Here is a 55,319-nt window from a genome sequence, read left to right as displayed (position 1 = left end):
CACCGGCCGCGCCCGCCTGGCGGCTGCGCAGTCGTTTTGATAGCTGCTCTAAGCCACAACATGACCGGCACGCCGCATTGCACGGCGTGCCGGTCAGTGCTTCAACGGTCGATCACTGCCCGATGTGCTGCTTCAACCAGCTATTGACGGTGTCATGCCACAGCACGCTGTTGTCCGGTTTGAGCACCCAGTGGTTCTCGTCCGGGAAATACAGGAACTTGGAGTCGATGCCCTTGCGCTGCAGCGCGGTGAACGCGGCCAGGCCCTGCTCGACCGGGATGCGGAAATCCTGCTGGCCATGGATCACCAGCATCGGCACCTTCCACTTGTCCACGTGCAGCACCGGGTTGAACTTCTCGTAGCCTGCGGGGTTCTGCCACGGCGTGCCGCCGTTTTCCCACTCGCTGAACCACAATTCCTCGGTGGCATAGCCCATGGTGCGGTTGTCGAAGACGCCATCGTGGTCGACGAGGCACTTCCACGGTTGGTTCCAGTTCCCTGCCATCCAATAGACCATGTAGCCGCCGTAGCTGGCACCCAGCGCACAGGCCTTGTCACCGTTGAGGAAGCCGTACTGCTTCTGCGCAGCCGACCAACCCTTTTGCAGGTCCTCCAGCGGGCGGTCGCCCCAATGCTGGCTGATCGCGTCGGTGAAGTCCTGGCCGTAACCGGTGGAGCCGTGGAAGTCGATCATCACCACCGCATAGCCTTGGCCAGCGTAGGTCTGCGGATTCCAGCGGTTGCTCCAGCCATTGCCGAAACTGCCCTGCGGGCCGCCGTGGATCAGGAACGCCACCGGATAGGTCTTGCCTTCCTGATAGTTGTACGGCTTGACCACGTAGCCATGCACGGTGTCGTTGTTCCAGCCCTTGAACTGGAACTGCTCGTAGTCGCCGAACTGCACGTCGGGCAGCAATTCGCCGGCGCTCTGGGTGATCGCACGCAGGCCCTGGCCTTGCACGTCGCTGACAAATACCTGGTCGCCGCTCTTCAACGAATTGCGTGTAAACGCCAACGTGTTGCCGGCAAGCGTCGGCGCATGCACGCTGCCCTCGCCCACCACCTTGGTGGCGTCACCGCTGGCAATGTCGACCTTGAACAAGGGGTGCTCGCCCAGATCGTCGGCGCTGGTGTAGAGGCTGCTGCCATCGTCGCTCAGCACGATCTCGCCCGCCGAGCGGTCCCACTTCGGTGCAATCTCGCGGGTCTTGCCGCTGGCCAGATCCATCGCCATCAGGCCGAAACGGTCGGCTTCGAAACCGGGACGCTTCATGGCGCGGTAGTACAGCGTCTTGCCGTCGGCACTGAACACCGGGCCGGCATCCCAGGCGGGATTGGCGGCGGTGAGATTGACCGGCGCGGACTTGCCGGCCGCATCCAGGCGATACAGGTCGAAGTTGGTCTGCCACGCTTCGTCGTTGCCGGTGGCCTTGCCTTGCGCAGCCGTCTTGCCGGCGCCCGGACCATGCGGCTGCGGGATGCGCACGCTGGCCACCACGCTGGCGCCATCGGGCGACCAGGCGTAATCGTCATTGCCGCCGAACGGCTTGGACGGTGCATCGCCGGCCAGCGTGGCGCTGATCGCCGAGGCACCTGCCACGGCCTTCGCACCGGCCGCAGGCAGCTCGGCGACGAACAACGTGTTGCGACGGCCATCGTTCCAGGTGTCCCAATGGCGCACGAACAACTGGTCGTACACCACACCGCTGGCCTTGGCGTTCTTGAGATCGGCCAGCTTCTTCTTGGTGCAGCCCAGGTCCGAGCCGCAGTCCTGGAACACGCCCGCACTGAAGGCAAGGCGCTTGCCATCCGGCGAGAGCTTGTAGCTGTCCAGGTCCACCGCAAACGCGGTGAGTTGCTGCGGGGTGCCGCCGGCCAGCGGCTGCGCGTACAGCTGCTGGGTGCCGGACTTGCTGCTGAGGAAGTACACCGTCTTGCCATCCGGCGACAGCGCCGGGCTGTTGACGTTCCAGCCTTCCGGTGTGAGCCGCTTGGGCGGCGCCAGATCGCGGGTGCGCAGATTGCGCATCCACAGGCTGGTGGCGGCCTTGCCATTGGCGGTCTTGGCCTGGCGCTTGGCGAATACCACCACGCTGCCATCGGGCGTGAGCGTCGGCGAGGACACGCGGTCCAGCGCCACCATGTCGCGCACATCGAAACCGCGCGCGGCGGCCAGCATGGGCAAGGCAGTCAACAGGCACAGGGGCAATACGGCAGTACGAAGCTTCATGGGAGTTCCGGCAACGGCAAAACGTCGATGGTAGGCGTTGCTGCGGCGCACGCGCAAAGACTTGCGCTTGCGCCTGCCTGCGTGGTCGCGTGGGCCTCGCCTCGTGCATGGAATTGCGCGCATCAGCGCTGTGGCTAGAAGCAAAGGCGCGTGCTGTCGCACGCGCATGGCTGTTGCGCGTGGCGGTGCTTGGCGGCTGGGTCATGCGGCTAGCAAGCTGATGGCAGCAGCGAGGCACGCTTGACGCGTGCACGCTGCATTGGGCAGGTGATTGCAACAGTCGCCGCTACGTGGAGAAAGGCTTCCCCTGCGGCAGCACCCGCTCAACGTTGCTCAAGCATCAGCAGTGACCGGCATGCCACGTACGGATGTTGCGAGGCGCCAGTCGACCTGGCGCCTCGCAACTTTGGCCATGCTTGCAACGCGGTGGCACGTGCGCCAACTCACCCTGCCTGGCCCATCACACGCATCAGAAGCGGTGCGCCAACCCCACATACACCTGCGCATCCGGGGTGCGGTCGTTGAGGCCGAAATTGGCGCCCACGTCCAGTTGCAACAGCGGGTTGATCAGATACGCCGCGGCGATGTCGGCCGAATACTGCTCGATGGTTTCGGCGGGGTCGCGATTGATCGAGGACCACACTTCCACCGCCATCGACAGCTTCGGTGTCAGCGGGCGGGCCAGGTTGATCGCATTGATCACCGCGATGTGATTGCCGCTGCCATCGCTGTCGGCCAGCCAGTCGACCTCCGGGCCGAAGGTCAACGAGAAGCTGTTGGGCAAGGCGAAATTGATCGGCAGCGCGATGCCGCCTTCCCACTCGTCGTTGCCCAGACCGGTGCGCGCGGTGGGCGCCTTGACGAACGGCAGCACCGCGACGGTGGCGGTATCGCTCTCGTAAAAGCGCGCCTTCATGCGCAGATAGATGTCGCCACCGCCGCTCAGGCTGCTGCGTGCGCCGGTGGCACGATCGGTGGTCTTGACCTGCAGCTGCGGCGCCCAGTTGAGCTGCAGATCGATGCGGTCGCTGACGCCGTACTTGAGCGTGGGATTGGTGAACACCGAGGTTTCGGTGCGCGTGCCGGGCTGGCTGTCGCGGGTGTAGCTGCCGATGTCGGTTTCCAGCTGCCAGGCGCCGGTCGGCACGGTACAGGTGGAATTGGCCTTGGTCGGCCGATCGGTGCACAGCGGTGCTTCGGTGGCGTCTTGCGCCTGCGCTTGCGTGGCCAGGCCGCACAGCACGCCGGCCAGGGCGATGGCCAGCACAGGGGTGCGCGCTGCGCGGGACGAGGAACGGGAAATAACAGTCAGCATTGCAGTAACTCCATGGCAGAGCGCTGGATCGATGACACGACAAACCAGCAGTGAGTGGGCGGGGGTGCGCGTGGAGAGGTGGATCGACTGCACGACGCCGGAATCGCGGCGTCTGCTCGATCCTATCGAACTGTCGAGCTCGCCAGGCAAAAAGCGACCGCAACCGCACATTGGAAGAGGCGCAGTGTGATTGGGCTAACGTTTTTGTCGGCAGCAGCGGCGGCGCGATGGCCTATGGCGCGAAGATCAGCGGGGTCGATCGAGGCATGCGGCAGCCGTAACGCATCATCCGTGCGGGAGACGGCACGATACGGAGCGGTGGCATAAAGGCGCTATGCATGCGCGCTGGGCCTGGCATAAAGCCGGCGCAAAGACAGGTCGCAGACGAGGACGCGCCGTCAGGAACGCTCGATGCGGTCTGCGGCGGCGGTACGTGGAGATGGTGCAGAGGGCAGCGGCATGCGCTGCAGGCAGGTCGCCTTGCGCGCCTGCCAGGACGGCGCATGCATCGCATGCGCCGTGTGTGTCGCTGACTCAGGCGGCTTTTTCGCCGCGCTTGCCGACGCGATAGAGCAGCCAGCCTACCAGGGCCAGGATCGCCAGGCCAACCCACTGATTGAGTTGCAAAGCAGCCGGCAGTGCCAGCACATCGGCGCGGCTGGACAGCACGATCGGCACCGCAATGGCGATGCCCATCAAGGCTTCGCCGGTGATCAGGCCGGCGGCGAACAGCACGCCCGGACGATGCACGCGGTCACGGCCGTCTTCGTCGTCGGCACGGATGTTGTGGAAGCGCTCCACCAGATGCGCGATCAGGCCACCGAGGAAGATCGGCACCATCAGTTCCAGCGGCAGGTAGATACCGATCGCCGCGGCCAAGACCGGCACGCGGAAGCGCTTGCCGGTTTTCTTCAACCATTCGTCGAGCGCAATGATGGCCGCGCCGACGCCGGCACCGATGGCGATCATGCTCCACGGCAACTGGCCGCCAAACAGGCCTTTGGCCACCGAGGCCATCAAGGTGGCCTGCGGCGCGCCCAGCGAGTTGGGATGCTGCGGCGTGGCCGGGCCGATGCCGTAGGCCTGGGCAAGCAGGTTCAGCACCGGCGCCATGATCAATGCGCACGAGAACGCACCGATGCCCAGCATCAGCTGCTGCTTCCACGGCGTGGCGCCGACCAGATAACCGGCCTTGAGATCCTGCAGGTTGTCGCCGCCCACCGCCGCCGCGCAGCACACCACCGCGCCGATCATGATCGCGGCCACCGCGCCCAACGGTGCGGCGCCGATGCCTACCGGCACCAGCCCGCTCTTGCCCAGCAGCAACACCAGCACCGCCGAGGCGAACAGGATGGTGGAAATGGTGATGCCCGACACCGGGTTATTGGACGAGCCGATCAGGCCGGCCAGGTAGCCGGACACCGACACGAACAGGAAGCCGGCCACGATCATGATGATGGTCATCGGGATCGACACGTGCCACTGCTGCACGATGGCCTGGTACAGGCCCAGCAGCGGCAAGGTGCACAGCACCAGCGCCACCAGCATCCACTTCATCGGCAGATCGCGCTCGGTTTCGGCAACTACGCCGCCACCGCTTTTACGCGCAGCGGCAAAACCGCTCTTGATGCCGGAGAACAGCGACTTGCGCAGCGAGAACAGCGTCCACACGCCGCCGATCAGCATCGCGCCCACGCCCAGGTAGCGGATCTTCGCGCCCCAGATACCGAATGCGGCATCGGCTGCCGGCGCATTGACCAGGCTCTGTGCCAGCGCCGGGTCGCTGCCCATGAAGAACTGCTGGTACAGCGGGATGGCGATGTGCCAGGAGAGGATCGAGCCGGACAGCACCACGATGCCGACGTTCAAGCCGACGATGTAGCCCACGCCGAGCAAGGCCGGCGACAGGTTGGTACCCAGATAGCCGACCAGGCGGCTGCTGCCCAGGTAGGTGGCCTGCGCCCAGGTGTCGGGGATCACGCGCAGGCCGCTGGCCGCGCCCAGTTTGACCAGCGCGCCGATGGCACCGGAGATGGCCAGGATCTTCAGGCCCGGGCCGGGGTTCTCGCCGGCCTTGAGCACTTCGGCGGCGGCCTTGCCTTCGGGGAACGGCAGCGGGTCTTCGACGATCATCGAGCGCCGCAACGGCACCGAGAACAGCACGCCGAGCAGGCCGCCCATGCCGGCGATGCCGAGCACCCACCAGTACTTGAAGTCCGGCCAGTAGCCCATGATCACCAGCGCGGGGATGGTGAAGATCACCCCCGCCGCGATCGACGAGCCGGCCGAAGCGCCGGTCTGGACGATGTTGTTTTCCAGGATGGTGCCGCCACCGAGCAGGCGCAGCACGCCCATCGAGACAACCGCCGCCGGAATGGCGGTGGCAATGGTCAACCCGGCGAACAGGCCGAGATAGGCATTGGCGGCCGACAACACCACCGCCAGCACGATGGCCAGCACGACGGCACGGAAGGTGAGCTGGCGCGGCTGCGCGTCATGGCGCATTGGGCATTCCCCTGAGGCAAAAAATCCGCATCACGCTAGCGCCTGCAGCGGTTTCCGTCCAGCTGCGGCGCGGCGTGACAGTGTGCGGTCTGTGGCGGGTGGGAATGCAGGTGTGGGCGCAGCAAGCGTCCGGTGGGATGGGCCAAAGGCGATGCAGGCCATTGAGACTGAGCCGCGCCGATCCTGCCGCACACGACCGGCGGCGCACCTGCGCGCCGCCTGCGCTCTGCGGGAAAGCGGATGTGGACCATTCCAGACTCAGGCGGCGGTGCGTCATGCATCTGCGCATTGGGGCTGGCAAAGTACCGGCTCGTCGGGAGATGCAAATCGCAAGCAGTTGCGCAATGAACCGCTGCAGTTGCAAGAACGCAGCGGTTCACGCGGCAGCATCACCGGCGCGTGTCAGTGCAGCAATTCGGCAAACGCGCGGTCGGCTTCGATCACATCCGGCAAGGTGGCGAACAAGGCATCCAGATCGATGCTGTCCATCAACGGGCCGCGCGCGGCGGCAAGCGCGGCGGGAGTCGCTCCGCCGTGCGCGTGCAACGCATCGGAGACATGCACCGCCTGGGCAACCACCAAGGGCATCAGCGCACCATCAGGCGCAGCGGCCGGGCGCACCTGATACGCGATGGCATCCTGGATCACGACAGGCAAGTGCCAGCGGCGCACCAGTTCGGCGCCGACTTCCGGGTAGCCGAATCCCAAGTGCAGGGTTTCGTCCGCGGCATGACCTGCCGACGATGCGTCATGATTGATGCGGTTGGCGTATTCCGGTGCACCGGACTGGATCAGCAATTCGCCGATGTTATGCATCATGCCGCAGGTGAATGCGGTTTCCGGGTCAACACGGTGCTGCCGCGCCAGCAGACGGCAAATGCCTGCCACCTCGAAACTGCGGCGCCAGAAGGCCTTCAGATCGAAACCCGGACCCGCGCGAAATACCCCGGTCATCGCCGAGGCCAGTACCAAGGTGCGCAGCGTGTTGAAGCCGAGCCGCATCGCGGCATCCCCAACGCTGGTGGAATCGTTCAGCCCGTGGAAGCGCGCGGAATTGGCCAGACGCAGCACCTTGCCGGCAATCACCGGATCACGTTCGATGGTGTGCGCCAAGGTGTCGATGTTGGTGTCTGGATTATCGAACTGGCGAATCAGGTCCTGCGCCACCTTGGGCACAGTGGGCAAGGTATGTAACTGGTCGAACAGAACCTCCAACTTCATGGTCGCCTCATTGATAGGAAGTGGAACGGCTACAGACCTCACCAGCGCGCAGCAGCAAGGCGGCGGGCACGACCTGAGTGTACGTCGCCGTGGATGTCAATTCCGAGCAGCAGTCGCCGGCCTGGTGCCGTCATTGCCACAAGCAGGCGCGGCCGCACGCGGGGTTGATGTGCCTGATGCGAACCACATGCCAGCGGCGCAGCGCATGCCCAACAATCACATCGCTGCCGTCAATGAAAATCCCGCGACGGCAGCTGCATCTCGCCGAGCAGGTCGCTGAGGTCGTAGAGGTCGCCGGCGATGAGGTGCTCCACGCCGTCCACGCGTTCCCAGCGGCCGCGCACCGCCAGCAGGCGGGATTCCAGCAAGGCGCGGCGGCGGCGCATGGCCAGGTGCGACCACACGATGACGTTGATCATGCCGTGCTCGTCTTCCAGGGTGACGAAGATGGTGCCCTTGGCGGTGGCCGGGCGTTGCCGCTGTGTGACCAGCCCGGCCACATGCACGCCGCTGCCATGCCTGCGCGCCTGTAGCTCGCGCAGGCCCAGGATGCGCCGCTGCAGCATCTGCGGGCGCAGCAGTGCCATCGGATGCTGGCGCAGGCTCAGGCCCACCGCGCGGTAGTCGGCCAGGATCTCTTCGCCGGCGCGCGGCGCAGGCAGTTCCACCGCGCGTTCGGCCGGGCTGCCGGGCAGCAGCGGCCGGCGCGCCTCCACGCCGGCCATGGCCCAGCGCGCGGCATTGCGATTGCCCACCATCGACTGCAACGCGCCGGCTTCGGCCAGGGCCAGGCGCGCCTTTTCATCGAGCGCCGCGCGCAGGCACAGGTCGCCGATGTCGGCAAATGGCCGCTGCGCGCGTGCGGCAACGATGCGCTCGACCACCTTCTCGGACAGGCCGCTCACCTGGCGCAATCCCAGCCGGATCGCCGGCTGCTCGCCGGGGTCGGCATCGCTGTGCCACGGCCGGCCGCCGACCAGGATGTTGTCCCAGTCGCTGTGCAACACATCCACCGGCAACACCTCCACACGCTGGCGCTCCGGGCTGCCGCGGCGCGCGTCCTGCACGATCTGGCTGACCGAATAGAACCCCATCGGCTGCGCGTTGAGTAGCCCGCAGGCAAAGGCCGCCGGTTCGTGCCGCTTGAGCCAGCAACTGGCGTACACCAGTTTGGCGAACGAGGCGGCGTGGCTTTGCGGGAATCCGTACGAACCGAAGCCTTTGATCTGCTCGAAGATCTGGTCGATGAATTCCGGCGCGTAGCCGCGCCCGGCCATCAGTTCGCGGATGCGTACGCGGTGCGGCTCCATGTCGCCGCCGCGCCGCCAGGCCGCCATCGACCGCCGCAACTGGTCGGCCTCGCTGTCGGTATAGCCGGCATGGATCACCAGCTCCATCACCTGCTCCTGAAACAGTGGAATGCCCAGCGTGCGTCCCAGAATTTCCTCAACGCCTGGCGAGGGGAAACTGACCGGCTCATAGCCCTGCCGCCGGCGCAGATACGGGTGCACCATGTCGCCCTGGATCGGGCCGGGCCGCACGATCGCCACTTCGATCACCAGGTCATAGAACTCCCGTGGCTTGAGCCGCGGCAGCATCGCCATCTGCGCACGTGATTCGATCTGGAACACGCCCACCGTATCGGCACGCTGGATCATCTTGTAGGTTGCGGCATCCTCGTGCGGCAGCGTGGCAATGGTGTAGTCGCGCCCGCGATGGCCGCGCACCAGATCCAGCGTCTTGCGGATGCAGGTCAGCATACCCAAGGCCAGGCAATCGACCTTGAGCAGCTTCATGGTTTCCAGATCGTCCTTGTCCCACTGGATGATGGTGCGATCGGCCATCGCCGCGTTTTCCACCGGCACCAGCATCGACAGCGGTTCGTCGGAGATCACGAATCCGCCTACGTGTTGCGACAGATGACGCGGGTGATCGCGCAGGTGCTCGGTGACTGCAAGAATCTTGTTGATCAGCGGGTTGGCCAGGTCGAACCCGGCTTCTGCGATGCGCTGTTCCATCGGCGTGTCACCATTGCCCCAGCCATAGCAATTGGCCAGCAGCGCGATCTGGTCCGGCGGCAGGCCGAAGGCTTTGGCGACATCACGCACCGCGCTCTTGCCGCGGTAGCAGATCACCGTGGCTGCCAGTGCAGCGCGTTCGCGGCCATATTTGGTGTAGACGTATTGCAGCACTTCTTCGCGCCGCTCGTGCTCGAAGTCCACGTCGATATCCGGCGGCTCGTCGCGCTCCTTGGACAGGAACCGCGCCATCAGCAACCGGGTCTCGCTCGGGTTGACCGCGGTGATGCCCAGCGCATAGCACACCGCCGAATTGGCCGAAGATCCACGCCCCTGGCACAGGATGCCCTGCGCCCGCGCGAAGCGCACCACATCCTGCACGGTGAGGAAAAACGCTTCATACCCCTTGTAGGCGATCAGCTCCAGCTCGCTGTCGATCTGCGCCACCACCTGGGCCGGTGCGCCCTCGGGCCAGCGCTCGCGCATGCCGGCTTCGGTGAGTTGGCGCAAATAGCTGGCCGGCGTATGGCCCTGCGGCACCAACTCGCGCGGATAGGTGTACTGCACCTTCGAAAGATCGAAGGTGCAGCGTTGCGCCAATTCCACCGACGCCTGCAACAACGCATGCGGATAGATGTTGCCCAGCGCACGCCGGGGGCGCAGATGCCGTTCGCCATTGCGAAACAGATGCGCGCCGCAGTCGGCCAATGGCAGCGTGTGGCGGATGGCGGTCAAGGTGTCCTGCACGATGCGGTCGCGCCGCTGCGCCATGTGCACATCGCCGCTGGCCAGCGCGCTCATGCCCAGCTGCTGGGCCAGCGCCTGCAGGGCCTGCAGGCGTGCGGCATCGTCCTGCTCACGATGCAATTCCACCGCCAGGAATGCGCGCTCTGCAAACACGCGCTGCAGCCACGCGCCCTGCTCGGCCTGCGGTTGATCACCAGGCAGCCACAGTGCAAAGACGCCCGGGATCACATCGCGAAAGTGCGCTTCCACCTCGGCACGCCCCAACCGGTACGCGCCCTTGCCTGCCGCACGCCGGCCGGTGGTGATCACACTGCACAGCTGCGGATAGCCGTGCGCGTTTTCCACAAGCAGCACGAAGCGCGTGCCATCGACCAGGGTGAACTCGCTGCCAACAATCAGCCGTACGCCGGTGGCGCGCGAAGCTTCCAGGCCACGCACGATGCCGGCCAGCGAGCATTCGTCGGTGATGGCCAATGCGCTGTAGCCGCAGTGGTGCGCACGCGCAAACAGCTGCTCGGCACTGGAGGCCCCACGCAGGAACGAAAAATCCGACAGGCAGTGCAGCTCGGCATACGCCGGCAGCGTATCGGCCACTGCGGCATGGGTGATGTCGTCGTTGGCCGCACGCAGCCGCGCGGCAACCGTCCAGCCGCGCGGCATGCGCCCGCCGGGCGTGTCGCGATCCACGCCATCGATGGCATCGTCCCAACTCATGGCTGGCTACACGTGGCGCCACGCTGCCACCACACAGGCCGGCACTGTGGCAGCAGATCACCAGGCAGCATCGATGGCGCAGTGGCGTGGCCGCGACCACGTTGCGAGCGCTGCTCGGGATGTGCATGCGCGGTTGCGTTGCTGGGTGCCGCCGGCCGTTGGACAAGCGTTTGCGGCGCAGTGGCCGCCGTTGGCTGCGGAGAGATAGCGCAGGCTGGCGTGATGCGCGCCAAGCGACCTGCCGTTTCGCAATGCTGACCGACGCGCGCATCCCCACGCACACGCCGTCTGGGCGCAGGCCATCTCATGCGAACCATCCGTGCAGCATCCAGCCATCGGTGCGGCCGGGCGATGCGAACACCCAGGCGCGCCGGCCACGCGAGGTTTCCACCACGTAATAATCGCGGCGCGCTTCGGCATCGTCCCACCAGCCGCTTTCCAGCCGTTCCGGGCCGGAAACGATGCGCAGATGCGGGTCGTGCAACGGCACCGGGAGCGGCATCAACCAGGTCGGCCGCGGCGGGCGCGGTGGTGCGGCGGCTTCGCGGATGTCATCGCCAATGGCCTTCTGCCAGGCGCGCTCCGGGCGCGGGTCATCTGCCGGCAGCACGCGGTACACCGCGTCGTCGCCCAGGCGTGCGCGCAGGCGTTCGCGCAGCTGCGGCCAGTCCACCGACTGCTGCGCACGTTGATCGAACAGGTCGCGCATGGCCGGCACGAACGGCGGCAACTGTTTGGCCAGCAGGCGCATCGCCACCACCGGCCGTGGGATCTCCACGCGCTCCAGGCGGTTGCGCGCCAACTCGAACAGCAGTGCCGGCGCACGCTCGGGCGTGAGCAGGCCCACGTCGACATCGGTGGCGCCTTCTTCGTGTTCCAGCCGCAACAGGAAACGCTGCACCCCGCCATCGCGGATCGACAGATAGGTGCATAGGTCACCGATCAGGCGGCGCAGCGGGAACAGCAGCGCCGGGTGTGTTTCCACCTCGTAGCCAAGCTCCACGCGCTGGTCGAAATGGTCTGGTGGCGCGTAGCACTCCAGCGGGTCGTCGGCCTGGCCGTAAAGGCGGTCCAGATGGTCGAGCAAGGCGCCGCCGAAGCGCCGCCGCACCCCTTCGCTGGGCAGCGCGCGCAACGCCGCCAATGTGCGCACGCCCATGTGCTGCAGGCGCTCGCCGGCATCGCCAGGCAACGCGGCACGGCGCACCGGCACCTTGTCGAGCAAGGCCTGCAGCGCGGGCAGCTGGGTCACTGCCATGCCGTCGCGCAAGCCGGCCAGCACGCGCGCGGCGCGCGGCGTTGGCGCCAAGGCCAGCCGGTGCTGAAAACCCAATGCCTGCAGTTCCTCACGCAGGCGGCGCTCGAAGCGCGGCCATGGCCCGAACAGGCGGAAGCTGGCACCCGCCTCCAGCACGATGGCACGCCCCCATTGCTGACTCACCAGCGAACTATGCCGGTAGGCCCAGGACGCGAGAAAGCGCTGGCAGCGCGCTTCGGCCTGCGGGTCGTAATCGCAGGTCTGCACCTCGGCCATCAACGCGTGCGCGGCCGACAGGCGCATGCCCGGCTTCAGGCCGGCCGCTGCCGCTGCGGCGTTGACCGCATGCAGGCTGCGCAGCTGCGCCGGCCCTTCCACCAGCGCCAACGGTGCCTGGGTGTCTTCGCGACGCCGCAGCACATCGTCCAGTGCCAGCTGCGGCAACAGAATGCAGGCCCACAACATGCGCGGCCCTCAATGCGCCAACCGCAACGGCTGCGACGGCACCTGGCCGCCGCGGCATTTGCGCACCTGCCAGGCGTCGCGCTCGGGCAGAAATTCCAGCCGCAACGCCGCCGGCGATGCATTCACCGCATGGCGACGATCGCGCAGTGCGAACGCGCAGCAGTTGCCGCTGTCAGCGGCCACCTGCAGGCGCCGCAGTGCGCGCGCATCGCCGGTCTGTGGCCAGCCCAGCACCGCCGCGCAAGCGCCGCTACGCAGGCATTGTTCGAAGGCCCATAGCGCGTCGCGCGGTTCTGCCTGCACGATCTCCAGCTGCTGCAAGGCCACCCCACCTGCCTGCCAGGCAGGCGCATACGGCACGTACGGCGGCGCTACCAGCACCACCCGGCTGCCGGCGCCGGTCATGCGCGCCAGTGTGGGCAGCAGCAATGCGATTTCGCCGATGCCGTGGGCAGGCAACAGCAGTTCGGTCAATGCGCGGCGCGGCCAGCCGCCGTCGGGAAGTACCGCATCCAGCGCGGCATGCCCGGTGGATTCGCCACCATTGGCGGTGGCCGTGCCGTGGCCGGCGCGCCAGACCGTGCGCGCCGCCAGCAAGGCATCCAACGGCATGGCCAGGGCGGCATTGCCGTGTTGCCGCAGCGGGACAGGCTCGCTCATCTCAGCCCTGCCGGATCAGGCCGCAGTACACGCCTTCGATCGCGAAGTCGGCATCGGCGGCCACCACGATCGGCGCATGCGCCGGATTGCGCGGCAACAGGCGGATGGCGTCGGCGCTGCGCTCCAGCCGCTTGATGGTGATCTCGCCATCCACGCGCGCCACCACGATCTGGCCATTGCGCGCGTCGCTGCTGCGCTGCACGCCGACCAGGTCGCCTTCCAGGATGCCGTCGTCGATCATCGAATCGCCCTGCACCTGCAGCAGGTAGTCCGGCCGCAGCGCGAACAGGCTGCGGTCCAGCCAGAGCTGCCGGTCCAGGCCGATGTCCGCACCGATCGGCACACCGGCCGCCACCCGGCCCAGCACGGGCAGCGCCAGCAGCGCATCCGGCCCCGCCCCACCCGGTACGCGGATGCCGCGCTTGCGGTTGGGCACCAGCGCGATCAACCCCGCCTCGGCCAGGGCCTGCACATGCTTTTGCGCCGCATTGCGCGAGGCGAACCCGAACGCCTGCGCGATCTCGGCCAGACTGGGTGCCAGGCCGGCCTGGGCCTGCTGCTGCAGGAACGCCAGCACGGCGGCGCGCTTGGGAGAAAGACTATCCATCGGGAAGACCAGCCACGGAACAAGGTGTACATTTGTACACCCAACCGTCGCAACAGGCGAGATCGCCGACCTGAGCCGCTCAGCTGCCGGACTGGTGTTGTGGCACGAGGGAGTTGTAACGCCTGTACTGGCACCAGGAGCGGGCCACGAACCTGCGCCGGACGACCGCTAAGGGCACGGCGCAGGTTCACCTTCAAGAAGCTTGGGCCGCTGGACATCGCGTGTGACCACGGCGCCCCGCCCTCTCGTCGGGGCGCACAAAGTGGCAGCAGAATCGATCAGCTCTCGCGTTTGCTCGCCGACCGCTTCCGCGTCGCCGCCGCTTTCTTGGCGGCCGCCTTGCGCACGCCAGGGCCCTTGGTCTTGGCGGCCTTTTTGGCCGCTGCCGAGCGGCTGCTGGAACTACGCTTGGCCGCTGCACTCTTGGCCTGCCGCGACAATGCCTGGGTGCCGGCAACCTGCTTGGCGGTGGTCTTCTTGCTGGCGGTCTTCAAGGCCTTCTTGGCGCCTGCCGACCGCGTGGGCGAGGTCTTCTTGGTGGCTTTCTTGGACGCCTGTTTCGTCGTCTTCTTGGTGGCTTTCTTGGTGGCCTTTTTCGCCGTCTTCTTGGTCGTTTTGCTGGCGGTCTTCTTTGCCGTCTTGGCGGTGGTCTTCTTGGCCGCCTTGCTGTCCTGCGCCGCCTTCTTCTTGGTGCGCTTGGACGCGCTCTTGGACGGCTTGGCATCCACGCCATCGCGGCGCGCCTTTGAAAGGCCAATCGCAATTGCCTGCTTGGTGCTCTTGGCACCATGCTTGCCTTCGCGCACGTGTTCGATTTCTTCTTTGACGTATTCGCCGGCCTGGGTACTGGCCGACTTGCCCTCGCGCTTGTCCTGGGCGGCCGCGCGACGCGTCTTGGCTTCTGGCATGGGGTGCTCCCGGTGCGTTGTGACGTGCCGATGTAAACAATCGCCACGTCAACACATGGTCGACAACGCACTCACTTGCTGTTGAACAACGTGCTGTCGAACAATGTGCCGTTGAACAGCAGGCCGTTGAACAACACGCTACCGGTCTGCATGCGTCGCGCTGCGTATCAGCCTTCGCCTGCCGGCAATGGTTCGCCCTGCGCATCGTAAGCCGGCGGGTGATAGAAGTTGACCGTCTTCAGCGGCGTGTCGCCGGTATTGCGAATCTCGTGCGCCTGGCCACGCTCGATCGCGATCAGGCTACCGGCTTGCAATGCCTGCGTGTGGCCATCCACGATGGCCTCGCCTGCGCCGTCCACCACGAACAGCCATTGGTCGGCGCCGCGATGGCGATTGTCCGGGCCACCTTCGCGATCACCCGGTGCAATCACCATTTCTGCCGCCTGCACCTGGCGCAGCGAAAATAGCACCTTGAATGCGTTGCTCAATTCCAGCGTTGCGTACTGCATGCGTGCGTCTCCTCATCGCTTGCGCCGATGCTGTCGCTGCACACGTCAAGGCGGTGGCAATGCGCTGTCCTATGCGCTGCGGCAGTACCAGTCCCAGATCACGCCGGGCAGATGCGCCTGCAGTGGCAGCTCCAGTGCGCGGTAGCCATCCAGCACATCGCGCAGCATCTGTTGCGTTGCGGTGGGCCCGGTGACGCCGTCGAGCTCCTCCTGGCTCAACTGCACCAGTGACCAGTCGTACAGGCGATCGATCCGCTGGGCCATTGCCGCCTGCAGCCATGCCTGTAGCGCGAACACGCGATACCCCTGCTGTTCCAGCTGCGCCACTGCCACCTCGAGTGCCTGCCCCACACCGCGAAACCATTCGGTGTGCCCGCCCGCCGCGCTGCGAATCGCCATTGGCGCCGGTGCGTTGTGCTCACCTAGGGGCCGGCGCAGTTGCAGCTCCAGATCCCGCGCATCGCGTTCGCGCTCGGCTTCCACCAGCACGCCGCGCTCCAGGTCGAAGAACGCAAACCAGCGCGGATGCAGGCTGCTGATGCGGCCCAATGGGTCGCGCGAAAAGCCGATCTTGCAATGGTCTTCCCACTGGCAAGGGAACACATAGGTGAAGCAGCGGCCGTCGATGGCCACCTTGCCACGGCGCAGTTGCGCGCTCATTGGCCTGCCTTGCGCTGCGCCTGCGACGCAAGCGATTGATGATCCTCAACCGGCGGCTCCCAACCGAACACGCTGCGCCCGCCATAGCGGTGCGCATCCACGCGTTCCTGCGCGATATACGCTTCCACCGAAGGGCCGCGTGCGCTGGCTTCCAGCCGACGTGCCTGCGCATCCAGCCGCGCAATCGCCTGCAGCCGCTCCTCGTTGCCAAGCCGGGCCTGCTGCATCGCCTGCTTGAGCACGCCGATGGTGTGATCGAACACACGCGTGGGCACCGGAAACGGATGCCGGTCCTTGCCGCCGTGGGCAAGCGAAAACCGCGCCGGGTCACTGAAACGACACGGTGTGCCATGCAACACCTCGGCCACCATCGCCAGCGAACGCACGGTGCGCGCCCCCACGCCCGGCACCTGCAACAGTGCGGTGAAATCGGTGGGGCCGCACTCGGCCGCAGCCGCCAGGCTGGCGTGTAGCCGGCGGGTGATCACGTTCTCGCTGCGCACGTCGTGATGGTCGGGCATGCTCAGATGCGGTTGCTGCGCGGGATCCCAGCCCTGGCCTGCAAACAGGTCACCGGTGACCGGTGCTTGCGCCACAGCAGGCGCAACCGGCGCCTGCGCGGCGTCGATGCGCTGCCATTCGCGGGCAAGGCGATCCGGCGCCAGCGTCTGCAACAACACTACCTGCGCCTCACGCGCGGCAGCGGCGCGATGGTCGGCCAGGTTGACGATGTTGCCCTGCTGCGGCCCATCGATCGCCGCGTGCGGCGCATCCACAAAACTGCTCAGCCCTTCCGACAACCAGTGATAGCGGCGTGCCTGCTTGCGTTGCCCGTTCATGCCTTGCTGCACCACCACCCAGCGCCCCTCGTCGCTGACAACAAAACTGTGCAGATACAGATCAAAGCCATCCTGCACCGCGGCGCTGTCCACCTTGGCGACCAGGCGGCTGGCACGTGCCAGCGCAGCGCCATCCAGCCCCACGCCATCGCCCACTGCCAGCAACTCGGCAGGCGTTGCGCGCGAATGCCGACCACGCCCACCGCAGACATGAATGCCCAGCTCGCCAGACAACGGCGTCAGCCCACGCTTGAGTGCGCCCATCACGCTGGTGGTGATGCCGGAGGAATGCCAGTCCATCCCCATCACCGCGCCGAAGGACTGAAACCAGAACGGATGCGCAAGCCGCCGCAACAATTCATCGCGCCCATACGTGTGCACGATGGCCTCGCACATCACAGTGCCCAGCCGCGTCATCCGCTCGCCCAACCAGCGCGGTACCCGCCCACCATGCAGCGGAAGATCGGCACTGCCGCCGCGCCGGCTCATTGCAACCTCGTCATCATCTGCACAGGATACCGAGACCGCTGTCGCACGCCCTGCGATTGGCGTGGAGCGCCACACTGCGCAGCTGACGAGTTCAGTTCCAGTCTCTTTCATGTGCAATGCAAACGGCGAGCTCGGCCTGCCGCCAGTTGCACGTTGCGTTGCACAGTTCAGCGTCAAACATCGCACCGATGTGAACACCACCACCGCATTGCGTACACCCTGCGTTGACCGCCGCGCGGTCAAGGTGAAGGCCCTCTCAGCCATCGCCACGGGGCTCGCATGAATGCCACTCCCGCCGCAGCCCGTGACACGGCACCGGCCACCGCCACCACTGTTGCACCCACCTACCCGGTGACGCTGCGCATCAATGGTCAGCCTTATCAACTGCAGCTCGAAGCCTGGGTCAGCCTGCTCGACCTGCTGCGCGATCGTCTCGATCTCACCGGCACCAAGAAGGGCTGCGACCACGGTCAATGCGGCGCCTGCACGGTATTGGTCGATGGCCGTCGCATCAACAGCTGCCTCACCCTGGCGGTGATGCAGGACGGTGCGGATATCACCACCGTCGAAGGCCTGGCCGAAGGCGAACAGCTGCATCCGCTGCAACGCGCCTTCATTGCCCACGATGCATTTCAGTGCGGCTATTGCACACCCGGGCAGTTGTGTTCAGCGGTGGGCCTGATCAACGAAGGCCAGGCGCGCGATCGTGATCAGGTGCGCGAATTGATGAGCGGCAACATCTGCCGCTGTGGCGCCTATCCACAGATCACCGATGCGGTGATGGAAGTACTGGGCACACCCTCGGACAGCAGCGAGTCGGCCGACACCCCGTGGACCCCAGGGACGGTGCCGGCATGATTCCGCTCAGCTACGCACGCCCGGAGAGCGTGGACGCGGCAGTCGGTGCGATCGCCACGCGCAGCACTGATCCGCAGCCAGTCCCGTCCGAAGCGCCGGTACGCCTGATCGCCGGCGGCACCAATCTCACCGACTTGATGAAGCTGCAGCTGATGCGGCCTAGCCAGCTGGTGGACATCAACCGCCTGCCATTGGGCGAGATCACCACCAACGAGGCGGGCGGTCTGCGTCTGGGCGCGCTCGCACGCAATGCCGACACCGCCTATCACCCCGAAGTTGAGGCACGCTACCCGTTGCTGAGCGCGGCGATTTTGGCCGGCGCCTCGCCACAGATCCGCAACATGGCCAGCAACGGCGGCAACCTGCTGCAGCGCACCCGCTGCGTGTACTTCTACGACCGCGCCACGCCGTGCAACAAGCGTGCGCCCGGCACCGGCTGTTCGGCAATTGGTGGCCTGACCAAATACCACGCCATCCTGGGCGCCAGTGCGCACTGCATTGCCACGCATCCTTCCGACATGTGCGTGGCGCTGGCGGCGCTGGATGCGGTGGTACACGTGCAAGGCCCCAATGGCGCGCGCGACATCGCCTTTGCCGATTTCCATCGCCTGCCTGGCGAGCACCCAGAGCGCGATAGCACGCTGCAGCCGGACGAACTCATCGTGCATATCGATCTACCGGATGCACAGCGCTTCGTGGCGCACAGTGCCTACCTCAAGATCCGCGAGCGGCTGTCCTATGCCTTTGCGCTGGCATCGGTCGCCGCGGCGCTGGATCTTGCCGACGATGGCAGCATCCGCGCCGTGCGCGTGGCGCTGGGCGGCGTGGCGCACAAGCCCTGGCGCTTGCCGGAGGCCGAAGCGCGCGTGGTTGGCATGCCGGCGACGCCGCACACCTTTGCGCAACTGGCCGATGCCCTGCTACAGGGCGCGCAATCGCAGGGCGAGAACGCCTTCAAGATTCCGCTGGCACACCGCACCATCGTGCGCGCACTCGACGTCGCGCGCGAAGGCACCATCGACAACCGCGGGCGCACCAGCGCGCTGGAGGACTCCCCATGAACGCACGCCCCGACGAGCTCATTGCACCGGTCGCCGACCCTGGCACCGGGCACCGCCCCACCGGCACCGGCATGCCGCGCATCGATGGGCGCGCCAAGGTCACCGGTCAGGCGCGCTATGCGGCCGAATGGCCGGTGCCCGACCTGGCGTATGGGGTGGTGGTCAACAGCAGCATTGCCAAGGGCCGCATCGTCGCCTTCGACCTGGAGGCCGCACGCGCGGTGCCCGGCGTACTGGAAATCGTGACCCACGAAAACCGCCCGCACATGCGCGGCATGGACCTGTTCTACAAGGACATGACCGCACCGGCCGGCTCGCCGTTCCGGCCGCTGTACGACAACGCCATTCTGTACAGCGGCCAGCCGATCGCGCTGGTGGTGGCAGAAACCTTCGAGGCCGCGCGCCATGCCGCGCATCTGGTCCAGGTGGAGTACGCCAGCGAGCCGCACGACACCAACCTGATGGCCAACCTGGGCCGCATGCACAAACCCAAGCCGCTCAAGGCCGGCTTTTCGCCCCCGCCCAAGGACAAGGGCGAACCGGACACGGCGTTCGTCAATGCCGCGCACCAGATCCAGGCCGACTATTACAGCGCGGTGGAACACCACAACCCGATGGAGCTGTTCGCCTCCACGGTGATCCGCGATGCGGAAGGCCACTTCACCATCTACGACAAGACCCAGGGCTCGCAGAACAGCCGCTGGTATGTCTCGCACGTGTTCGGGCTGAGCAAGCAGAAGGTCACCGTGCGCAACCCGTATGTGGGTGGTGCGTTTGGCTCCGGCCTGCGCCCGCAATACCAGTTGGCACTGGCGGTGATGGCCTCGATCCTGCTGGATCGCTCGGTGCGTGTGGTGCTGACGCGGCAACAGATGTTCACCTTCGGCCACCGCCCGGAAACGGTGCAACGGCTCAAGCTCGGTGCCGATCGCGACGGCACGCTGCGCGCGATCTGGCATGAAGCCATCGCCGAAACGTCGCGTATCGAGGATTACGTGGAGGTGGTGGTCAACTGGAGCGGGCAGCTGTACGCCTGCGATAACGTGCACCTGGGCTACAACCTGGTGAGCCTGGATCAGTACACCCCCATCGATATGCGCGCGCCCGGCGCTGCGCACGGCGTGCATGCGCTGGAAGTGGCGATGGACGAGCTGTCCTACGAGATCGGCATGGATCCGCTCGCCTTGCGCTTGAAGAACTACGCCGAGGTCAATCCCGCCGATGACAAGCCCTATTCCAGCAAGGCCTTGCGCGAGTGTTACCAGCAAGGCGCAGAGCGCTTCGGCTGGGCGCAGCGGCCGCTGCAGCCGCGGGCACGCAAGGAGGGGCGCGAATGGGTTGGCTGGGGCATGGCCACCGGGCAATGGGATGCGATGCAGATGTTTGCGCGTGCCCACGCGGTGCTGCATGCCGACGGCCGCCTGGTGGTGAGCAGCGCCGCCAGCGATATCGGCACCGGCACCTACACGGTGATGGCGATGATTGCCGCCGAAGCGCTGGGCCTGCCGATGGAGCAGGTCACCTTTCAGCTGGGCGATTCCACCTTGCCGGTCGCACCGATCGAAGGCGGCTCTTCGCATGTCACCACGATCGGCTCGGCGGTGGATGGTGCCTGCGCCAAGCTGCGCAAGCGGCTGTTGCGGCTTGCGCAGGCAATGCCGGATTCACGCTTTGCCAAGGCCAAGCCGGACGATGTGGTGTTCGCCAATGGCACGCTCGCACTGCGCGCCGACAGCAGCAGCGCCATTGCCCTCACCCAGGTGTTGGCAGAGGCCAAGCTCGATCACATCGAAGACAAGTTCCTGCTGTTGCCCAACGTGCTCAAGCAGCGCAAATACACCCGTGCCACCCACAGCGCGGTGTTTGTGGAAGTGCGCGTGGACGAGGAACTGGGCACGGTGCGCGTCACCCGCGTGGTGAGCGCCATTGCGGCCGGGCGCATCCTCAACCCCACCACGGCACGCAGCCAGATCATCGGCGGCGTGGTGTGGGGCATCGGCGAGGCCCTGCACGAGCAGACCCAGTCCGACCACCGCTTCGGCCGCTTCATGAACCATGACCTGGCCATGTACCACGTCTCCGCCAACGCAGACATCCACGACATCGAGGTGATCTTCGCCGACGAGGATGACCGCGTGGTCAGCAGCCTGGGCGCGAAAGGCGTGGGCGAGATTGGCCTGGTGGGCGTGTCGGCTGCAGTGTGCAATGCCATCTTTCATGCCACCGGCAAGCGCGTGCGCAGCACCCCGATGACGCCCGATAAGGTGATGGCAGATTGACGCAGCCGCTTGCCGGCAGCAGCTTGTTGTCAGTAGCTGAGTTGTAGTGGAAGGGCTCTGCAGAAATGCAGAGCCCTTCTTGCATGCCCTGCAGGCTCAAGGCATCACTAGAGATGGCTTAGCCTCGTCATCCAGCTACGTCCGCGCCGATGCGTCTGCGCCGCATAAGGGCGGCCCGGCACCACCAAGCTGAGCACACCGCTTCGGCAGCCCACACGGCAGTGAGCTAACCGGCGGTCGGTGAGTGCTATCTACCCCAAGCAAGCCCAGACGTAGCGCGCTGGATATGACCACAACTCACGATCGGGACGTCCGATCCGGGATCGCGAGCGTTGGCAGTCATGGATCAGCCAGGGAGGCCGCGCCATTCGAACCTGGCTGTACCGCCAGACGTAGCGCGTCCTTCGCCTACCCTGGCGCCCACGCCTGAAGGCAACAGCAAGCCCTTACCAGATCACCACGCGGTCTTTCTCGCCGCGCACCATTGGGTCACCTGCCTTGCACGCGAAAGCGCTAGCGAATTGCGGCATGTTCGAAGGAGCTGCAATGGCTCTCACTTTGGCTGGGGCATGCGGGTCGGCAGCCAATTGAACCAGCTGCCGTTCCTCACGCGTGAGCCAGCGCCAATTCCGGGCGAAGGCAAGGAAGAAGCGCTGATCCGGGGTGTAGCCATCTACTGTGACTGCATGCTCCGGATGCTTGCGCAGGTTGGCTTGCAATGCATCGTAGGCAACGTTGAGTCCGCCAAGATCCGCGATGTTCTCGCCCAGGGTCAGCTTGCCGTTGACGTGCAACTCGGGATGGTCCGCTAGCGGCACATAGGCATTGAACTGCTTGACCAAACCTTCAGCGCGCTGCTCGAACGCAGTGCGATCTACCGGTGTCCACCAATTGGCATTGTTGCCCGCCCCGTCAAATTGACTGCCTTGGTCATCGAAGCCATGCGTCGCCTCGTGGCCCATGAGCGAACCGATCGCTCCATAGTTCAGCGCATCATCCGCTGTGGCATCGAAAAACGGAGGTTGCAGAACGGCTGCAGGAAAATTGATCGAATTGTCACTTGGGGAATAGAACGCATTGACTGTCTGCGGCGTCGTGATCCAGCGCTTGCGATCGGTTGGCTTGCCGACCTGATCGATGTTGTAGCGGTAGTTGAACTTGGCCGCTGCTTGCACATTCCGGTAGTAAGCGCCCGGCGTGAGATCGAGCCCTGACCAATCACGCCACGTGTCCGGGTACCCGATGCGCGGCAGCAAGGTGTCCCATTTCGCCAGCGCCTTCGCCTTGGTCTGCTCACTCATCCATGCGACATGCGTGATACGCACCTTGAGCGCGGCACGAATGTTGTCGACCAGCTCAGCTGCGTGTTGCTTCGCCTCCGGCGTGAAGACCTTTGCGACATACAGTTGGCCCAGGCCCTCCCCCATGGCATCGTTCACCACGCCCAGCACGCTTTTCCAGCGGGGATCCGGTTGTGGCTGCCCAGTCAGGACCTTTCCATAAAACGCGAAGTTGTTGTCGACAAACGCCTTGCTGAGCTGCTTGGATGCGTCATCAATCGCATGAAAGCTCAGATAGGCCTGCCACTGGGCCACCGGCGCCGTGGCCAATTCATGGTCGAATGCAGCAAAAAATTTCGGCTGCGATAAAGAGAAGCCGGGTCCCACGTCCACGTCTTGGGTTCGAAAGAACGTGGTCCAAGAAAAATGTGGGGTTGCTTTATCCGCCTCAGCCAGGCTGACGAAGTGATACCCCTTCTTGGGGTCCCGCTGCTCAACCGGCGCTAACGACGCAGCAGCCAAGCGGGTCTCAAGTGCAAGAACAGCTTTCGCCTGTGCCTCTGCGACATCCGCAGACACGCCAGTGAGTTCGAAGGACTTGGCGATATAGGCCAGATACGCTTTGCGCACAGCGGCGTGGTCTGGGGCGCTGTAGTAATCCTTGCTCGGGAGCGCCAAGCCGCCCTCATCTGCGAACGCAATCTGCATGTTTGCATTGCGGAAGTCGGATTGCGCGCTGAACTTGAATACCTGCGCGTCCCCCTCGGCGTGGCGTTGCATGATGTAAGAGGCGACATCCTTCGCGGAAGAAAGCGCGGCAATGGCCTCCAGCTGCGGACGAATCGGTTGCGCGCCAGCGGCCTCGATGGCTGCCTCGTCCATTCCGGAGGCATAGAGAAGCCCAAGCTTACGGGCGACCACGTCCCCCTGACCATCAGTCTGCTTGGCAGCTTGTTCGACGATGTCGCGCTGGGTCGAGAGAGTTTTCTCCATCAACCCAGGAACCACGCCCCAACTGCTTCGGTCTGGCGGAATAGAATTCGCCTTCTCCCAACTGCCATTCACGAACCCATAGAAGTTCTGGCATGCCTCGACTGCGGAACCGAGTTCGCTGATATCGAAAGTGGATTTCGGAACGACAGGAGGCGTCGAAGACACCGCCGTCGGTGCATGACCAGACGCACTGTCATCAGATACACGCTTACACCCTGATAACGCTGCAACCACGGCAAAAGCCACTAGTGAAGTCTTGGCCAGCATCGTTAATTCCATCGGAATGTATGAAGAAATATCTTAGGTGCACACGGCAGGGCGTGCCCCCGCGCTGAGCTTTATTGAGGATCTAGTTCAGCTATCTCGATATACAGACACTGCGATCCTGGCGCGCGAAAGCAAGGCACAAAGCGTTCTGTTCGGGAATCAGACCACACCGCTTACAGGCCCAGAGACGTTGGGCTACGTTCGCGCAGCGATGTCGCCCAAAACGTTGACTGGCTGCCAGCAGGTCAAAAAGTCCAGCGATTTGTTACACACACGCGCATTAAGAGCAGCTATCAAAACCACTGCGCAGCCGCCATACGGCGCGGCCGGTGCTCGGAATCGGCATGTACCCACGTACATTCCGGTTCCTCCGCGCCGTCCGCACCCACCTGACGACTGCTCGCTACGTTTTGTTAGCCGCTCTAAGCATGCGGTCGCGCCGGGCAGTTGTCCTCGGTGCTACAGACACCTGCGTCGGAAGGATTCGGCGGGCAATGCGTGGTGATGGCCCCGTTTCTTTCATGCGGCGGCTGCTGGCATTGCGAGCGCAAGGAAGCTATGGGCATACGAGTTGCGAAATGAATATAGGCGCGCGGAACGGCTTCGCTTTAAATTCGCGGATCGTTCGGAGCACTTAACACTTATGCAGAAAGAATCGCGCCCTCCGCCTAGCGCAGCATCTGCACGACTCCCGCGCTACGCCTGACGCGAAGCAAAGTATGGCCATGTCGATGTTTCGCTGCGCACCTTCCAGTGTGTCTACTTCGGCCCAACTGCCAAGCGCCACAGCGCCCACGTGACTGCACCGCCATGCGGAGCCGCCGTGATCGCACGGCTTCACATCCACGGCACCTGACGCTCACACATCGCTGCCGGCACGCGCGGTGAGATAGGTCCATGCCGTGTGCTCCCGCAGCCATCGCGCCGTCTTGCGGCACGCAGCTGACGTACCCGCAACGCAGCACCGGCCTTCGTTCCCCCACCCGGAGCCGCACCATGACCGATCACGACGACCCCACCCATTCCCCCGCCCGCCGCCGCGCCATTGGCGCGCTCGGTACCGGGCTTGCCGCTGGCGGCGGCGCGCTGCTCTCCGCAGGTGCGTCGGCACAAACGGGCACCGCGGCTGCCGGCGGTGCGAGCCGCCCACCGATGCAGGACCCGCGCACGCAGTATCCGCAGCCGCCGTTCGCAACCCCGCAACAGGAGTGGCCGGGGTTGGCCTCCAAGATGGTGCCGCGCCCGGACCATGGCGAAACCAGCTACGTCGGTTCGGGCCGGCTCACCGGACGCAAGGCGTTGATCACCGGTGGCGACTCGGGCATCGGCCGCGCTGCGGCTATCGCCTACGCACGCGAGGGCGCCGATGTCGCCATCAACTATCTGCCGCAGGAAGAATCCGATGCGCGCGAAGTCGTCGCACTGATTCGCGCCGCCGGCCGCAAGGCGGTGGCCATTCCCGGCGACCTGCGCAGCGGCGCGTTCTGCAAGCAACTGGTGGACACCGCCGTGCAGCAACTGGGCGGGCTGGACATCCTGGTCAACAACGCCGCGCGCCAGACCGCGCAGAAATCCATCCTGGACATCGACGACCAGCAATTCGACGACACCCTCAAGACCAATCTGTACGCCCTGTTCTGGGTGACGCGCGCGGCGGTGCCGCACCTCAAGCCAGGCGCGGCCATCATCAGCACCAGCTCGATCGTGGCCGACGACCCGCCCGAAGCCCTGCTCGACTACGGCATCACGAAGGGCGGCATCGTCACCTTCACCAAGGCCTTGGCCAAGCAGCTCGCGCCGAAGGGCATCCGCGTCAACGCAGTTGCGCCCGGCCCGTACTGGACCCCGCTGCAGCCCAGCGGCGGCCAGTTCCCCGACAAGCTCAAGACCTTCGGCAGCGACAGCCCGACCGGCCGCCCAGGCCAACCGGCAGAGATCGCGCCGATCTATGTGCTACTCGCCTCCCAGGAATCCAGCTTCACCACCGGCAGCATCTTCAGCAGTGTGGGCGGGCGCGGCAACGTGGGCTGACGTCGGTTGCACGGCCATGCACCGCTCGCCTTGTACAGGTGCATGGCTAAGAGCAGCGATCAAAACGACTGCGCAGCCGCCAGGCGGGCGTGGCCTGTGCTCGGAATCGGCATGTCCCCCCGTACATTCCGGTTCCTCCGCGCCGTCCGCACCCACCTGGCGACTGCTCGCTACGTTTTGTTAACCGCTCTAAAGCCGCAGGCCATGACGCACGGAGTGGCTGGTGCGTGCACGCACGCGACCAGTCGGCGACTGCAAAAAGTTCGTAGGAGCGCGCCTGAGCGCGACGTGGCGTTACACGGGGCCCAATAGCGATGAGCATCCGGCGACCAGACCACCAAGCTCACGACGCTTCAGTATCAACACGGTTTGCCAGCACACAAAAACAGCACATCACCAGCGCACACCACGCAACGCCATACATCAACGACGCGCCGCTGGCCTGTATCACCCCATGCAACTAGCGCGTCTTCAAGATACTGATCTCGCCCGAGGTCTCCAGGATCGCCAGTTCGATGTTGGCATCGTCGCGGCAATCGGCCTTGCGCTTGGCCACTTCAAAATCGGCGTAGCTGACGTTGCGGTGCACCAGCTCCTTCCAGAAAACTTCGCCGTTGCGCGCAAGCACGGCGGGGGTGCCCTGCACCCAGGTATCCAGCCGGCGGCTGCGTGCGGTGGCCACGCCTACCAGCCAGTTGAGCAGCAGCAATGTGGCGGCCAGGATCAGCCCGCCCAACAGCGAGACGTCTTCGCCAATCAATGAGTTCTGCACCGCGGTACCCAGCAGCACGATCACCAGCACGTCGAATGGCGTGGACTGGCCCACCGCGCGCTTGCCGGTGATGCGCGTGAGCAGCAACACCACCGTGTACACCGCCACCGCGCGCAGGATGAACTCCCACCACGGCATGCCCAGATGCATCATTTCGTAGAACCGCACGCGTGTTTCGGTGTCCATCTCACTGCGCCCATGGCTGTTGCGATCAGGCACGCACGCTAGAGCCAGGGCGGTGAAAACACCGTGCTGTGCGGTTGCGCCAACGGCCGCGTTGCAACCGGCGCACGCGGGGCAGCGAACACAACTGCAGCCGCACTCAACTGCGCGCGGCGGGCTTCTTGCGCGCCGGGCGCCGTGGCGTCGCTGGGGCTTGCGGTGCACGCACACCGGCCGTGGCCAGCGCCATGGTGATGAGTCCGGCAATGAGGCGCCGCAGCACCGCTGCGTTATCGGTTGAGGCCTTCAGGCTGGTGGTGGCCAGGCGCAGGATGTACGCCAGGTCGGCCGCGGGCATCGCGCTGTCGGCACCCATCTGCGGGCGCAGCACCTGCACCAGTTTTGTTTCCATGTGGCTGTAGAGATCGTCCAGTGCACCGGGCGCATACACGCCGCAATTACTGATCAGATCGATGCCGTTCGCCGAGTCGATCACCGCGGCCACCGGCTCCAGTACCCAAATATCGAACAGGTGCTGCAGCTGCGTGCGCAGGTCCTGGTCGCTGCGCACGCGGCGTTCGGTCTCGGCAACGCACAGCATGCGCTGGCGCTGCACCTGCGCGGCAAAGACCGATTCCTTGTTGGCGAACGCGGCATACAGCGACGGCCGTGACATCTGTGCCGCTTCGGCGATGTCGCTCATGCTCACCTTGCGGTAGCCATGGCGCAGGAACAGCTGCAGCGCCGCGTCCATGATGCGCGCCTGCTTGCTGTCCAACGCGGCGTCAGCCTGCGCAGGCACGGGGGCGGATGACTTTACACTTGACATTATCTGTAAATAGGTAAACCTTACACGTTCCGCAGATTGTAAAGCACCCAGCCCGCCATGACCTCCACTGCCGACACCCTCGCTCCTACGCCCCGCACCACGCGTGCCTATGCCGCCCTCGAAAAAGAAGGCGCAATGGTGCCGTGGCAGTTCGAACGCCGCGCCGTGCGGCCCAACGACATCGCCGTCAAGGTGCAGTACTGCGGCGTGTGCCATTCAGATCTGCACTCGGTCAATCACTGGGCCAGCGAATACCCGCTGGTGCCGGGCCACGAAATCGTCGGTGAGGTGATCGAGCTGGGGGCCGAGGTCACCGGCTTCTCGATCGGGCAGCAGGTGATGATCGGCACCATCGTCGATTCGTGCCGGCAATGCCCACCCTGCGAAGCGCACATGGAGGTGTACTGCCGCGAGTTCCCCACCCTGACCTTCGATGGCGTGGACCGCGTCGATGGCAGCCGTACCCGCGGCGGCTACTCGGAGCACTACGTGTCCGATGCGCGCTTTGTGTACCCGTTGCCCGACGGCCTGGACCCGGCCGCGGCAGCACCGCTGCTGTGCGCAGGCATCACTACGTTCTCGCCGCTGCACCACTACCGCATCGGCCCCGGCCACACGGTGGGCGTGGTGGGCATCGGCGGCCTGGGCCATCTCGGCATCAAGTTCGCCCGCGCGATGGGCGCGCATGTGGTGGCGTTCACCACCTCGCCGAAGAAGGCCGCCGAAGCGCAGCGCCTGGGCGCGCACGAAGTGGTGCTTTCCACCGACGCGGCGCAAATGCAGGCGCAGGCCTTCCGCTTCGATTTCATCCTGGACACCGTCTCGCAACGCTACCCGATGGACGACATGCTCAAGGCGCTGAACCTGGATGGCACGCTGTGCGCGCTGGGCCTGCCCGACCAACTGGATTTCCGCCCGGTCATGCTGGCGATGGGCCGGCGCAAGATCACCAGCTCCGGCACCGGCGGCACGGCCGACACCGCCACCATGCTGGCGTTCTGCCAGCAGCACGGCATCGTGGCCGACGTGGAAGTGATCCGCATGCAGGACGTCAACGACGCCTTCGCCCGCCTGCAGAAAAACGATGTGCATTATCGCTTCGTGGTGGATATGGCGGCATCGGCCTTGTAACGCGTGTGGCGCGCGCGCAGTTCACGGCGCGCGCCCCCGCAAGACCACAGCCAGCAAAAAACGAATGTGCGGATGGCCCGAAGCCCACGGTGCAAATGCGAACGCGGCACGTGCGCCCGGGCTTGGCGATCCTGTAGCGTGGGCTGACACCGCCGAACACCGCCTCCATGCCCGCACGCACCACTCGACGTCAGCTCCTGCAAGGCGCCGCCAGCCTGGCCCTGCTCGCGCGCATTCCCGCTGGCTGGGCAGTGCCCGCGTCTCCGTCCCGCGCGCCTGGCTTTATCGATGCATTGATTGCCCGCATGAGCGTGGAGGAGAAAGCCGGCCAGCTCAGCCTGTTTAGCTCGGCGCGGCAAGACAGCAAGGCGGTCGTCGCCAACCCGCTGGACCGCACTGCCGATGGCAGCGCGCAACTGGCCGCGGCCCGGGCCGGGCGGCTGACCGGTGTGTTCAACGGCTCCAACGTGCGCTGGCATCGCCAACTGCAGCAGGCGGCCATGCAAAGCCGGTTGCGGATTCCGCTATTGTTCGCCGCCGACGTGATCCACGGCTATACCACCGTGTTTCCGGTGCCGCTGGCCGAAGCGGCCAGCTTCGAGCCGGAGCTGGCACGGCGCACCGCGCGTGCCGCCGCCATGGAGGCCACCGCTGTGGGCATCGACTGGACCTTTGCGCCCATGGTGGATATCGCCCGCGATGCGCGTTGGGGCCGTGGTGTGGAAGGCGCGGGCGAAGACGTGCTGCTGGCGCGGCAGTTTGCGCAGGCGCGCGTGCGCGGCTTCCAGGGCGATGCGGGGCTGGCGCATGCCGAGGCGATGGCGGCCTGCCCGAAACACTTCGCCGCGTACGGCGCGGCCGAGGGCGGGCTGGATTACAACCGCGTGGACGTCTCCGAACGCACGCTGCGCGAGGTGTATTTCCCGCCGTTCCAGGCCGCGTTCGCTGCCGGCGCGGTCACCACCATGGCCGCCTTCAACGAACTGTCCGGCATTCCGGCCACCGCCAATGCATGGCTACTGGACACGCTGCTGCGCCGGGAGTGGGACTACCCCGGCCTGGTGGTGTCCGACTTCCAGGCCGACGAGGAACTGATCGCGCACGGCGTTGCGACCGATGCGCGCGACGCGGCCCGGCTGGCCTTTCTGGCCGGGGTGGACATCAGCATGGAAAGCGGCCTGTATCTGCAGCACCTGCCGGCACTGGTGGCCGCAGGCGATGTGCCAATGGCGCGGCTGGATGCCTCGGTGCGCCGGGTGCTGGCATTCAAGGCGGCGTTGGGGTTGTTCGACGATCCGTTCCGCCGGCTTGGCGCCGCCGGTGCGCAATCACGGCAACGCCGCAGCGACACCCTGGCACTGGCGCACGAAGCCGCCTGCAAATCGGTGGTGCTGCTGAAGAACGATGGCGCGCTGCTGCCGTTGCAGCGCAGCGGCCAGCGCATTGCGCTGATCGGGCCCATGGCGCGCGACTGGATCAATCACGCCGGGCCGTGGAGCCTGTTCGACGAAGAGGACAAGGGCAACACGCTGGCCGCCGCACTGGCCGCTGCGTTGCAGGATCCGCAGGCGCTGCAGGTGGTGGACGGCTGCGACTTCGACCAGGCAGTGCAAGGCGGTGTGCAAGCCGCGGTGGCGGCCGCCAGTCGCGCCGATGTAGCGGTGCTGGCGATCGGTGAACCGATGACGTATTCGGGCGAGGCGCAATCACGCAGCGAGATCAGCATCCCCGAGGCGCAGCAGCAACTGGTGGCCGCAGTGGTCGCCACCGGCACGCCGGTCGTGGTGGTGTTGAGCACCGGTCGCGCGCTTGCGCTGGAAGGCGCGCTACTCGCCTGCCCGGCGATCCTGGTCACTTGGTTCCTGGGCTCGGCGGCGGGCGTGGCCATGGCCGACATCCTGTTGGGCACACAGGCACCCTCTGGCCGGTTGCCGGTGAGTTTCCCGCATGCGCCCGGGCAGCTGCCCTACACCTATGCCCACCCGCCTACCGGCCGCCCCAACCCGCAGCCGGATGTCCTGGAGCCGTACACCACCCACTACCGTACTGCGCCCAACAGCGCGCTGTTCGCTTTCGGCCACGGGCTCACCTATGGCCGCATCGAGTACAGCGCATTGGCGCTGAGCGATGCACGCCTTGCCGCCAACGGCAGCCTGCGCATCAGCGCGCGCATCCACAACCGCGGCGGCCGCGATGCGGAAGAAGTGGTGCAGCTGTATGTGCGCGACCGCGTGGCCAGCGTGACCCGGCCGGTGCGCGAGCTGAAGGACTTCCGCAAGGTTGCCGTGCCTGCCGGTGGCAGCACGCCGGTGGAGTTCGTACTGCGCCGGGACGATTTGCGGTTCATTGGCCAGGCGATGACGCCAACGGTGGAGCCCGGCATGTTCGATCTCTGGCTGGCGCCCTCTGCCGAAGCGGCAGGCGTCACGGCGAGCTTTGAACTGCTGGCGTGAGGTGGCGTGCGATTGCGCGTGCCGCGCCCTGTTCTATCGGCTAGTCCCAAAGCTCAAAAACTGCGCCGTGCAACCGGGCACTGCGCGCCCTGATGCACGGCACCACGCGCATCAGTAATCCTCGCAACGCCTGCAGTCACCCCTTCAATACCTCGGCCAGGAATGGCGCGGTGCGGCTGCCGCGATGCGCCGCCACCTGCGCCGGTGTGCCGGCCACCACCACGTTGCCGCCGTTGCCGCCGGCGCCCGGGCCCATGTCCAGCACCCAATCGCTGCTGGCAGCCACGCGCATGTCGTGCTCCACCACGATCACCGTATTGCCCGCATCCACCAGGCCCTGCAACTGCAGCATCAAGGTGTCCACATCGGCCGGATGCAGCCCGGTGGTGGGTTCGTCCAGCACATAGACGGTGTCGCGGCGCTGCGCACGTTGCAACTCGGTCGCCAGCTTGATGCGCTGCGCCTCACCACCGGACAACTCGGTGGCCGGCTGGCCCAGGCGCAGATAACCCAGCCCCACTTCGCGCAACACCTGCAGCGGCCGCAACACGCTCGCATCATCTGCGAAGAACGCAGCGGCCTGGTCCACCGTCATCGCCAGCACCTGCGCGATGGTGTGCTCGCGCAGCGTGATTTCCAGGGTCTTGGCGTTGTAGCGCGCACCGTGGCAGGTGGGGCACGGCGCATAGACACTCGGCATGAACAGCAGTTCCACGTACACCGAGCCCTCGCCCTCGCAGGTGGCGCAGCGCCCCTTGGCCACGTTGAACGAAAACTGCCCCGGGTCGTACCGACGGCGACGTGCTGCGGGCGTGGCGGCAAACAATTTGCGCACCGGATCGAACAGGCCGGTGTAGGTGGCCAGGTTGGAGCGCGGTGTGCGGCCAATCGGCTTCTGGTCCACGCGCACCAGCCGGCGCACATGCTCCAGCCCGGCCACGATCGCGCCGCCCAACGGAATCTGCGCATCGCGCTCGAGTGGGTCCAGCGCGTCGTCGTCATCGGCGTGCGGCTGGCCCAGGTGCGCAGCCAGCAATTCCACCAGCGCCTGGCTCACCAGCGATGATTTGCCGGAGCCGGACACACCGGTCACGGTGGTGAACACGCCCAGCGGCAGGTCCACATCCAGCGCCTGCACGTTATTGCGGGTGATGCGGCGCAGCTGCAGCCAGGCGGTGGGCGTGCGTGCGTGGCTGTGCACCGGTGGCGGCGTGCCGAACAAATAGCGCCGCGTGGAAGACGCCTGCACCTGCGCCAATCCGTCTGGCGGGCCGCTGTAAAGCACCTGCCCGCCATGCACGCCGGCGGCCGGGCCCACGTCCACGATCCAGTCCGCATGACGGATCACATCCACCTCGTGTTCCACCACGAATACCGAATTACCCGCCGCCTTGAGCTGATCCAGTGCGCCGAGCAAGGCCTGCGCATCGGCCGGATGCAGGCCGGCCGAGGGTTCGTCCATCACGTACACCACGCCGAACAATTGCGAACGGATCTGCGTGGCCAGGCGCAGGCGCTGCAACTCGCCCGGCGACAGCGTGGGCGTGCTGCGCTCCAAGGTGAGATACCCCAGGCCCAGCGCCTGCACCACCGCGATGCGCGCGCGCAGGTCTTCGGCGATACGTTGCGCGGCGATTACCTGTTCGGGATGTTCGGCTGCGGCCCCGCGCTTACGTTTGCCCTGCGCGGCCTGCGTGGCGGGTGTGGCTTCGGCGGCAGGGCGCAGCAGCTCGGCCACCTCATCCAGCGGGCGCTGCGACAACGCGCCGATATCCAGCCCGGCAAAGGTCACCGACAACGCCTCGCGGCGCAGCCGCTTGCCATCGCACTGCGGGCACTGCGTGCTGATCAGATACTGCGCCACGCGCTTTTTCATCTGCGCGCTCTGCGTGCTGGCAAAGGTGTGCAGCACGTAGCGCCGCGCACTGGTGAAGGTGCCCATGTAGCTGGGTTCTTCCTTGCGCTTGAGCGCGCGCCTGACCTCGTCCAGGTCGTAGCCGGCGTACACCGGCGCCACCGGCTGCTCGTCGGTGTAGAGAATCCAGTCGCGCGTTTTCTTCGGCAACTTGGCCCATGGCACGTCCACATCAATCCCGAGCGTGGTCAGGATGTCGCGCTGGTTCTGCCCATGCCACGCACCCGGCCAGGCGGCCACCGCGCGCTCGCGGATGCTCAGGCTGCGGTCCGGCACCATGCTGGCCTCGGTGGCGTCGTAGATACGCCCCAGGCCGTGGCAGGTGGGGCAGGCACCGGCCGGCGTGTTCGGCGAAAACCCATCCGCATAGATGATCTCCTGCCCCGGCGGGTACTGGCCGGCGCGCGAATACAGCATGCGCAGCGAGTTGGAGATGGTGGTCACGCTGCCCACCGAGGAGCGCGCACTCGGCGCGCCGCGCGCTTGCTGCAGTGCCACCGCCGGCGGCAGGCCGTCGATGGCATCCACCTCGGGCACGCCCACCTGGTCGATCAGGCGCCGCGCATACGGCGAGATCGAATCCAGATAGCGCCGCTGCGCTTCGGCAAACAGGGTGCCGAAGGCCAGCGACGACTTGCCCGAGCCGGACACGCCGGTAAACACCACCAGCGCATCGCGCGGGATATCCACGTCCACGTTCTTGAGGTTGTGCTCGCGCGCACCACGCACGCGCACCAGGCCGGGGACAGGAGAAGACGCTGAGCTGGACATGACACCAAACCGACAACTGGACAGTGCGCCAGCCTAGCGCGCCACACATGCAGCGCGCGTCAGCGCTTGTGCCCGATCCATCGTGATTGCACCGCTGCGCCGGTCAGGCCACCGCGTGCGCAGGCACGGTGTCGATGGAGCTGTCGGCCAATGCCTGCATGCGCGCCACCACGCCGCTGAACAGGCGCGCGGTGGCCGCCTCGCGGGTGCGGAAGATCTCTTCCAGCGCAGCGTAGTACCACAGCGTGCCATCGCGCCCGGCGGTGAACACGTTGAAGATGTCCTGGCCCACGTCGGGGTTTTCAAGGTCCTGCACGATGGTACGGGCGTTGTAGAGCTTGTCGCAGCCGGACACCAGCAATGCGCGCTCGGGCGTCTTGCGCAGATGCGCCAGGTAGGACTGCTTGCGCTCGCGCCAGTCGCGCTTGCGGGCGCTGGCGGTGTTGTCCACGTCGGCCTTGTCCTCGGCGGTGGCGTCGGTGCAGGCCATCACGATATCGGCCACCGCATCGCCGAACTGCGCGCGAATCGAGCCCTCATGGCCGCCGCCGCAGTCTTCCACCACATCGTGCAGCAGGCCGGCGATGGCCTGGTCCTCGTCACCGCCGCATTCCAGCACCAGCGTGGACACGCCAAGTAAATGGCTCAGGTACGGGATCTGCGTGCCCTTGCGCAGCTGCCCGGCGTGGGCAATGCGGGCGTAATCCACGGCTTGGGCATAACGTTCGGTGAGCGCGGTCATGGGGCGTCCAATCCTGAAGATGGCGGCAGTATCGCCGAGCGCGACGGCAGCGGTGGTGATGGCCTGCAACATCGTCCCTCAAAGACACCGCCGTGCGGCCGATAGGACTAGGGTTGTCTGTCACTGCACGATTGCTCGCCGATGCCTACTCTCCCCGTTTGCCGCGCCTGCCGCGATGGCCAGGACTTTCCCACCGCCATCACGATGGCCTTTCAACCCATTGTCGATGTGGCCACGCGCCGCATCTACGCCGGCGAAGCGCTGGTGCGCGGCGTCGACGGCGCCTCGGCCGCGAGCATTCTCGGCGCGGTGGACGAGCGCAACCGCTACGCGTTCGACCAAGCCTGCCGGATCAAGGCGATCGAATGCGCCGCGGCAATTGCGTTGCCGGCGCTGCTGTCGATCAACTTCATGCCCAACGCGGTGTACAACCCCGAGCACTGCCTGCGCGCCACGCTGGAGGCCACCGAGCACTATCAGTGGCCGCTGCACAGCATCATTTTCGAGGTGAGCGAGCAGGAGCACATGGCCGACCCGGCGCATCTGCTCGGCATCCTGCGCGCCTACCAGGCACGCGGCCTGAAGACCGCCATCGACGATTTCGGTGCGGGCTATGCCGGGCTCGGCCTGCTGGCCGATTTCCAGCCAGACCTGCTCAAGCTCGACATCGCCCTGGTCCGCGGCATCCACACCGACCGCAGCCGCCAGGCGATCGTGCGGCACGTCACCCGCATGTGCGAAGAACTCGGCATCGCCGTCATCGCCGAAGGCATCGAAGAAGCCGACGAATACCGCACCCTGCGCGACTTAGGCATCCACCTGCAGCAAGGCTATTTGTTCGCCCGCCCGCAACTGCGCGCCCTGCCCCCGGTGCATTGGCCGGACTGAGGTGCAAGCGCGGGTGACGCGACCTGCGCATGCGGCGCATGAGTCACTCGGGCGGCCCACGATCATCGATGCGTGACTGCGTGCGCGCAGCGTGTCAGTTAATGCGGCTAGAGAAGCCGCACGTACCCGCAGAGAGAAGACGCGGCGCAATCAGCGTGACTCCGTCAGCACGGAGCAGTGAAACGCGGAGATACCCCACCGCAAGCCACGCCCTTCCGATTCCCCACTCCCGATTCCCCATTCCCAGCGGCGCAACGCGCCGCTCACACATACCGCGGAATCGGCCCCAGCTGTGGCGTTTGCTCGGGCAACTCCACTTCCAGCTCATCCTCGTAGCACCAGCCCCAGCCTTCCGGTGGGTCGTAGCCTTCGATGATGGGGTGGCCGGTGGTGTGGAAGTGCGCGCTGGCGTGGCGATTGGGCGAATCGTCGCAGCAGCCCACGTGCCCGCACTCGCGGCACAGGCGCAGATGCACCCACACACTGCCGCTGGCCAGGCACTCTTCGCAGCCGCGTGCGCTGGGGGTGACGTGGTGGATGTGGCTGAGGTGCGTGCACTGGCTCATGAGGTCGCGGACTCCTGCGTGGCGTTGGCAAGTTCGGAGACGGCCACCGGCGTGGCCTGGTGTGCCAAGAACTGATGGATCTGCGCGACCACCGCGGCACCCTCGCCCACGGCGGCGGCCACGCGCTTGACCGAACCGGCGCGCACATCGCCAATGGCGAACACGCCACGGCGGTTGGTCTCCAGCGGCAGGCACGGTGGCAAGCCTTCGGCGCGCACGCTGCCGGTGACCACGAAGCCATGCGCATCGGTCTCCACGCATTGCTGTAGCCACCCGGTGTTGGGGTCGGCGCCCACGAACAGGAACAGGTGGCGCAGCTCCAGCCGTTGGGTCTGGCCATCGGCACGCGTGCGCAGCACCGCTGCCTGCAGACCGCGCTCCGGGTCGCCTTCCAGCGCGGCCACTTCGGTGCCGGTGTGCAACGTCACGTTGGGCAGCGCGGCGATGCGTTCGATCAGGTATTGCGACATCGACGCTTCCAGGCCCTCGCCACGGATGATCAAGTGCAGTTCCTTCACCCGCGGCGCCAGGAACGCCACTGCCTGCCCGGCGGAATTGCCGCCACCGACCAGCGCCACCACGCCGCCCTCGCACAGGCGTGCTTCCACCGGCGAGGCCCAGTACGAGACGCCGTGGCCTTCGAAGCGGTCCAGCTGGTCGATCTGCGGCCGCCGGTAACGTGCGCCGGAGGCGATCACCACCGTGCTGGCCTGCAGCTGTTTGCCATCGGCCAGATCCAGCCGCAACGCCCCGTCTTCGCGCCCGCATTCCAGCGTGGCCGCTTCCAGCGGAATGGCCAGCTCTGCACCGAATTTGAGCGCCTGGTTGTAGGCGCGCCCGGCCAGCGCCTGGCCTGAAATACCGGTGGGAAAGCCCAGGTAATTTTCGATCCGTGCCGACGCGCCGGCCTGCCCGCCAATGGCGCGCTGGTCCAGCACGATCACCGACAGGCCTTCGGAGGCGGCATACACCGCGGTGGCCAGGCCCGCCGGGCCGGCGCCGACAATCGCCACGTCGTAGCGGTGATCCGGGTCGATGTCGGGCGTCATGCCCAGGCAATGCGCGGCTTCGGCATCGCTGGGCTGGCGCAGCACGCGCCCGCTGGGGCACACCATCACCGGCAGGTCCTGTTCCTGGATGCCCAGCCGCTCCACCAGCGCGCGGCCGTCCTCGTCGGACACATCCATCACCGTGTTGGGATAGCCGTTGCGGGTGAGAAAGCCCTGCAGCCGGGTCAGGTGCGGGTCGTCGGGTTCGCCGATCAGCACCGAGCCGGAGGCATCGCCTTCGATCAGCCCCACGCGGCGCAGGATCAGCGCGCGCATCACCACCTCGCCCACTTCGGCCGAGCTGATCATCAGCGCGCGCAGATGCGCGGTGTCGAACGGCAACGCCAGGCAGCCGTGCTCGCCCGCGCGCCCGGCGGCGAGCGACGCGCGCCCGGCCAGCTGGCTCACTTCGCCGGTGAACTGCCCCGGCGTATGCAAGGTGATGGGTTTTTCGTTGCCCAGACCATCGCGACGCACCACCTCGATGGCGCCTTCCAGCACCACCCAGACCGGCGCGTGCGCATCGCCCACGTCGAACACCATCTCGCCGGCGTCGAAGCGCCGCGGCGGGCCGCTGGCAAAGCGCCGGGTGATGGCAAGTTGCGCCGTATCCAGCTCGGGAAACATCTGATGGTGACGGGTGTCAGCCAGGCTCATGGAGCGGCGGTATCGGGTGGGGGAAGTGCATGCAAGCATGGCCAGACGTGATGGCGATGGCAATCACCCGAAATAGGCAGCGTGCGGGCGCAGGCAGCCAGTGCAACTGCGCGGTGTTCGCGGCCGCTGCGCAGTGCCTTGCGAGGTATGCACGCACGTGCCGCGTACGTGTTCAGTCCGTTTGCGTGGGTGCTTCCCAGTGCGGCCCGTGCTGACCGGCGGCCATGCGCGCGGGCGGGCGCACCCGGAACACCACGCTGATGCGCTCGCCGAGCGCGCGCGTGGTCTTGGGAATACCGTGCTCATGCGTCAGCTGCGAGGCATGGCTCATCGCCAACAAGCTGCCGGGCGCCAGCTCCAACGCGATCGCGCGCGTGTCACCCTGCTTGGCCCGCAGTTGCATCCGCCGCGGCGTGCCCAGCGACAGCAACGCAATCGGGTGCGGTGCCAGCAGCGTGTGCAGCTTGTCGTGGTGCATGGCCACGCTGTCGCGGCCGTCGCGGTACAGGTTCAAGCCCACTGCGTTGTACGGTGCCGGCAGCTGAGCCTGCACCGCGGCCAGCAAGGCCTGCAGCGGCAGGCCCGGCGGCAGTGGCGCATCCAGGCGGTACGAAGCCAGCAGGCGCGGCACATCCACCACGCGGTCGTACATCGTGCGCTGGTGGCGCTGCCAGTCCGCGCCGTCGCGCAATGCCGCGAATGCGGCCTGCGCCACGGCGGGCATCAGTAGCTGCGGCCAATAGCGCACACCGCCTTCGGCATCGTCCAGCACCTGCAGCGGCGCGAGCGGTGTATCGAACAAATCCATAGCGCTCAGATGGGGATGGCGGCGGTGATTTTCAGCACTGGATGCTGATGACGTCGCACAACTTTTGCCACGGGTGCGGTGCCGGTTGGCTTCACGCAGCGGTACGCAAATGGCCGCGTGCCATTCACAGGCCAGCATCAAGCATGGACGCTTCTAAGACCCAGGAGCCTCCGCATGCATCGCACACATCCTGCCCACGTGGTGATTTCCGGCGCGTCCAGCGGCATCGGCCAGGCCACCGCCGAAGCGTTTGCCGAACGCGGCGCGAGTCTGGTGCTGGCAGCGCGTGGCGAAGAGGCACTGCAACATGTCGCCGAGCGCTGCCGTGCACACGGCGCCGAGGTGCTGGTGGTGCCCACCGACGTCAAACAGGCCGATCAGGTGCAGGCGCTGGCCACCAGCGCGCGCAGTTTTCTGGGCCGCATCGATCTGTGGTTCGGCAATGTCGGCGTGGGTGCGGTGGGCACCTTCCACGAGGTGCCCATCGAAGCGAGCACGGCGGTGGTGCAGGCCAACCTGATCGGGCGCATGCACGATGCGCATGCCGCCATTCCCATCTTTGTCGAACAAGGCCATGGCGTGTTCGTCAACATGATCTCGCTGGGCGGATTTGCCGCCACGCCCTACGCCGCCGCCTACAGCGCCAGCAAGTTCGGCCAGCGCGGGTTTTCCGAAGCATTACGCGCCGAATTGATCGATCACCCCAAGGTGCATGTCTGCGATGTGTACCCGTACTTTGTCGACACGCCGGGGCTGTCGCACGGTGCCAACTACATGGGCCGCCGCGTCACCGGCCCGCCGATGATGCTGGACACGCGCACCGTGGCGCAGGCGGTGGTGCGGCTGCTCGATCGCCCGCGCAATACCGTGGTGATCGGCCCGGCCGTGCAGGCCATGCGGGTTGGCCATGCGTTGGCACCCAATCTGTTCGCACGTACGATGAGCCGGTTCTTTCAGCGTTACTTCGCGCAAGCACCGCGCGTGGGCCGCTCCAGCGGCAATGTGTTTGGCCCACCTGCCATCGCCGGCGGTATCGATGGCGGTTTCCGCCGTCGCCCGGCCGTGCGCGCACGTGCAGGGCGCAACACCTTGGTCATCGGCGCGGCAGTGGCAGCGCTGGCAACCGTGGCGGTGCTGGCCGCGAAGCGCGCGCGTTGATGCACGTCCACGTGGACAGCGGGCGTGCAGGTGCGCAGTGGCGGACACAAGCGCGGCAGCATGCACGGCGTTGTGCGGCGACGTCGATCCACTGAAGGGCCTGTGCTACGGTCCGGCGCTGCACTTGCCCGGAGTCGTCCCGCATGCAGCATCGGTTGATCGCGTTGTCCCGTATCCGCTGGCTGGCGCTGCTGGCCGCCCTTGCCGTCTTCGCCAGTCCTGCCGTGCCACGCGCCGCCGAGTCTGCCTATCGCGCGGTTGATCCCTTCATCGGCACCGGTGGCGAAGGCCACACCTACCCCGGCGCCACGGTGCCGTTCGGCATGGTGCAGTTGAGCCCGGACACCCAGATCAAACCGCGCAAGGAGGCCTACGGCTGGGCCGCCGGCTACCGGCATAGCGACAGCAGCATCGTCGGCTTCTCGCATACGCATTTCTCCGGCTCCGGGCATTCGGACCTGGGCGATATCTTGCTGATGCCAATCGCCGGTGCGGTGAAGCTGGAACGCGGCGATGTCAGCACACCCGGCAGCGGCTACACCGCGCAGTTCGATCACGCCAGCGAGCAGGCGCAGCCCGGCTATTACGCAGTGACCTTGAAAGACCGCAACATCCGCGCCGAACTCACCGCCAGCGCGCGGGTGGGCGTGCACCGCTACCAGTTCCCCAAGGGCGTGCCCGCGCATGTGCTGGTGGATCTGCGCACCAGCCTCTACGACTACCCAGGCAAGGTGCAGTGGTCGCGCCTGCGCGTGCGCAGCGATGGCACGGTCACCGGATTCCGCGAAACGCGCGGCTGGGCGCCGGGCCGGCAACTGTATTTCGCCATGCGGTTTTCGCGCCCGCTCACCGCCACGCAATTGCACGACACCGAACAGGACATCCCGTACAAGGGCTTCCCGCCGCCGGGTGACAAGAACCCCGCGCAGCGTGCGCAGATCGAAGGCCGGCAGCTGGTGGGCGTGTTCGATGTTGCCAACGACGGCACGCCATTGGTGGTCACCGTAGCGCTGTCGCCGGTCAGCGAAGACAGTGCCATTGCCAACCTGGCCGCCGAAGTGCCCGGCTTCGATTTCGACCGCGTGCGCGCCGATGCACGCGCGCAGTGGACGCAGGCGTTGTCGGCGATCGATGCACACGGCACGCCGCAGCAGCGCACCCAGCTGTACACCGCGCTGTACCACACGCTGCTCGGGCCGACCCTGTTCATGGACAGCGACGGCCGCTACCGCGGGCCAGACAACGCCGTGCATCAGGCCACCGGCTGGAGCCACTATTCCACCTTCTCGCTGTGGGACACCTACCGGGCCCTGCACCCCCTGCTCACCCTGGTGCAACCGCCGCAGCGCACCAGCGACGTGGTCAATTCCCTGCTCGCCTCACGCCGCGAAAGCGCCTACGGCATCCTCCCGGTGTGGGCGTTTCATGGCCTGGAAACCTGGTGCATGATCGGCTACCACGCCGTGCCGGTGATTGCCGATGCCTACATGAAAGGCATCGGCGGCTTCGATGCCAACGAAGCACTCGATGCCATGGTGGCCAGCGCCAACTACGGCCCCTACGACGGCATCGCGCAGTACCGCGAACTCGGCTACGTGCCGATCGACGAAGAAGGCGAAGCCGCCTCCAAGACCCTGGAATACGCATTCGACGACTGGACCATCGCGCAGATGGCCGACAAGTTAGGCAAGCCCGCCATCGCCGCAGAATTCAGCAAGCGCGCCAGCAACTGGAAGCACGCCTTCGACCCGGCCACCGGCTACATGCGCGCGCGCACCCGCGCCGGCGCCTTCCGCGAACCGTTCGACCCCTCGGCCAGCGGCTATGGCAGCGACTACACCGAAGGCAACGCCTGGCAATACTCCTGGTACGTGCCGCAGGACGTCGCCGGCCTGGCGGCCGCACACGGCGGCGAAGACACGTTGCTGGCGCGGCTGGATGCGGTGTTCGACGCCAAGGTGGACCCGAAGGTGTTCGAGCACATGGAAGACATCACCGGGCTGATCGGCTGGTATGCGCACGGCAACGAGCCCAGCCATCACGTCGCGTATCTGTACGCCTATGCCGGCCAGCCGTGGCGCACGCAGGCACGCCTGACCCAGATCATGGACACCCAATACCACGCCGGCCCCGAAGGCCTGGCCGGCAACGACGACCTGGGCCAGATGTCGGCCTGGTACGTGTTCACCACGCTGGGCTTCTACCCGGTGGCGCCAGGCAGTAATCAATACATCATCGGCCGCCCGTTCCTGCCGCGCGCCACGCTCAACCTGCCCAACGGCAAGCGCTTCAGCGTGATCGCCGAAGGCGTGAGCGATGCACGCCCATACATCGGCAGCGCTACCCTCAACGGCCAGCCACTGACGCGCGCTTATCTCACGCACGCAGAAATTCAGGCCGGCGGCGAGTTGCGCTTCCGCATGCAGGCCACGCCTAATCAGCAATGGGCCATCGACCCCGCGCAGCGGCCGTATTCGATGTCGGCCCGCTAACGCGGTGCGTCAGTAGCGGATCGCCATGCGCAAGCCATGGCGGTCATGCTCCACCACCGCAGGCAAGCTGCCGGCGGTGCCTGCCGCAATCCGCTGCGCACTCCAGCACGCCACCAGCGCATCGAGCACATCATCCGGCGCAGCCAAGCGCCGCGGTACGGCGGCCAGCAGCGCCTGCACCCGCGCGTGGCCGACGTGTTCGCCGAGCAATGCCACGCGCTGTGCATGGCCCGCCGGCGTCTTCTTGCCAGCGGCGAGTCCCTGGCCGCCGTTGAGCACGGCGAACGAAACTTCCGGGTGCACCTCGTGCACGCGCGTGGCCCAGGCCGCATCGCTGCGCAGGGCGGCATCCCAATAGCGGATCTTGTCCAGCAACCCGAAGGACTGCACACCGAAGCCGCGCTGCTTGTCGTGATCCAGCGCACGATGCAGGCGCGATGCTTCCGGCTGCGACTGCGCATGCAACATGCCGCGTAACGGCGCAGCAAAGATGCTGCAGGCGCGGCGGCCACCCACGAACCGGCGCGCCTGCGCATCGGCCGCGCGCGGGGTGTGCTCACTCAGGCCAATGGGAATATCCACGGCGATCACCTCGGCCGCACGCAGTGCATGCGCCACGTCCTGCACCGTTGCGTAATACGCAAATGCCAACGCGTCTTCGGCGTCCCACACCGCCAGCCAACCGCTACGCGCGCCATCGATTCCCACCCACCGCATCGTGTACCTCGTCATGCGCCCACCGTCGTGGTGGTGATTGACGCATATCTGCATGGTTTGCGTGCGGTCACGCGTTCACACCATGCACAACATTCGTTCACCGCTGCACAGCGCATCGCTTTCCACACTGGGCGCCGCTCGGTGCGCAGCCGTCCTGCGTGCCCCCACTCCCCCTCGACAGGAGACCCGTGCATGTCCAGCGCGAAGAACCAATACGCAATGCAGAACCCGCTCACCCAGTTTCCGCAGCCCACCTTTCCGGAGCAGACCCAGGAAGCGCCCGGCACCATTCATGAGCTGCAGCCCAAGGCCGACCATGGCGAGCAGAGCTATCAGGGCTTCGGCCGCTTGCAAGGCCGCAAGGCGCTGATCACCGGCGCGGACTCGGGCATTGGCCGCGCCACCGCCATCGCCTATGCGCGCGAAGGCGCAGACATCGTGCTCAATTACCTGCCCGAAGAAGAGCAGGATGCCGCCGAGGTGGTGCAGCTCATCCAGGCCGAAGGCCGCAAGGCCATCGCCGTGCCGGGTGACCTCAAGGACGAAGCCTTCTGCAACCAGTTGGTGGAACGTGCGGTAAAAGAACTCGGCGGCCTGGATCTGCTGGTCAACATCGCCGGCAAGCAGACTGCCGTCAAGGACATCGCCGACATCACCACCGAGCAGTTCGACGCTACCTTCAAGACCAACGTCTACGCGATGTTCTGGCTGTGCAAGGCGGCCATCCCGCATCTGCCGCCGGGCGCATCCATCATCAACACTGGCTCGATCCAGTCTTACCAGCCCTCGCCCACCCTGCTCGACTACGCCTCCACCAAGGCGGCCATCGTCAACTTCACCAAGGGGCTGGCGCAGCAGGTGGCCGAGAAAGGCATCCGCGTCAACGCCGTGGCGCCGGGCCCGGTGTGGACGCCGCTGCAGCCCAGCGGTGGCCAGCCGCCGGAAAAGATCCCGGAATTTGGCTCGGAAACGCCGATGAAGCGCGCCGGCCAGCCGGTGGAGATGGCACCGCTGTACGTGCTGCTCGCCTCGCAGGAATCGAGCTATGTCACCGGCGAAGTGTTCGGCGCCACCGGCGGCCTGCTGCTGTCTTGAGTCGCCCCAGCGCCCAGTTCCGCCGCGATGCCAGCGGCACGTTACCGATTGCCGGCTATGCCGCCATCGGTGACGGCCGCTCGGTGGCGCTGTGCGGTGCCGATGGCGGCATCGACTGGTGGTGCGTGCCGAAGATGGACGCACCACCGCTGTTCGATCGCCTGCTTGATGCCGGCAATGGCGGTTTCTTCTCGCTGTGCCCGCGCGAGTTGCAGCAGGTGGAGCGCCGTTACCGCGACGACAGCAATGTGCTGGAAACCACCTTCATCACCGCAAGCGGACGCGCGCGCCTCACCGAATCGGTCAACAGTGGCGAGGCCGGCCGGCTGCCGTGGTCGGAGCTGGCCCGGCGCATTGAGGGGCTGGAGGGCGCGGTGGTGTTCGAGCTCATCTATCAGCCAGGCACGCGCGCAGGCGAAGCGACGCCGTGGCAGAGCGATACGCCCAACGGCCGCGTGCACCACGTTGGCCCGTTGATGACCATGCTGCGCTTCGACGCGGAGGCGGTGCAGATCGCACACTGCGATGACCGTAGCGTGCGCGGCACCTTGCGCGTTGCCGCCGGCGATCGCCAGCTCGTGGCACTGCTCGCATCCGAGCGCGAAGCCTTGCCGGTGCCGCCACTGGCGGATATCGACGGCCGCATCGACCGCAGCGACCAGGAATGGCGCGAATGGAGCGGCAACCTCAGCTACGACAATGGCTACCACGACACCGTGGTGCGCTCGGCGCTTGCGCTGAAATTCCTGTGGTTTTCGCCCACCGGCGCCATTGCAGCGGCGGTCACTACCTCGCTGCCGGAGCAGATCGGTGGCAATGGCAATTGGGACTACCGCTACGCCTGGGTGCGCGATGCCGCGTACACCACCAAAGCATTCATGCGCGTGGGCGCACTGGCCGATGCCAAGGCCGCCTTCAGCTGGCTGATGCACACCATTCGCCGCCACCGCCCCTGGATTCGCCCGTGCTACACGCTGGATGGCGAACTGGTGCCGGATGAGCGCGAGATCGACATTGCCGGTTACCGCGACACCCGCCCGGTCCGCGTGGGCAATACCGCCAACGATCAATTGCAGTTGTGCCTGTACGGCGATGTGTTCGAGATGACCGCGCGCTTTGTCGATGCCGGCCACATCCTGGACCCGGAAACAGCACGTCAGTTGTTCGACCTGGGCAATGAATGTGCCGATGCATGGATGCGCAAGGACGCAGGCTTCTGGGAGCTGGAGCAGGACGAGCACTACACCATGTCCAAGATCGAATGCTGGATGGCGCTACGCCGTGCCAGCGAGCTGGCCAAGGCCGGCCATCTGTCTTCGGCCATGCTGCCGCGCTGGGAACGCGAGCAGGCGCGCATCCTGGCCTGGATCGACGAGCACTGCTGGTCCGAGTCCAAGCAGGCCTACACCTTCTACGCCGGCACCGACGACCTGGATGCCAGCCTGATGCTGGCCTCGCGCTTCGGCCTGGCCGAGGTGCGCCACGCCCGCATGGTCTCCACCCGCGACGCCATCCGCCGCGAACTGGGCTGCGATGAGCTGCTGTACCGCTACAGCGGCATGCAGCAGCGCGAAGGCACATTCACCGCCTGCGCGTTCTGGATGGTGGAAGCCTATGGCTTGCTGGGCGAACGCGACGAAGCCAAGCGCCTGTTCGAGCGCCTGCTGGAACGCCTGGGCAACGATGTGGACCTGATGCCGGAAATGGTGGACGCCCACACCGGCGATGCGCTGGGCAATCTGCCGCAGGGATTGAGCCATCTTGCCTTGATCCATGCCGCGTTGGCGGTGCACGGGGAATAACGCTGCACAGGCCGCACATGCGCGCCCGCGGCACGCATGTGCGCGTAGCGCCCAGCTTTACTGCGCCAGTACCACCGTCTGGATCGCATGCGCGGGAATCTCCAGAACGCTGGAGGCATCGCCCACATACAGGTTGTAGCGGATCGCCACATCCGTGGCATTCATCACCACCGTCGCTAGGCTGCCATCGCTGTTGACGAACGCAGTGGTGGCCAGGTTGCTGCGGCTGCTCGCCGCACTCACCCGCTGCGCGCCGGGCCGGATGAACTTGGAAAAGTGGCCGATATACCAATAGCTCGGCGTGTAGATCACCTCGCCGGTGCGCGTGTTGGCATGCACCGGCGCAAAGCAATAGTTGCCCACGTGATTGGGGCCGCCGTGCTCGTCCAGCAGAATGTTCCAGTCCGTCCAACCCACCGCACCGTGATTGAGGTCGTTGATGATGGCGGTGCCATAGCGCTCGCCATTAGGCCAGTGCTGCAGCTTGGCCGGGTCGAACTTTTCCACCGCCGCTTCGGTGAGCAGCAGGTGCTTGTCCGGGTACGCCTGCGCCACCGCCGCCACGTTCTCCACCATCGGCGCGAACCCGGCCCAGGTTTCGTACCAGTGGAAGCCCATGCCCCACGCATATTTGGCCGCTTCCGGATCGTCGAAGATCACATGCGCGCGGTGCACCATCATGTCGCGGTTATGGTCCCACACGATGATCTTGCGGTCGCCATAGCCGGCCTTGGCCATGGTGGGGCCCAGATGATTCTTGAGGAAGTCGCGCTCTTCTTCTGCAGAAAACAGCATCGACTCCCAGGTCTGCACCGCCATCGGTTCGTTCTGCAGGCTGATGCCCCAGACGGGGATGCCGGCCTTTTCATACGCGGCAATGAAGCGCGTGTAGTACGTGGCCCAGGCCTGCGCATACTCGGGCAACAGCTTGCCGCCCTTGAGCATGGCGTTGCTGTCTTTCATGAAGGCCGGCGCGCTCCACGGGCTGGCAAACGTGGTGAGCGTGCCACCGGCCGCAGCAATGGCCTGGCGCAGCAGCGGAATGCGGTATTTCGCATCGTGCTGCACCGAAAAGGTCTTCAGCGCCGCGTCGCCTTCCTTGATATAGGTGTAGCTGCCACTGCTGAAATCCGAGCTATGAATGGTGGTCCGTGCCAGCGTGTAGCCAATGCCCTTGTCTGGGTCGTAGTAGGCGGTGAGCAGTTGCCGCTGCGCCTGCTTGGGCAGTTTGGCGAAGGTTTCCGCGCTGGAATCGGTGATCGCCCCACCAATGCCCAGCAACGCCTGAAACCGCCGCTGTGGATTGACGAAGATCGAGTTCTCTTTCTCGGTTAACGCATGTCCGGCCGTGGGCGCATCGACAGCGCTGACACGCATCTGCTGCGTTGCGCCTTGGGCAGAGGTGTAAACGCGTAGTGCGCCGGCATGTGCTGCTGGCGGAACAGCAGCATCCGCAACCGCAGCCTCTACCGCCTTCGATGCGGGCGTGGATGCAGATGCCGTCGATGCCGGCACCGGAATAGACATTGCTGTTCCTGTTGCTGTTCCTGTTGCTGTTGCTGCTGTTGCTGCTGTTGCAGATGCAGATGCAGATGCCAACACCGTTTCAGTCGCAGCACCCCAAACTCCCAGAGCCCCCACCATCGACCACGCAATCGCTCGCTTCACCGTGCACCCTCCCAGGTTGGTGACCAAGCCTAACCGACCAACGCGGCGCAACATCGCGCCACAAACGAGCGCAACCATGCATCCTTCCACCATCGGACACGTCCTTCTCCCCTCGGGAGAAGGTGGCCCGAAGGGCCGGATGAGGGTACGTCTGCTAAGAGCAGCTATCAAAACGACTGCGCAGCCGCCAGGCGGGCGCGGCCGGTGCTCGGAATCGGCATGTCCCCACGTACATTCCGGTTCCTCCGCGCCGTCCGCACCCACCTGACGACTGCTCGCTACGTTTTGTTAGCCGCTCTAAGAGTGCCCCCCTGCAATCAAGGCAGCAACATAAACCCCAACTGGAAAGACAGCCCCACGACTTCAGCAAACGTACCCTCACCCCAACCCCTCTCCCGCTGGAGAGGGGCTTTGGGTCTGCGTACGGCATCAACGCAACGAGCGTCGATCATCCCCTCGGCAACCGGTCCAGGATCCCCGGCACTTCCAGCGGAATTTCGCGCGCCAGAAACCCCACCGTGCCAATGCGCTTGGCCAACTGCTTGCCCGCCGTTGCATGCACAAACACGCCCCACAGCGCAGCGGTCAGCGCGTCGCATCCACGCGCGGCAAAACCGGCAATCAGGCCAGCCAAGGTATCGCCCGAGCCCGAGGTGCCCAGCCCTGGCACACCGCCGCGGTGCACCCACAGCGCACCCTCCGGCCCGGCGATAAAACTGTCTGCGCCTTTCACGATCACCACGCTGCGCATCTTCTTGGCAAACGCCAATGCGTAGTCGGCGGGCGCCGCTTCCACCGCCGCCTTGTCATCGCCGGCCAGGGCCGCCATCTCGCCCGCATGTGGCGTCAACACGAAGGGCCGCCCCAGCGGCGCACGCAGCCGTGGCGACAAGGCACCGGCATCCAGCACCAACGTGCACACCGCCTGGTCGATCGCGCGTTTGACCAACGCCGCAGTGGTATTGGTCGATGCCATACCTGGGCCGATCACCGCCGCATCGCACGCGCTCATGGCCGCATCCAGCGCACGATGCCCGCGCACGATCTCGCCCTGCCCGTTTTCGCCCAGCCCCAGCACCAACGCCTCGGGCATGGCCAAGGCCATGCCTGGCGCTACGCTGGCCGCGGTGGCGAGCTGCAACTTGCCCGCACCTGCGCGCAAGGCCGCCTCGCCCGCCAGCATCACCGCACCGGGCACGCGTGCCGAGCCGCCCACAATCAACACACGCCCGCGTTGCTCCTTGTCGCCGCCCGGCGCCGGCAGCGGCTGCGCGCGCAGGGCCGCAGCGGTGACGGTGCGCACGCGTGGCCCGGCCATCTCAGCGCGCTCCTGCCGGCCGATCGGATTCGGTGGTCACCGGCTCATCCGCCAGCTCCGGCGGCACGAACTTGGTACGCACTAACTCCAGCGACTGCCCATCGGCCACCGCGGCGTATTCGGTCACCCCGCAATTGGGCACATCGCCCTCGCGGTCGATCGCCAGAATGGTGGCCTCGTCCATCTGCTCGATCAGATACCGGAAGCAATTGACGATCACCTGGTGCCCCACGATCAGTACCCGCGCGCCCACATGATTGCGCTGCAGATCGCCCACGATGCTGCGCAGGCGAAAGATCACATCGCACCAGCTCTCCCCACCCGGCGGGCGGAAGTAAAACTTGCCCACCAGCTTGCGCTGCTCCGACAACTCCGGAAACGTGGCGATGATGCCGGCCGTGGTGTAGCGGTCCAGCACGCCGAATTCTTTTTCGCGCAACCGCTCGTCCACGCTCACGGCCGTGTCTGGCTGGCCCATCGCGCGCGCCACCGCCAAGGCGGTCTGGCGCGCACGCACATAGGTGGAACTCAGGATCAACGTGGGCCGCTCATGCTCCGGCAAGCCGGCCATCCACGCACCCAGCGCCCGCGCCTGGCGCTCGCCCAGCGCCGACAGCGGCACATCCGCATCGCGGTGCTCCAGGTCGATCAACGTCGCGCCATTGGACTCGGCCACATCACGCGCCACATTGCCCGCGCTCTGCCCATGCCGCACCACCCACAACCGCGCCGGCCATTGCGCCGAGACACCGGCAACCGCACTGTTCTCACTCACACCCATCTCCTGCACAACCGGGCTCCACGTGTCGCACAGCGGCCGTGAACGGCTGGTCGATCACCGCCACCACTGCCGCCCCATCGCGCCACCGGTGTCATCACTGCGCCAGCCCCCAGCGCCGTGCAATGGACGTGACCGGCGCCTCATCCAGGCCGCGCCATCCAACGGATGCGTAACCCGGCGCCGGTATACTGCAGGCCCCGTCCAGACCGCTCGCTATGTCCAACGTCCTTCTGCTGCGTACCGCAAAACAGCGCGAAGAACTCTTGGTCGACGAAGTGCTGGACGCCGCCGAACGCTGCATCGACGAGATCGGCCTGTCTGCCACCAGCTTCGAGCTCATCGCCGAACGCGCCCGCCTGTCCTGCGGCACCCTGCTGCAACGCTTCGAAGACAAGGACGCATTGGTACGCGCATTGCTGGAACGCAACTACATGCGCGCCATCCGCCAGATGTGGCTGGTGGAACGCCCGGCCAACGTGCATGTGGTGGATTTCATCGCCGGCCTGCTCGAAGAATGGCTGCTGCAGGAAATCAACATCAAGCGCACCCGCATCGACCTGGAGCTGCACCTGGCCACCCTGCGCGACCCCGTGCTGGCCGCCTTCATGCGCCGGCAGAGCGCATCGCTGATCGAACACCTCAGCGCCCTGCTCAAGCGCCTGCTGCGCGGCCACGCCGACCCGGCCAGCAGCGAACAGGAATTCCAGGCCCGCGTCTTCGCCGTCGCCGCCATGTGCGGCGGCCTGCACAGCGTGATGACCAGCGGCATGGAACTCAATCGCATGCATCTGCAGTTGATCCTGCGCGAGAGTTTGTCGGGGATTTTGAAGTCTGCGCCGGTTTAGCACCGGCGTCGGCTAGGTTCCATCCAAGTCATCGAGACGCGCCGGCCACTGCAATTGCACCAGCACCTGCGTCATCTGATCGGCAAGTAGTTCCAGGCAGAACGCCAGCTCATCCAAACAGACCGCAGGCTGCCGCGCTTGTTCTTCCGCTGGCGTGCGTGGCTGCGCCAGATGCGCCAGAAAGCGCATGTGGTCGCGCAGCTGCTGCAAGCGGTATTGCGCGCCTTCTGGCAGGTAGTAGCCCGGCTGTGACTGCGCATCTCGTACAACGTCCGACATGGCCTGCTCCTCATTCCATGGAATCAGCCCGCCCGTCGCAGCGCGACGGACGGGAAGTCGGGAGGCTCGAAACCGCAGACAGCCGGCGGGCATATTCCCCTTGCGGGTGTTGTATTAGCCGCCCTCCCGACGCAGAGCATCGCGTCGGTTGCCCCTGCAAAAAACATGCAGGCACAAAAAACCCACCGGCTTGTCGGAGGTGGGTACCGCTGTCTGCGGAGTTTCGAGGCTCCGTGAAGTGATCGTGCTACCAGCAACGACGCCAGTCAAGTCTTCACCAAAGAAGAAGAAAGCCCCACATCTGGTTCAGCCAGCACATGTCCCTACACGAATAGCACGGCAGACAGAATCTGCTCTGCTCAGGCCACCAGCTTCGATAGCAAAGGATCGTTACGAACCAGCACACACCAGCGCGCCACCGACGAAAGCTCCGCTGACCGATCGGTGAGTTCGCGCACCCTTGTACGCACTTCCTGAAGCTTCGCCTTTGCAGCTGGATTTTTCCCAGCGGAGCACTTGTTTTTAGCAGTCTGAAAATCGCTGATCAAAGCATCGACCCTTTGCCAAACACTTCGACGCGCTTCAGCCAACGCCACATGCTCATTGAGCTTAAGCCGCGCCACCGTTTCCTTCACTCGCTCCTGCTCCCACAGCGAACTACCCGGCATAGGGATAACTTTACCCTCTTCATCAAATGCAATAAGCGAGACATCATCATCATCAATTGGATCCAGCAGGTAGACCGCTTCAGACTCCTCGCAACGCGCACCAAAGGTAGAACAAAGCGAACCTTGCTGTAGTGGGAACCACCCACCCTTCTTGCGATTACCGACGTTCCCGCAAGCTCGAAAGTTCATGTAGTCGAACGCCAACCACCAGTATCCATCGCGCTCAGCACCATCCAAAGCCTTGGCCTTTTTCTTCGGACGGAAATGCTCGACGTCGTAATGCGAGTAGAGATCACGAACCTCGGAAAACCAACATTTTCCACCTGAAAGCGCCAGCAGCCAATCCTTGAGCGCCCCCCAATGCGCGCTATTGGCATCAATTAAGGCATTGCGCTCGTCTAGCTTTCCCGCCTCTTGCAATGCAGCCAAGTCACTGACCAACCGCGTCGACTTGGCCTGCCACGCCTCCCACTGTGCCTGCGTCCATGGCGCCCAGCCGGGAATGTCATTATCTGTTGGCCGCTTGTGTTCCAAGTCGATGAAGATCACTCGTCACCCTCCTCACGAAGGATCTCGTCAATGATTTCACCCGCCACCCTGTTCTGCTCAGCCCGCTCTTCCGGGCTGAGGGTCGGCTTACGAAACTTCCGGTGTTCTGCCATCTTACGGACAAACAGCGCATAGTCCGGATCACGGAAATCACTCATGGAGAAGCCAAGATCCGCCAGCTCAGTTGACAAACGAGTCAGCTCCGCATCCTCCTCCACTGTGCGTGGCTGCTTGACGTACAACTCGTTGCGACGGAATAGGCGCCGCTCTGTCTCGACGTCCAGGGTGGACGTTAGACCAAACAGCTCGCTCTTCAACAGCCCAGTAACGCCCATGCCTTGCGGGTGCTCGTCAGGGATTTCGACCAATGTCTTTTGATCCTGCTGGCGCAGAATATGCACTTGCTCGCGCTTCAAGCTACCGACCATCATCGGATCGTGAGTGGTGATCAAGACCTGCGACTGCACCTGGTCTTCAGGAAAATTTGGTCGGATATCGTCTAGCAACGAGCCGCCCGCATTTCGATTTAATACCCGCTCGATGTCATCGAAGTAACGTAGCTTCCAGATCGGGTTCAGATGTGTATCCGGCTCGTCGAGCAGGAACAGGCAATGGTCTTCGCGGGTGATCCGCATCAGTCCCAGCACGGTCAACATTTGCAGCTCGCCTTCGGACAATTGCGTGAAGCTCACAGCACCGCCGTGCTCGTCGCGTTTTCTGACCGTGATACGCACTTCCTCGATCAGGTCGCCAATGTACGCACCCTCGGCATAGCGGAAGAAGCTGTCGGTGCCGCCCACCAGCTCTCCCAACTGGCGCAGCTTGGCGTGGCTGGGTACGTACAGGTAGAGCTGCTTCTGCTTCTCAGTCCGGCCGCGGAAGTCGATCTGCTGCGTAGTCTCTTGCTCGATAGGCGCCCAAGCCACCTGCCACAGCTTGTCGAGGAACTCGCTCACTACATTGCCCCTCGCATACCAGAAGCGCGCATCGCCCTCATTCAGCTCGTTCTCGTCGAAGCGGCCACCACGTCGCTTCTCGCGCAGCCGGTGCGGCTCCTTCAGCACGAACAGGGCCGACTCCAGCGCCTCAATGTGCAGGTTCTTCAACACTTTCTGGAAGACCGGGTCATCGGACAGCAGGCAGGCCAACAGCACCAACTGGCTGTGACCACCACGGCAATAGAACAATCGGCGGAGGCGATCGTCGCCCGCCTGCTTCAACCGCGCCTCGCGGCGCCGCCGCACTTCTTCCAACGTGCGGATGTCGGTATCGCTGGCCGTGAACTGGTTCAGTAACTGCTCGGGCAAAACCTCGTCGGTGGTGATTTCCTGGCGCTGGTTGAAACGGCGCTGGTGCTCCTGAAACAGCGCCTCGATACGCTCGTTGCGGCCCGAGTAGTAGGCGAATACGTGCGAGGGCAGCAGCTCCCGGTTCTTCAGTAAGTGACCTTGAGATTCGGCCTTGCCATCCACCCAAACGAAGGGCCGCTTCTGCTTGGCAGTATCAGCCTGCAGCCTGACGGTGTAGCCGCGAATCTCATACTCCAACGTGTAGTCCAGCACTGCATCGCGGTCTAGGTCCACGTCGCGGAAGATCGTGATCAACGCCTCGATGAGGTTGGACTTGCCGACGCCGTTCTGACCGATCAGAGCATGGCTGCGGACGACCCTAGGCGCCATGGCCGGGGCCGAGTCCGGCGCCGACTCCAGTTGGGTCGCGAAGTCAATCGCTACACCGCGCAGGTTGCGAAACTGTGGAATGGCTAGATGCCGCAACTGCATGGTCAGGCCCTAGCCGCTTCGGTAGCGGCTTTCTCGCGCACTTGCGCCACATCCGGCTCGGCGATCCAACCGTGAGCCACCTCGGTCTTCAGCTGTGCGTAGAAGGCGTCAATCTCGCCGCCGAAGCGTTGCCACAGGTCGCGCGCAGCCATCTCGCCTTGGTGGCGAACCAATAGCGTGGCGAGCGGCGCCTGAGCCTTCACGTCAGGCGGTGTGGCCAGGCGCAGCGGGGCGATCAGTTCTGTTTGCGGGACTTTCACGGTAGTGTCCTCCTCTTGTTCGATAGCGATCCCGGTAAGGGCCGCGACTGCGGCTATAGCCAACCTTGACGCCAGAACACTTCTCGCGTCCAGCTGATCCGCTAGTTGGCCGCATAGCCCTTGGTGCGTGCGCAGGCTTGCCAGAATCTCGGGGAGTGCAGTCGCTGGAGGGACAGGTACCGGAACACTGCCCACTTGTGTCAAGTTCAAGCCAGGCTTGTCGCCGTAGATGTAACGCGCCAAGAATGCGCGTCCACCGAATGCATTGATCATCCAATAGTGGATGAACTCAGACAGCTCGGGCCGATTCAGCCGGATCAGCGCGACATGCTGGCTGACGTATGCCTTGGTCTTGAGCTTTGGGACCGCTGCACAGCGCCCGACGTTGCCACCGGTGATTGTCAGCAGGAGGTCGCCCTCGCGTACCAGCGTTCGCTTGCCTTCGGCACGGTCAGGTAGGGTGACAAACGCTGGGTTCTCGAACACCAAAGCATCCTGTCTAATGTCTTGGGAGCGAATGAAAGAATCCCCTGAGCTTGAGATGTAGGTCTTCCAACCCCGCGATCCACTGGTGATGTACTCGGACAGTTCGGCAAAAGTCTTCCACGACCATCCGTCGGGCAACGACCCGAACTCAGTGGCCTTCTCTTCGTCGTCAGCGGTCAACTTTGAACTGGCCAAGGTTAGCCCACGCAGCGACAGATCAAAGAGCACATCGCGAAGCTGGCGAACATCGTTCGGCTCGCTGAACAGCCCCCCGAAGTTGGCTTGCAGGCGTTGCCAGCTCGCCCGCAACTCATATGGGCTTTGGGCGCTAACGAGGGCTTGCAGGGTGGACTGCCGCAGAGCGTTCTGCAGCTTGCGGCGATCTTGCTGCTGCTGCTCAAGCTGATCACACAGGGCCATCAGTTCGTCGACTTTGGCGACGATGCTCAACTGTTCCTCACGAGGAAAGACTGGATAGGGCGCAAATATAAGGTCTTCTCTGGAGAAGCCTGGAATCATGCTCTTGGACTTCTTGACAAGTTCGCCCACAAACCCGTCGAGCCAGATCTTCAAGAACCGCGGTTCAAGATAACCGGAGAAGTCACGAATCGCCATGATTTGCCGTGCGATATGAGCATCACCGATATTGTTAAACGCGGTCTTTCCAATCGTTCCCTTACAAGTAATCAGCAAGTCTCCATTCCTGGAGACTACGACCGGTTCCGTCGTCCATCGATTCACGTCGATCAGACCGTTATCAATG

General features: G+C 65.4%; 41 protein-coding genes and 3 other RNA genes (1 of these 44 cut by a window edge). 16 read left to right on the top strand and 28 right to left on the bottom strand.

Annotation, left to right across the window (positions count from 1 at the left end):
• Positions 1 to 112 precede the first annotated feature (112 nt).
• The 12 genes from QRM89_RS02795 to QRM89_RS02740 all read right to left on the bottom strand — a co-directional run bounded on the left by QRM89_RS02795 (position 113) and on the right by QRM89_RS02740 (position 17,145).
• A complete protein-coding gene (locus QRM89_RS02795; RefSeq protein ID WP_285447231.1) occupies positions 113 to 2,230 on the bottom strand; it encodes a S9 family peptidase in 2,118 nt (705 codons plus the stop codon).
• 469 nt (positions 2,231 to 2,699) lie between these two features.
• On the bottom strand, positions 2,700 to 3,545 hold the full coding sequence (locus tag QRM89_RS02790) for a transporter (RefSeq protein WP_050911649.1): 846 nt from the start codon (positions 3,543 to 3,545) through the stop codon (positions 2,700 to 2,702).
• A gap of 534 nt (positions 3,546 to 4,079) precedes the next feature.
• The gene (locus tag QRM89_RS02785; RefSeq protein ID WP_042595098.1) at positions 4,080 to 6,050 is read right to left on the bottom strand and encodes an oligopeptide transporter, OPT family; all 1,971 of its coding nucleotides are present in this window, start codon (positions 6,048 to 6,050) and stop codon (positions 4,080 to 4,082) included.
• 402 nt (positions 6,051 to 6,452) lie between these two features.
• Positions 6,453 to 7,271: an HDOD domain-containing protein gene (locus QRM89_RS02780; protein WP_228423703.1), complete on the bottom strand. Its 819-nt coding sequence runs from the start codon at positions 7,269 to 7,271 to the stop codon at positions 6,453 to 6,455.
• Positions 7,272 to 7,501: 230 nt separating this feature from the next.
• Positions 7,502 to 10,750, bottom strand: coding sequence for an error-prone DNA polymerase (locus tag QRM89_RS02775; protein ID WP_228417977.1), 3,249 nt, complete (start codon positions 10,748 to 10,750; stop codon positions 7,502 to 7,504).
• A 304-nt stretch (positions 10,751 to 11,054) separates the two neighbouring features.
• On the bottom strand, positions 11,055 to 12,473 hold the full coding sequence (locus QRM89_RS02770; RefSeq protein ID WP_070692280.1) for a DNA polymerase Y family protein: 1,419 nt from the start codon (positions 12,471 to 12,473) through the stop codon (positions 11,055 to 11,057).
• 9 nt (positions 12,474 to 12,482) lie between these two features.
• Complete coding sequence (gene imuA, locus QRM89_RS02765) at positions 12,483 to 13,133, bottom strand: translesion DNA synthesis-associated protein ImuA (RefSeq protein WP_014506979.1); 651 nt, start codon at positions 13,131 to 13,133, stop codon at positions 12,483 to 12,485.
• Position 13,134: 1 nt separating this feature from the next.
• On the bottom strand, positions 13,135 to 13,740 hold the full coding sequence (gene lexA, locus QRM89_RS02760; RefSeq protein ID WP_285447230.1) for a transcriptional repressor LexA: 606 nt from the start codon (positions 13,738 to 13,740) through the stop codon (positions 13,135 to 13,137).
• Positions 13,741 to 14,018: 278 nt separating this feature from the next.
• Entirely contained in the window at positions 14,019 to 14,648 is a 630-nt protein-coding gene (locus tag QRM89_RS02755; protein WP_042595093.1) for a hypothetical protein, read from the bottom strand.
• A 167-nt stretch (positions 14,649 to 14,815) separates the two neighbouring features.
• Positions 14,816 to 15,157 carry a cupin domain-containing protein gene (locus QRM89_RS02750; protein WP_115529990.1) on the bottom strand — a complete coding sequence of 114 codons (342 nt, stop codon included), beginning with the start codon at positions 15,155 to 15,157 and terminating at the stop codon, positions 14,816 to 14,818.
• A gap of 69 nt (positions 15,158 to 15,226) precedes the next feature.
• Entirely contained in the window at positions 15,227 to 15,817 is a 591-nt protein-coding gene (locus tag QRM89_RS02745; protein WP_119960042.1) for a GIY-YIG nuclease family protein, read from the bottom strand.
• Positions 15,814 to 17,145: a DUF763 domain-containing protein gene (locus QRM89_RS02740; protein ID WP_285447229.1), complete on the bottom strand. Its 1,332-nt coding sequence runs from the start codon at positions 17,143 to 17,145 to the stop codon at positions 15,814 to 15,816. The genes QRM89_RS02745 and QRM89_RS02740 overlap by 4 nt, the downstream gene beginning before the upstream one ends.
• 279 nt (positions 17,146 to 17,424) lie before the next feature.
• Here QRM89_RS02740 and QRM89_RS02735 point away from each other — a divergent pair, with 279 nt between their 5' ends.
• From QRM89_RS02735 to QRM89_RS02725, 3 genes are read left to right on the top strand one after another with little or no spacing between them, the layout of a single operon-like run.
• Positions 17,425 to 18,003 carry a 2Fe-2S iron-sulfur cluster-binding protein gene (locus QRM89_RS02735; protein ID WP_115572652.1) on the top strand — a complete coding sequence of 193 codons (579 nt, stop codon included), beginning with the start codon at positions 17,425 to 17,427 and terminating at the stop codon, positions 18,001 to 18,003.
• Positions 17,976 to 19,064: a xanthine dehydrogenase family protein subunit M gene (locus QRM89_RS02730; RefSeq protein WP_285447228.1), complete on the top strand. Its 1,089-nt coding sequence runs from the start codon at positions 17,976 to 17,978 to the stop codon at positions 19,062 to 19,064. Before QRM89_RS02735 ends, QRM89_RS02730 begins: the two co-directional genes overlap by 28 nt.
• Positions 19,061 to 21,343 carry a xanthine dehydrogenase family protein molybdopterin-binding subunit gene (locus QRM89_RS02725; protein WP_228417973.1) on the top strand — a complete coding sequence of 761 codons (2,283 nt, stop codon included), beginning with the start codon at positions 19,061 to 19,063 and terminating at the stop codon, positions 21,341 to 21,343. Before QRM89_RS02730 ends, QRM89_RS02725 begins: the two co-directional genes overlap by 4 nt.
• Before the next feature lie 446 nt (positions 21,344 to 21,789).
• Here QRM89_RS02725 and QRM89_RS02720 read toward each other — a convergent pair whose 3' ends face one another.
• Positions 21,790 to 23,883: a M13 family metallopeptidase gene (locus tag QRM89_RS02720; RefSeq protein WP_285447227.1), complete on the bottom strand. Its 2,094-nt coding sequence runs from the start codon at positions 23,881 to 23,883 to the stop codon at positions 21,790 to 21,792.
• 344 nt (positions 23,884 to 24,227) lie between these two features.
• Between QRM89_RS02720 and QRM89_RS02715 the strand changes: the two genes are divergently transcribed.
• The 3 genes from QRM89_RS02715 to QRM89_RS02705 all read left to right on the top strand — a co-directional run bounded on the left by QRM89_RS02715 (position 24,228) and on the right by QRM89_RS02705 (position 26,100).
• Positions 24,228 to 24,302: non-coding RNA, sX9 sRNA (locus QRM89_RS02715), on the top strand.
• 733 nt (positions 24,303 to 25,035) lie between these two features.
• Positions 25,036 to 25,914: an SDR family oxidoreductase gene (locus QRM89_RS02710; RefSeq protein ID WP_164496934.1), complete on the top strand. Its 879-nt coding sequence runs from the start codon at positions 25,036 to 25,038 to the stop codon at positions 25,912 to 25,914.
• A gap of 111 nt (positions 25,915 to 26,025) precedes the next feature.
• Positions 26,026 to 26,100, top strand: a non-coding RNA gene (locus QRM89_RS02705) — sX9 sRNA.
• A 274-nt stretch (positions 26,101 to 26,374) separates the two neighbouring features.
• Here QRM89_RS02705 and QRM89_RS02700 read toward each other — a convergent pair.
• Together QRM89_RS02700 and QRM89_RS02695 are read right to left on the bottom strand one after the other, a co-directional pair.
• Positions 26,375 to 26,872: a YetF domain-containing protein gene (locus tag QRM89_RS02700; protein ID WP_103701066.1), complete on the bottom strand. Its 498-nt coding sequence runs from the start codon at positions 26,870 to 26,872 to the stop codon at positions 26,375 to 26,377.
• Between the two features lie 136 nt (positions 26,873 to 27,008).
• Entirely contained in the window at positions 27,009 to 27,650 is a 642-nt protein-coding gene (locus tag QRM89_RS02695; RefSeq protein WP_285447226.1) for a TetR/AcrR family transcriptional regulator, read from the bottom strand.
• 84 nt (positions 27,651 to 27,734) lie between these two features.
• On the opposite strand from QRM89_RS02695, the gene QRM89_RS02690 reads away from it, so the two are divergent.
• Together QRM89_RS02690 and QRM89_RS02685 are read left to right on the top strand one after the other, a co-directional pair.
• A complete protein-coding gene (locus tag QRM89_RS02690) occupies positions 27,735 to 28,808 on the top strand; it encodes an NAD(P)-dependent alcohol dehydrogenase (RefSeq protein WP_285447225.1) in 1,074 nt (357 codons plus the stop codon).
• Between the two features lie 167 nt (positions 28,809 to 28,975).
• Positions 28,976 to 31,261: a glycoside hydrolase family 3 N-terminal domain-containing protein gene (locus tag QRM89_RS02685; RefSeq protein ID WP_285447224.1), complete on the top strand. Its 2,286-nt coding sequence runs from the start codon at positions 28,976 to 28,978 to the stop codon at positions 31,259 to 31,261.
• A gap of 136 nt (positions 31,262 to 31,397) precedes the next feature.
• On the opposite strand, the gene QRM89_RS02680 is transcribed toward QRM89_RS02685, so the two are convergent.
• Together QRM89_RS02680 and QRM89_RS02675 are read right to left on the bottom strand one after the other, a co-directional pair.
• Complete coding sequence (locus QRM89_RS02680; RefSeq protein ID WP_285447223.1) at positions 31,398 to 33,947, bottom strand: excinuclease ABC subunit UvrA; 2,550 nt, start codon at positions 33,945 to 33,947, stop codon at positions 31,398 to 31,400.
• 103 nt (positions 33,948 to 34,050) lie between these two features.
• A complete protein-coding gene (locus tag QRM89_RS02675) occupies positions 34,051 to 34,689 on the bottom strand; it encodes an HD domain-containing protein (RefSeq protein WP_050911904.1) in 639 nt (212 codons plus the stop codon).
• Between the two features lie 141 nt (positions 34,690 to 34,830).
• Between QRM89_RS02675 and QRM89_RS02670 the strand changes: the two genes are divergently transcribed.
• Positions 34,831 to 35,577, top strand: coding sequence for an EAL domain-containing protein (locus tag QRM89_RS02670; RefSeq protein ID WP_076039390.1), 747 nt, complete (start codon positions 34,831 to 34,833; stop codon positions 35,575 to 35,577).
• A gap of 263 nt (positions 35,578 to 35,840) precedes the next feature.
• Here QRM89_RS02670 and QRM89_RS02665 read toward each other — a convergent pair whose 3' ends face one another.
• The 3 genes from QRM89_RS02665 to QRM89_RS02655 all read right to left on the bottom strand — a co-directional run bounded on the left by QRM89_RS02665 (position 35,841) and on the right by QRM89_RS02655 (position 38,657).
• Positions 35,841 to 36,143, bottom strand: a complete 303-nt coding sequence (locus tag QRM89_RS02665; RefSeq protein WP_115529973.1) for a UBP-type zinc finger domain-containing protein — start codon at positions 36,141 to 36,143, stop codon at positions 35,841 to 35,843.
• A complete protein-coding gene (locus QRM89_RS02660; RefSeq protein WP_011269944.1) occupies positions 36,140 to 37,849 on the bottom strand; it encodes an FAD-dependent oxidoreductase in 1,710 nt (569 codons plus the stop codon). Before QRM89_RS02660 ends, QRM89_RS02665 begins: the two co-directional genes overlap by 4 nt.
• 172 nt (positions 37,850 to 38,021) lie before the next feature.
• Positions 38,022 to 38,657: an alpha-ketoglutarate-dependent dioxygenase AlkB gene (locus QRM89_RS02655; RefSeq protein WP_285447222.1), complete on the bottom strand. Its 636-nt coding sequence runs from the start codon at positions 38,655 to 38,657 to the stop codon at positions 38,022 to 38,024.
• A 174-nt stretch (positions 38,658 to 38,831) separates the two neighbouring features.
• On the opposite strand from QRM89_RS02655, the gene QRM89_RS02650 reads away from it, so the two are divergent.
• Both QRM89_RS02650 and QRM89_RS02645 read left to right on the top strand, forming a co-directional pair.
• A complete protein-coding gene (locus QRM89_RS02650) occupies positions 38,832 to 39,815 on the top strand; it encodes an SDR family oxidoreductase (protein ID WP_285447221.1) in 984 nt (327 codons plus the stop codon).
• A 143-nt stretch (positions 39,816 to 39,958) separates the two neighbouring features.
• Complete coding sequence (locus QRM89_RS02645; RefSeq protein ID WP_285447220.1) at positions 39,959 to 42,307, top strand: GH92 family glycosyl hydrolase; 2,349 nt, start codon at positions 39,959 to 39,961, stop codon at positions 42,305 to 42,307.
• 9 nt (positions 42,308 to 42,316) lie between these two features.
• Here QRM89_RS02645 and QRM89_RS02640 read toward each other — a convergent pair whose 3' ends face one another.
• Entirely contained in the window at positions 42,317 to 43,039 is a 723-nt protein-coding gene (locus QRM89_RS02640) for a DUF429 domain-containing protein (RefSeq protein ID WP_285447219.1), read from the bottom strand.
• Between the two features lie 177 nt (positions 43,040 to 43,216).
• Between QRM89_RS02640 and QRM89_RS02635 the strand changes: the two genes are divergently transcribed.
• Complete coding sequence (locus QRM89_RS02635; RefSeq protein WP_285447218.1) at positions 43,217 to 44,119, top strand: SDR family oxidoreductase; 903 nt, start codon at positions 43,217 to 43,219, stop codon at positions 44,117 to 44,119.
• On the top strand, positions 44,116 to 45,921 hold the full coding sequence (locus QRM89_RS02630; RefSeq protein WP_285447217.1) for a glycoside hydrolase family 15 protein: 1,806 nt from the start codon (positions 44,116 to 44,118) through the stop codon (positions 45,919 to 45,921). Before QRM89_RS02635 ends, QRM89_RS02630 begins: the two co-directional genes overlap by 4 nt.
• Positions 45,922 to 45,978: 57 nt before the next feature.
• Here the strand turns inward: QRM89_RS02630 and QRM89_RS02625 are convergent, their stop codons facing one another.
• On the bottom strand, positions 45,979 to 47,298 hold the full coding sequence (locus tag QRM89_RS02625; RefSeq protein WP_285447216.1) for a glycoside hydrolase family 30 protein: 1,320 nt from the start codon (positions 47,296 to 47,298) through the stop codon (positions 45,979 to 45,981).
• Positions 47,299 to 47,808: 510 nt separating this feature from the next.
• On the opposite strand from QRM89_RS02625, the gene QRM89_RS02620 reads away from it, so the two are divergent.
• A non-coding RNA gene (locus QRM89_RS02620) (sX9 sRNA) lies at positions 47,809 to 47,883 on the top strand.
• 154 nt (positions 47,884 to 48,037) lie between these two features.
• Here QRM89_RS02620 and QRM89_RS02615 read toward each other — a convergent pair.
• Together QRM89_RS02615 and QRM89_RS02610 are read right to left on the bottom strand one after the other, a co-directional pair.
• On the bottom strand, positions 48,038 to 48,907 hold the full coding sequence (locus QRM89_RS02615; RefSeq protein ID WP_076036232.1) for an NAD(P)H-hydrate dehydratase: 870 nt from the start codon (positions 48,905 to 48,907) through the stop codon (positions 48,038 to 48,040).
• 1 nt (position 48,908) lies between these two features.
• Positions 48,909 to 49,688 (bottom strand): histidine phosphatase family protein, encoded by a 780-nt coding sequence (locus QRM89_RS02610; protein WP_043921653.1) that lies wholly within the window; start codon positions 49,686 to 49,688, stop codon positions 48,909 to 48,911.
• 215 nt (positions 49,689 to 49,903) lie between these two features.
• Between QRM89_RS02610 and QRM89_RS02605 the strand changes: the two genes are divergently transcribed.
• On the top strand, positions 49,904 to 50,533 hold the full coding sequence (locus tag QRM89_RS02605; RefSeq protein ID WP_042595070.1) for a TetR/AcrR family transcriptional regulator: 630 nt from the start codon (positions 49,904 to 49,906) through the stop codon (positions 50,531 to 50,533).
• Between the two features lie 12 nt (positions 50,534 to 50,545).
• Here the strand turns inward: QRM89_RS02605 and QRM89_RS02600 are convergent, their stop codons facing one another.
• The 4 genes from QRM89_RS02600 to QRM89_RS02585 all read right to left on the bottom strand — a co-directional run bounded on the left by QRM89_RS02600 (position 50,546) and on the right by QRM89_RS02585 (position 55,171).
• Positions 50,546 to 50,812, bottom strand: a complete 267-nt coding sequence (locus QRM89_RS02600; protein ID WP_285447215.1) for a hypothetical protein — start codon at positions 50,810 to 50,812, stop codon at positions 50,546 to 50,548.
• 359 nt (positions 50,813 to 51,171) lie between these two features.
• The gene (locus QRM89_RS02595) at positions 51,172 to 52,029 is read right to left on the bottom strand and encodes a hypothetical protein (protein ID WP_285447214.1); all 858 of its coding nucleotides are present in this window, start codon (positions 52,027 to 52,029) and stop codon (positions 51,172 to 51,174) included.
• Complete coding sequence (locus QRM89_RS02590; RefSeq protein ID WP_285447213.1) at positions 52,026 to 53,810, bottom strand: AAA family ATPase; 1,785 nt, start codon at positions 53,808 to 53,810, stop codon at positions 52,026 to 52,028. The genes QRM89_RS02595 and QRM89_RS02590 overlap by 4 nt, the downstream gene beginning before the upstream one ends.
• A gap of 2 nt (positions 53,811 to 53,812) precedes the next feature.
• Positions 53,813 to 55,171, bottom strand: coding sequence for a hypothetical protein (locus QRM89_RS02585; protein ID WP_285447212.1), 1,359 nt, complete (start codon positions 55,169 to 55,171; stop codon positions 53,813 to 53,815).
• A 15-nt stretch (positions 55,172 to 55,186) separates the two neighbouring features.
• Here QRM89_RS02585 and QRM89_RS02580 point away from each other — a divergent pair, with 15 nt between their 5' ends.
• Positions 55,187 to 55,319 carry the 5' portion of a hypothetical protein gene (locus tag QRM89_RS02580; RefSeq protein ID WP_285447211.1) on the top strand. It continues 125 nt past the right edge of the window, so only the first 133 of its 258 coding nucleotides appear in the window; it begins with the start codon at positions 55,187 to 55,189; its stop codon lies off the right edge, out of view.

The organism is Xanthomonas sp. LMC-A-07 (genome assembly GCF_030208825.1).
Classification (GTDB): domain Bacteria; phylum Pseudomonadota; class Gammaproteobacteria; order Xanthomonadales; family Xanthomonadaceae; genus Xanthomonas; species Xanthomonas campestris.
Note: the sequence above shows the minus strand (reverse complement) of the source record. Positions and strands in the feature narration are given on the sequence as shown.

Coding starts and splice junctions, on each gene's coding strand:
- QRM89_RS02795 (WP_285447231.1), bottom strand. CDS start 2,230: ATGAAGCTTCGTACTGCCGTATTGCCCCTGTGCCTGTTGACTGCCTTG.
- QRM89_RS02790 (WP_050911649.1), bottom strand. CDS start 3,545: ATGCTGACTGTTATTTCCCGTTCCTCGTCCCGCGCAGCGCGCACCCCT.
- QRM89_RS02785 (WP_042595098.1), bottom strand. CDS start 6,050: ATGCGCCATGACGCGCAGCCGCGCCAGCTCACCTTCCGTGCCGTCGTG.
- QRM89_RS02780 (WP_228423703.1), bottom strand. CDS start 7,271: ATGAAGTTGGAGGTTCTGTTCGACCAGTTACATACCTTGCCCACTGTG.
- QRM89_RS02775 (WP_228417977.1), bottom strand. CDS start 10,750: ATGAGTTGGGACGATGCCATCGATGGCGTGGATCGCGACACGCCCGGC.
- QRM89_RS02770 (WP_070692280.1), bottom strand. CDS start 12,473: ATGTTGTGGGCCTGCATTCTGTTGCCGCAGCTGGCACTGGACGATGTG.
- imuA (WP_014506979.1), bottom strand. CDS start 13,133: ATGAGCGAGCCTGTCCCGCTGCGGCAACACGGCAATGCCGCCCTGGCC.
- lexA (WP_285447230.1), bottom strand. CDS start 13,740: ATGGATAGTCTTTCTCCCAAGCGCGCCGCCGTGCTGGCGTTCCTGCAG.
- QRM89_RS02755 (WP_042595093.1), bottom strand. CDS start 14,648: ATGCCAGAAGCCAAGACGCGTCGCGCGGCCGCCCAGGACAAGCGCGAG.
- QRM89_RS02750 (WP_115529990.1), bottom strand. CDS start 15,157: ATGCAGTACGCAACGCTGGAATTGAGCAACGCATTCAAGGTGCTATTT.
- QRM89_RS02745 (WP_119960042.1), bottom strand. CDS start 15,817: ATGAGCGCGCAACTGCGCCGTGGCAAGGTGGCCATCGACGGCCGCTGC.
- QRM89_RS02740 (WP_285447229.1), bottom strand. CDS start 17,145: ATGAGCCGGCGCGGCGGCAGTGCCGATCTTCCGCTGCATGGTGGGCGG.
- QRM89_RS02735 (WP_115572652.1), top strand. CDS start 17,425: ATGAATGCCACTCCCGCCGCAGCCCGTGACACGGCACCGGCCACCGCC.
- QRM89_RS02725 (WP_228417973.1), top strand. CDS start 19,061: ATGAACGCACGCCCCGACGAGCTCATTGCACCGGTCGCCGACCCTGGC.
- QRM89_RS02720 (WP_285447227.1), bottom strand. CDS start 23,883: ATGCTGGCCAAGACTTCACTAGTGGCTTTTGCCGTGGTTGCAGCGTTA.
- QRM89_RS02710 (WP_164496934.1), top strand. CDS start 25,036: ATGCAGGACCCGCGCACGCAGTATCCGCAGCCGCCGTTCGCAACCCCG.
- QRM89_RS02700 (WP_103701066.1), bottom strand. CDS start 26,872: ATGGACACCGAAACACGCGTGCGGTTCTACGAAATGATGCATCTGGGC.
- QRM89_RS02690 (WP_285447225.1), top strand. CDS start 27,735: ATGACCTCCACTGCCGACACCCTCGCTCCTACGCCCCGCACCACGCGT.
- QRM89_RS02685 (WP_285447224.1), top strand. CDS start 28,976: ATGCCCGCACGCACCACTCGACGTCAGCTCCTGCAAGGCGCCGCCAGC.
- QRM89_RS02680 (WP_285447223.1), bottom strand. CDS start 33,947: ATGTCCAGCTCAGCGTCTTCTCCTGTCCCCGGCCTGGTGCGCGTGCGT.
- QRM89_RS02675 (WP_050911904.1), bottom strand. CDS start 34,689: ATGACCGCGCTCACCGAACGTTATGCCCAAGCCGTGGATTACGCCCGC.
- QRM89_RS02670 (WP_076039390.1), top strand. CDS start 34,831: ATGCCTACTCTCCCCGTTTGCCGCGCCTGCCGCGATGGCCAGGACTTT.
- QRM89_RS02665 (WP_115529973.1), bottom strand. CDS start 36,143: ATGAGCCAGTGCACGCACCTCAGCCACATCCACCACGTCACCCCCAGC.
- QRM89_RS02660 (WP_011269944.1), bottom strand. CDS start 37,849: ATGAGCCTGGCTGACACCCGTCACCATCAGATGTTTCCCGAGCTGGAT.
- QRM89_RS02655 (WP_285447222.1), bottom strand. CDS start 38,657: ATGGATTTGTTCGATACACCGCTCGCGCCGCTGCAGGTGCTGGACGAT.
- QRM89_RS02650 (WP_285447221.1), top strand. CDS start 38,832: ATGCATCGCACACATCCTGCCCACGTGGTGATTTCCGGCGCGTCCAGC.
- QRM89_RS02645 (WP_285447220.1), top strand. CDS start 39,959: ATGCAGCATCGGTTGATCGCGTTGTCCCGTATCCGCTGGCTGGCGCTG.
- QRM89_RS02640 (WP_285447219.1), bottom strand. CDS start 43,039: ATGACGAGGTACACGATGCGGTGGGTGGGAATCGATGGCGCGCGTAGC.
- QRM89_RS02635 (WP_285447218.1), top strand. CDS start 43,217: ATGTCCAGCGCGAAGAACCAATACGCAATGCAGAACCCGCTCACCCAG.
- QRM89_RS02625 (WP_285447216.1), bottom strand. CDS start 47,298: ATGCGTGTCAGCGCTGTCGATGCGCCCACGGCCGGACATGCGTTAACC.
- QRM89_RS02615 (WP_076036232.1), bottom strand. CDS start 48,907: ATGGCCGGGCCACGCGTGCGCACCGTCACCGCTGCGGCCCTGCGCGCG.
- QRM89_RS02610 (WP_043921653.1), bottom strand. CDS start 49,688: ATGGGTGTGAGTGAGAACAGTGCGGTTGCCGGTGTCTCGGCGCAATGG.
- QRM89_RS02605 (WP_042595070.1), top strand. CDS start 49,904: ATGTCCAACGTCCTTCTGCTGCGTACCGCAAAACAGCGCGAAGAACTC.
- QRM89_RS02600 (WP_285447215.1), bottom strand. CDS start 50,812: ATGTCGGACGTTGTACGAGATGCGCAGTCACAGCCGGGCTACTACCTG.
- QRM89_RS02590 (WP_285447213.1), bottom strand. CDS start 53,810: ATGCAGTTGCGGCATCTAGCCATTCCACAGTTTCGCAACCTGCGCGGT.
- QRM89_RS02585 (WP_285447212.1), bottom strand. CDS start 55,171: ATGGCGATTCGTGACTTCTCCGGTTATCTTGAACCGCGGTTCTTGAAG.